This window comes from Nocardia sp. NPDC059177 (assembly GCF_042755165.1).
Classification (GTDB): domain Bacteria; phylum Actinomycetota; class Actinomycetes; order Mycobacteriales; family Mycobacteriaceae; genus Nocardia.
On the sequence record NZ_JBHZBX010000006.1, the window covers coordinates 226340 to 284010 of the forward strand.

54 protein-coding genes (2 of these 54 running past the window's edge) are annotated in these 57671 nt (G+C 68.6%); 30 read left to right on the forward strand and 24 right to left on the reverse strand.

The window, feature by feature from the left end:
* A protein-coding gene (locus ACFXK0_RS10410; RefSeq protein ID WP_379409752.1) for an SDR family oxidoreductase crosses the window boundary here: on the forward strand, positions 1-504 show its 3' portion. Its footprint begins 261 nt before the window's first position; 504 of the gene's 765 nt are visible here — the last part of the coding sequence; its start codon lies off the left edge, out of view; its stop codon occupies positions 502-504.
* A 75-nt stretch (positions 505-579) separates the two neighbouring features.
* On the opposite strand, the gene ACFXK0_RS10415 is transcribed toward ACFXK0_RS10410, so the two are convergent.
* Positions 580-2934 carry an MMPL family transporter gene (locus ACFXK0_RS10415; RefSeq protein ID WP_379409753.1) on the reverse strand — a complete coding sequence of 785 codons (2355 nt, stop codon included), beginning with the start codon at positions 2932-2934 and terminating at the stop codon, positions 580-582.
* A 150-nt stretch (positions 2935-3084) separates the two neighbouring features.
* Positions 3085-4158, reverse strand: coding sequence for a lycopene cyclase family protein (locus ACFXK0_RS10420; RefSeq protein WP_379409754.1), 1074 nt, complete (start codon positions 4156-4158; stop codon positions 3085-3087).
* A gap of 86 nt (positions 4159-4244) precedes the next feature.
* Here ACFXK0_RS10420 and ACFXK0_RS10425 point away from each other — a divergent pair, with 86 nt between their 5' ends.
* The gene (locus ACFXK0_RS10425; protein WP_379409755.1) at positions 4245-5159 is read left to right on the forward strand and encodes a Ku protein; all 915 of its coding nucleotides are present in this window, start codon (positions 4245-4247) and stop codon (positions 5157-5159) included.
* 19 nt (positions 5160-5178) lie between these two features.
* On the forward strand, positions 5179-5730 hold the full coding sequence (locus ACFXK0_RS10430) for a GNAT family N-acetyltransferase (RefSeq protein WP_379409756.1): 552 nt from the start codon (positions 5179-5181) through the stop codon (positions 5728-5730).
* A 53-nt stretch (positions 5731-5783) separates the two neighbouring features.
* Here the strand turns inward: ACFXK0_RS10430 and ACFXK0_RS10435 are convergent, their stop codons facing one another.
* Together ACFXK0_RS10435 and ACFXK0_RS10440 are read right to left on the reverse strand one after the other, a co-directional pair.
* A complete protein-coding gene (locus ACFXK0_RS10435; protein WP_379409757.1) occupies positions 5784-6254 on the reverse strand; it encodes a DUF4189 domain-containing protein in 471 nt (156 codons plus the stop codon).
* Positions 6255-6513: 259 nt separating this feature from the next.
* A complete protein-coding gene (locus ACFXK0_RS10440) occupies positions 6514-7065 on the reverse strand; it encodes an NADAR family protein (protein WP_379409759.1) in 552 nt (183 codons plus the stop codon).
* A 156-nt stretch (positions 7066-7221) separates the two neighbouring features.
* Here ACFXK0_RS10440 and ACFXK0_RS10445 point away from each other — a divergent pair, with 156 nt between their 5' ends.
* Positions 7222-7431: a hypothetical protein gene (locus tag ACFXK0_RS10445; protein WP_379409760.1), complete on the forward strand. Its 210-nt coding sequence runs from the start codon at positions 7222-7224 to the stop codon at positions 7429-7431.
* On the opposite strand, the gene ACFXK0_RS10450 is transcribed toward ACFXK0_RS10445, so the two are convergent.
* Both ACFXK0_RS10450 and ACFXK0_RS10455 read right to left on the reverse strand, forming a co-directional pair.
* Positions 7428-8474 carry an alpha/beta hydrolase gene (locus ACFXK0_RS10450; RefSeq protein ID WP_379409762.1) on the reverse strand — a complete coding sequence of 349 codons (1047 nt, stop codon included), beginning with the start codon at positions 8472-8474 and terminating at the stop codon, positions 7428-7430. The two genes, ACFXK0_RS10445 and ACFXK0_RS10450, sit on opposite strands and share 4 nt — an antisense overlap.
* A gap of 34 nt (positions 8475-8508) precedes the next feature.
* Positions 8509-9807 carry a PucR family transcriptional regulator gene (locus ACFXK0_RS10455; protein WP_379409763.1) on the reverse strand — a complete coding sequence of 433 codons (1299 nt, stop codon included), beginning with the start codon at positions 9805-9807 and terminating at the stop codon, positions 8509-8511.
* A gap of 158 nt (positions 9808-9965) precedes the next feature.
* On the opposite strand from ACFXK0_RS10455, the gene ACFXK0_RS10460 reads away from it, so the two are divergent.
* Complete coding sequence (locus tag ACFXK0_RS10460; RefSeq protein WP_379409765.1) at positions 9966-10601, forward strand: TetR/AcrR family transcriptional regulator; 636 nt, start codon at positions 9966-9968, stop codon at positions 10599-10601.
* A 50-nt stretch (positions 10602-10651) separates the two neighbouring features.
* Here the strand turns inward: ACFXK0_RS10460 and ACFXK0_RS10465 are convergent, their stop codons facing one another.
* The 8 genes from ACFXK0_RS10465 to ACFXK0_RS10500 all read right to left on the reverse strand — a co-directional run bounded on the left by ACFXK0_RS10465 (position 10652) and on the right by ACFXK0_RS10500 (position 17599).
* Positions 10652-11080: a DUF4189 domain-containing protein gene (locus tag ACFXK0_RS10465; protein WP_379409766.1), complete on the reverse strand. Its 429-nt coding sequence runs from the start codon at positions 11078-11080 to the stop codon at positions 10652-10654.
* Between the two features lie 134 nt (positions 11081-11214).
* The gene (locus tag ACFXK0_RS10470) at positions 11215-11607 is read right to left on the reverse strand and encodes a metal-sulfur cluster assembly factor (protein ID WP_379409767.1); all 393 of its coding nucleotides are present in this window, start codon (positions 11605-11607) and stop codon (positions 11215-11217) included.
* Positions 11607-12083, reverse strand: coding sequence for a Fe-S cluster assembly sulfur transfer protein SufU (sufU, locus tag ACFXK0_RS10475; RefSeq protein WP_379409768.1), 477 nt, complete (start codon positions 12081-12083; stop codon positions 11607-11609). The genes ACFXK0_RS10470 and sufU overlap by 1 nt, the downstream gene beginning before the upstream one ends.
* Before the next feature lie 22 nt (positions 12084-12105).
* Positions 12106-13386 (reverse strand): cysteine desulfurase, encoded by a 1281-nt coding sequence (locus tag ACFXK0_RS10480; RefSeq protein ID WP_379409769.1) that lies wholly within the window; start codon positions 13384-13386, stop codon positions 12106-12108.
* Positions 13387-13391: 5 nt separating this feature from the next.
* Positions 13392-14159, reverse strand: a complete 768-nt coding sequence (gene sufC / locus ACFXK0_RS10485) for a Fe-S cluster assembly ATPase SufC (protein WP_379409771.1) — start codon at positions 14157-14159, stop codon at positions 13392-13394.
* Positions 14160-14193: 34 nt separating this feature from the next.
* Positions 14194-15372, reverse strand: coding sequence for a Fe-S cluster assembly protein SufD (gene sufD / locus ACFXK0_RS10490; RefSeq protein ID WP_379409772.1), 1179 nt, complete (start codon positions 15370-15372; stop codon positions 14194-14196).
* A complete protein-coding gene (gene sufB, locus ACFXK0_RS10495) occupies positions 15372-16808 on the reverse strand; it encodes a Fe-S cluster assembly protein SufB (protein ID WP_379409773.1) in 1437 nt (478 codons plus the stop codon). Before sufB ends, sufD begins: the two co-directional genes overlap by 1 nt.
* On the reverse strand, positions 16805-17599 hold the full coding sequence (locus ACFXK0_RS10500) for a helix-turn-helix transcriptional regulator (protein ID WP_379409827.1): 795 nt from the start codon (positions 17597-17599) through the stop codon (positions 16805-16807). Before ACFXK0_RS10500 ends, sufB begins: the two co-directional genes overlap by 4 nt.
* Positions 17600-17882: 283 nt before the next feature.
* Between ACFXK0_RS10500 and ACFXK0_RS10505 the strand changes: the two genes are divergently transcribed.
* The 6 genes from ACFXK0_RS10505 to ACFXK0_RS10530 all read left to right on the forward strand — a co-directional run bounded on the left by ACFXK0_RS10505 (position 17883) and on the right by ACFXK0_RS10530 (position 24393).
* Positions 17883-18806 (forward strand): hypothetical protein, encoded by a 924-nt coding sequence (locus ACFXK0_RS10505; RefSeq protein WP_379409774.1) that lies wholly within the window; start codon positions 17883-17885, stop codon positions 18804-18806.
* A gap of 55 nt (positions 18807-18861) precedes the next feature.
* On the forward strand, positions 18862-19824 hold the full coding sequence (locus ACFXK0_RS10510) for a rhomboid family intramembrane serine protease (protein WP_379409828.1): 963 nt from the start codon (positions 18862-18864) through the stop codon (positions 19822-19824).
* 106 nt (positions 19825-19930) lie between these two features.
* On the forward strand, positions 19931-21649 hold the full coding sequence (mptB, locus tag ACFXK0_RS10515; protein ID WP_379409775.1) for a polyprenol phosphomannose-dependent alpha 1,6 mannosyltransferase MptB: 1719 nt from the start codon (positions 19931-19933) through the stop codon (positions 21647-21649).
* Entirely contained in the window at positions 21646-22578 is a 933-nt protein-coding gene (locus tag ACFXK0_RS10520; RefSeq protein ID WP_379409777.1) for an ABC transporter ATP-binding protein, read from the forward strand. The genes mptB and ACFXK0_RS10520 overlap by 4 nt, the downstream gene beginning before the upstream one ends.
* Positions 22575-23357, forward strand: a complete 783-nt coding sequence (locus ACFXK0_RS10525; RefSeq protein WP_379409778.1) for an ABC transporter permease — start codon at positions 22575-22577, stop codon at positions 23355-23357. Before ACFXK0_RS10520 ends, ACFXK0_RS10525 begins: the two co-directional genes overlap by 4 nt.
* Before the next feature lie 67 nt (positions 23358-23424).
* Positions 23425-24393: a heme A synthase gene (locus ACFXK0_RS10530; RefSeq protein WP_379409779.1), complete on the forward strand. Its 969-nt coding sequence runs from the start codon at positions 23425-23427 to the stop codon at positions 24391-24393.
* Positions 24394-24450: 57 nt separating this feature from the next.
* Here ACFXK0_RS10530 and ACFXK0_RS10535 read toward each other — a convergent pair whose 3' ends face one another.
* On the reverse strand, positions 24451-24807 hold the full coding sequence (locus tag ACFXK0_RS10535) for a hypothetical protein (protein WP_379409780.1): 357 nt from the start codon (positions 24805-24807) through the stop codon (positions 24451-24453).
* A 76-nt stretch (positions 24808-24883) separates the two neighbouring features.
* On the opposite strand from ACFXK0_RS10535, the gene ACFXK0_RS10540 reads away from it, so the two are divergent.
* Positions 24884-25849, forward strand: a complete 966-nt coding sequence (locus ACFXK0_RS10540) for a quinone oxidoreductase family protein (protein WP_379409781.1) — start codon at positions 24884-24886, stop codon at positions 25847-25849.
* A 196-nt stretch (positions 25850-26045) separates the two neighbouring features.
* On the opposite strand, the gene ACFXK0_RS10545 is transcribed toward ACFXK0_RS10540, so the two are convergent.
* Entirely contained in the window at positions 26046-26645 is a 600-nt protein-coding gene (locus ACFXK0_RS10545) for a TetR/AcrR family transcriptional regulator (RefSeq protein ID WP_379409782.1), read from the reverse strand.
* A 94-nt stretch (positions 26646-26739) separates the two neighbouring features.
* Here ACFXK0_RS10545 and ACFXK0_RS10550 point away from each other — a divergent pair, with 94 nt between their 5' ends.
* Positions 26740-28209: an FAD-dependent monooxygenase gene (locus ACFXK0_RS10550; protein ID WP_379409784.1), complete on the forward strand. Its 1470-nt coding sequence runs from the start codon at positions 26740-26742 to the stop codon at positions 28207-28209.
* A gap of 73 nt (positions 28210-28282) precedes the next feature.
* On the opposite strand, the gene ACFXK0_RS10555 is transcribed toward ACFXK0_RS10550, so the two are convergent.
* Complete coding sequence (locus ACFXK0_RS10555) at positions 28283-29275, reverse strand: heme o synthase (RefSeq protein ID WP_379409785.1); 993 nt, start codon at positions 29273-29275, stop codon at positions 28283-28285.
* A 327-nt stretch (positions 29276-29602) separates the two neighbouring features.
* On the opposite strand from ACFXK0_RS10555, the gene tkt reads away from it, so the two are divergent.
* From tkt to ACFXK0_RS10585, 6 genes are all read left to right on the forward strand, one after another.
* Positions 29603-31744: a transketolase gene (gene tkt / locus ACFXK0_RS10560; RefSeq protein ID WP_379409786.1), complete on the forward strand. Its 2142-nt coding sequence runs from the start codon at positions 29603-29605 to the stop codon at positions 31742-31744.
* Between the two features lie 5 nt (positions 31745-31749).
* Positions 31750-32886: a transaldolase gene (gene tal, locus ACFXK0_RS10565; protein ID WP_379409788.1), complete on the forward strand. Its 1137-nt coding sequence runs from the start codon at positions 31750-31752 to the stop codon at positions 32884-32886.
* A 4-nt stretch (positions 32887-32890) separates the two neighbouring features.
* Positions 32891-34462, forward strand: a complete 1572-nt coding sequence (gene zwf / locus ACFXK0_RS10570) for a glucose-6-phosphate dehydrogenase (RefSeq protein WP_379409790.1) — start codon at positions 32891-32893, stop codon at positions 34460-34462.
* Positions 34459-35367 (forward strand): glucose-6-phosphate dehydrogenase assembly protein OpcA, encoded by a 909-nt coding sequence (gene opcA / locus ACFXK0_RS10575; RefSeq protein WP_379409791.1) that lies wholly within the window; start codon positions 34459-34461, stop codon positions 35365-35367. Before zwf ends, opcA begins: the two co-directional genes overlap by 4 nt.
* Entirely contained in the window at positions 35360-36157 is a 798-nt protein-coding gene (gene pgl / locus ACFXK0_RS10580; RefSeq protein ID WP_379409792.1) for a 6-phosphogluconolactonase, read from the forward strand. Before opcA ends, pgl begins: the two co-directional genes overlap by 8 nt.
* A 164-nt stretch (positions 36158-36321) precedes the next feature.
* Positions 36322-37056, forward strand: a complete 735-nt coding sequence (locus ACFXK0_RS10585; RefSeq protein WP_379409793.1) for a PaaI family thioesterase — start codon at positions 36322-36324, stop codon at positions 37054-37056.
* Positions 37057-37061: 5 nt separating this feature from the next.
* Here the strand turns inward: ACFXK0_RS10585 and ACFXK0_RS10590 are convergent, their stop codons facing one another.
* Entirely contained in the window at positions 37062-37637 is a 576-nt protein-coding gene (locus tag ACFXK0_RS10590) for a dihydrofolate reductase family protein (RefSeq protein ID WP_379409794.1), read from the reverse strand.
* A gap of 430 nt (positions 37638-38067) precedes the next feature.
* Positions 38068-40968 (reverse strand): (Fe-S)-binding protein, encoded by a 2901-nt coding sequence (locus ACFXK0_RS10595; RefSeq protein WP_379409795.1) that lies wholly within the window; start codon positions 40966-40968, stop codon positions 38068-38070.
* Positions 40969-41379: 411 nt separating this feature from the next.
* On the opposite strand from ACFXK0_RS10595, the gene ACFXK0_RS10600 reads away from it, so the two are divergent.
* From ACFXK0_RS10600 to ACFXK0_RS10620, 5 genes are all read left to right on the forward strand, one after another.
* A complete protein-coding gene (locus ACFXK0_RS10600) occupies positions 41380-41841 on the forward strand; it encodes a pyridoxamine 5'-phosphate oxidase family protein (protein WP_379409796.1) in 462 nt (153 codons plus the stop codon).
* Positions 41842-41895: 54 nt separating this feature from the next.
* Positions 41896-44934, forward strand: a complete 3039-nt coding sequence (locus ACFXK0_RS10605; protein WP_379409830.1) for an amino acid adenylation domain-containing protein — start codon at positions 41896-41898, stop codon at positions 44932-44934.
* A complete protein-coding gene (locus ACFXK0_RS10610) occupies positions 44931-46118 on the forward strand; it encodes a cytochrome P450 (RefSeq protein ID WP_379409797.1) in 1188 nt (395 codons plus the stop codon). The genes ACFXK0_RS10605 and ACFXK0_RS10610 overlap by 4 nt, the downstream gene beginning before the upstream one ends.
* Positions 46119-46156: 38 nt before the next feature.
* Positions 46157-47344 (forward strand): cytochrome P450, encoded by a 1188-nt coding sequence (locus ACFXK0_RS10615; protein ID WP_379409799.1) that lies wholly within the window; start codon positions 46157-46159, stop codon positions 47342-47344.
* Positions 47345-47462: 118 nt separating this feature from the next.
* Complete coding sequence (locus tag ACFXK0_RS10620) at positions 47463-47696, forward strand: hypothetical protein (protein ID WP_379409801.1); 234 nt, start codon at positions 47463-47465, stop codon at positions 47694-47696.
* A 145-nt stretch (positions 47697-47841) separates the two neighbouring features.
* On the opposite strand, the gene ACFXK0_RS10625 is transcribed toward ACFXK0_RS10620, so the two are convergent.
* Complete coding sequence (locus ACFXK0_RS10625) at positions 47842-48225, reverse strand: hypothetical protein (protein ID WP_379409802.1); 384 nt, start codon at positions 48223-48225, stop codon at positions 47842-47844.
* 403 nt (positions 48226-48628) lie between these two features.
* On the opposite strand from ACFXK0_RS10625, the gene ACFXK0_RS10630 reads away from it, so the two are divergent.
* From ACFXK0_RS10630 to ACFXK0_RS10645, 4 genes are read left to right on the forward strand one after another with little or no spacing between them, the layout of a single operon-like run.
* On the forward strand, positions 48629-48820 hold the full coding sequence (locus tag ACFXK0_RS10630) for a hypothetical protein (protein WP_379409803.1): 192 nt from the start codon (positions 48629-48631) through the stop codon (positions 48818-48820).
* On the forward strand, positions 48817-49998 hold the full coding sequence (locus tag ACFXK0_RS10635; RefSeq protein ID WP_379409804.1) for a WXG100 family type VII secretion target: 1182 nt from the start codon (positions 48817-48819) through the stop codon (positions 49996-49998). Before ACFXK0_RS10630 ends, ACFXK0_RS10635 begins: the two co-directional genes overlap by 4 nt.
* Before the next feature lie 44 nt (positions 49999-50042).
* Positions 50043-50570, forward strand: coding sequence for a hypothetical protein (locus ACFXK0_RS10640; RefSeq protein WP_379409805.1), 528 nt, complete (start codon positions 50043-50045; stop codon positions 50568-50570).
* A 42-nt stretch (positions 50571-50612) separates the two neighbouring features.
* Positions 50613-51542 (forward strand): YbaB/EbfC family nucleoid-associated protein, encoded by a 930-nt coding sequence (locus ACFXK0_RS10645; protein WP_379409807.1) that lies wholly within the window; start codon positions 50613-50615, stop codon positions 51540-51542.
* A gap of 144 nt (positions 51543-51686) precedes the next feature.
* On the opposite strand, the gene ACFXK0_RS10650 is transcribed toward ACFXK0_RS10645, so the two are convergent.
* From ACFXK0_RS10650 to ACFXK0_RS10665, 4 genes are read right to left on the reverse strand one after another with little or no spacing between them, the layout of a single operon-like run.
* A complete protein-coding gene (locus ACFXK0_RS10650; RefSeq protein WP_379409808.1) occupies positions 51687-52520 on the reverse strand; it encodes an ESX secretion-associated protein EspG in 834 nt (277 codons plus the stop codon).
* A complete protein-coding gene (locus ACFXK0_RS10655; RefSeq protein WP_379409809.1) occupies positions 52517-53884 on the reverse strand; it encodes a hypothetical protein in 1368 nt (455 codons plus the stop codon). Before ACFXK0_RS10655 ends, ACFXK0_RS10650 begins: the two co-directional genes overlap by 4 nt.
* On the reverse strand, positions 53884-54285 hold the full coding sequence (locus tag ACFXK0_RS10660; protein WP_379409810.1) for a hypothetical protein: 402 nt from the start codon (positions 54283-54285) through the stop codon (positions 53884-53886). Before ACFXK0_RS10660 ends, ACFXK0_RS10655 begins: the two co-directional genes overlap by 1 nt.
* A gap of 41 nt (positions 54286-54326) precedes the next feature.
* Positions 54327-54872: a DUF3558 domain-containing protein gene (locus ACFXK0_RS10665; RefSeq protein WP_379409811.1), complete on the reverse strand. Its 546-nt coding sequence runs from the start codon at positions 54870-54872 to the stop codon at positions 54327-54329.
* A 596-nt stretch (positions 54873-55468) separates the two neighbouring features.
* On the opposite strand from ACFXK0_RS10665, the gene ACFXK0_RS10670 reads away from it, so the two are divergent.
* Positions 55469-55801: a type VII secretion target gene (locus ACFXK0_RS10670; RefSeq protein ID WP_379409812.1), complete on the forward strand. Its 333-nt coding sequence runs from the start codon at positions 55469-55471 to the stop codon at positions 55799-55801.
* 131 nt (positions 55802-55932) lie between these two features.
* A protein-coding gene (locus tag ACFXK0_RS10675) for a DUF6531 domain-containing protein (RefSeq protein WP_379409813.1) crosses the window boundary here: on the forward strand, positions 55933-57671 show its 5' portion. 2674 nt of this gene lie beyond the right edge of the window; only the first 1739 of its 4413 coding nucleotides appear in the window; its start codon is at positions 55933-55935; its stop codon lies off the right edge, out of view.

The following is a 57671-nucleotide window of genomic DNA, read 5'->3' on the forward strand; positions in this document are numbered from 1 at the left end:
GACATCCTCGTCAACAACACCGGCATCAACCCGGTCTACGGCTCGCTCATGGACGCCGATCTCGGCGCGGTCAGCAAGATCTTCGACGTCAACGTGGTGGCGGCGCTGGGGTACGTGCAGCAGGCCTATCGCGCGTGGATGGCCGAGCACGGCGGCGCGGTGGTGAATGTGGCCAGCGTGGCCGGCATCCGCTCCTCGGGCGTGATCTCGGCCTACGGCGCGTCCAAGTCGGCGCTGATCCGGCTGACCGAGGAGCTGGCCTGGCAGCTGGGCCCGAACATCCGCGTCAACGCGGTGGCGCCGGGCGTGGTGAAGACCAAGTTCGCCGACGCCCTGTTCTCTGCCGACGAGGAGCGCGCGGCCAACGCGTACCCCCTCAAGCGTCTGGGTGCCCCCGAGGACGTGGCCCGCCTGATCGGCTTCCTGGTCTCCGACGAGGCGGCCTGGATCACCGGCGACTGCGTGCGCGTCGACGGCGGCCTGCTCGCCACCGGCGGCATCTGACCCGGAGACAAGGGACAGCGGTGGGCGGCACCGGTCGCCGCCGCCCACCGTCGGCCGGGCACACACCCGGTGAGTTCAGTCCGTGGTCTCCCGGCTACCCGCGGCCGGGGTGAGCTCGGCGTCGGTGCGGGCGTTCTCCTCGGCACGGGCGGCTTCGGCCCGGGCCTCCTCGGCGCGCGCCAGCGGGTCCACCACCACGATCTCCTCGGCGCCGGGCCTGCCGGTCACCCCGAGCGGATCGCGCACCGGCACGTCCTGGCGCGGCGTGCGCCCGCCCTCGTCGAGGCCGAAGCGATCGTGCAGGCGGCGCAGGAATTCCGGGGCGTACCAGTTGGCGTCGCCGAGCAGTTTCATCGCGGCGGGCAGCAGGAAGCCACGTACCAGGGTGGCGTCGACGATCACCGCGAGCGGCAGGCCGATGCCGAAGGCCTTCATGAAGGTGATGTCGGAGGCCAGGAAGCCGAGGAACACCAGCGAGATGAGGACGGCCGCGGCGGTGACGATGCGGCCGATCCGTTCCAGGCCGAGCGCGACGGCGGTCTCGTTCTTGCCGGTGCGGTCGTACTCCTCGCGGATGCGGGAGAGCAGGAACACCTGGTAGTCCATCGCCAGGCCGAAGGCGGCGGCGAACAGCATCACCGGGACCGTGGCGGACAGATCACCGGTGACGGTGAAGCCGAGCAACCCGGACAGGTGCCCGTCCTGGAAGATCCAGACCAGCGCGCCGAAGGTCGCGGTGAGACTGAGCGCGCTGAGGATCACCGCCAGCACCGGCAGCACCACGCTGCCGGTCAGCAGGAACAGCACGATCAGCATGAGCAGCACGACGAAGCCCAGCGCCCACGGCAGCGCGTCCTCGATGGCGCCGAGGGAGTCGACATTGGCCGCGGCCACGCCGCCGACCAGCAGGTCGCTCGGCACGTCCACCGCGCGCACCTGCTCGACCAGCTCGCCGAGCGCGTGGGTGTCGGTGGTGGCGGGCACGATCGACAGGTAGGCGGCGCGTTCGGCGCGGAAGCGCGCGTTGGCCGCGGTCGGTTCGGCCAGCAGGCCGCCCTGGGCGTAGCTGCCGGTGGCGGTGTCGACCCGGCGCACGGTGTCGAGATCGGAGATCTCGCGCGCGATGGCGTCCAGACCGGCGGCGCTGTAGGCGCTGTCGGGCAGCACGGCGACGAGGGTGTTCTGGTCGCTCTCGCCGAAATCGCGCTGGATGATCTCGGTGACCTGCCGGGAGTTCATCGACTCGGGCAGGATCCGCTCGTCCGGGAAGCCCAGTTTCACCCCGAGGAACGGCGCGCCGAGCAGCAGCAGGAACGCGGCCACCGCCAGCCCGATCGGCAGCGGCTTGCGCATCACCGCGGTGGCCAGCTTGTGCCAGGCGCCCTCGCCGGGGGCGGGCCGCGGCGCCCGCAGGAACCACCAGCCGAGCTGGCCCTTGTCGATCCGGGTGCCGAGCAGCAGCAGCGCCGCGGGCAGCACGGTCAGTGCCACCAGCGCGGCCAGTGCGGCGACCGCGATGCCCGCGTAGCCCATCGACCGGATCGCCAGCAGCGGGAAGAACAGCAGACCGGCCAGCGCGACCGCGACGGTCAGCGCCGAGAACGCGACGGTGCGGCCCGCGGTGCGCATGGTGACCGCCACGGCGCCGACCGGGCCGCGGCCCTCGGCGAGTTCGTCGCGGAACCGGTTGACGATCAGCAGGCTGTAGTCGATCGCGAGCCCGAGCCCGAGCAGCGTGGCCACATTGGTCGCGGTGACCGACAGCGGCATGAACAGGGTCAGCAACCACAGCGCGCCCATCGTCGCCACCACGGTGACGACGGCGACCAGCAGCGGCAGACTCGCGGCGACCAGACCGCCGAACACGAACAGCAGCGCGATCATGGTGAGCGGGAAGGCGATCGCCTCGCCGCGGGCGATGTCGGTCTTGCTCTGCAGCACGGTCTCGTGCATGAGCACCGAGAAGCCGCCCGCCCTGACCTCCAGTGGCCCGTCGAGCCGGCTGAGGTGATCGATGACCGCGGTGACGGTGTCGTCGATCTCGCGTTCGGTGCCGAGCACGCTGGCCACGATCAGGCCCTGCTTGCCGTCGACGCTGCGCAGCGCCGGCTGGTGGGTGGTCCAGTAGGACACCACCTCGGCGACACCGGCGCGTTCCTGCAGATTGGCGACCAGCGCCAGTGCCGCGGTGACGGTTTCGGGATCCTCGACCGAGGACTCGGTCTCCACCAGCAGCACCAGGTTGGGCGAACCCTGCCCGAATTCTTCCCGCAGGACGCTCAGTGCCCGGCTCGACTCACTGCCGGGGTCGGTGTAACCACCGCCGTCCACCCGGTCGAACAGGGTGGCACTGAGTGCGCCGAGCACCAGTGCGAGCACCGCGAATACGCCGAGCACCCAGCGGCTGCGCCGCTCGGTGAATTCGAACACCGGATCGTCTCCTCACTCGTCACACGCTGTCGCGGCACGCACCTCGGATGATCCGATCCTGTTGCCGGGACGGCGTGTTCGCCCGCAGATGGTAGCAACTCCGTGGCGTTCACGCGGCCGGTCAGGACAGCCGCACCGGCACGAGCTGGGCTACCGACCAGTTAGCCCGAGGACCGCGGTGACGACCCGGCGGCGCAGCCGTGGCGGCACCGCCGCGAACAGGGTCCGCATAGCGGTCACCGTGCCGGGCAGATCGTGGCCGGACAGGTAGGCGCGCTGCCGGTCGGCGGGCAGGCCGAAGAACGCGTCTAAGAACACCGCGACATCACGCGGCGGCAGGGCGAGCAGGGCGCGCAACCCGGCTCGCCGCAGCGTATAGACGGCTCTGGCCTGTGCGGTCCACAGAGTCTGCCCCGCCACGACGGTGTCGGCGGCGGCGAGCGCGGCGGCGACGCTGTAGCCGGTGGCGGGGTGGGTCAGCCCACCCGCGGACCCGAAGCGCCCGTGTCCTGGCTTGCCGCCCTGCACCGGGAACCGCACCCGCTCGACGGTCTCGCTGCCGTTGAGCGCGATCCCCCTGGCGCGCAGGCGGTGTTCCAGCCGGGTGCGCAACACCTCGGGGGTCAGTGCGGGGCGACCGGCCAGGCAGGTCTCCTCGAACAGCATCGTGTCCGCGCTCAGCGGGACGGCGTAGAGGAACGACGGCGGCGCGTCCGGGCCCGCGCCGTTGTCGAGACGCCAGTCCATGAACAGTGTGGGCTGGCCGGGGTCGAGGACGGCACGGTCGACGACCACCCCGTAGGCGGTCTGCTCGGCGCGTTCCGGCGCGCGGGCCAGGCCGCGGGCATCGATCACCCGTCCGGTGCAGCGCAGCCCGGACGCGGTACCGACCACTCCGTCGCCCACCGCGACGACCCGGTCGGCGACGATCCTGGCACCGTCCAGGGTCAGCGATCGTTGCAACGCGACGGTGTCGAGCACCTGGTAGGCGCGCGCGATCCGGTGCTCGCGCACCGCCCAGGCCACGGGTTCAGCGACGGTCGCGGCAACCACACCGGGATCGAGCCAGCCGGGCAGTTCGTCGGCCCATGCGGCGTAGGTGGGCGTCCAGATCCGGTCGGGATGCGGGTCGATCACGGTCACCGACTGCCCCGCGGTCAGCGCACGGTGCGCCACCGCCCGGCCCGCGGGTCCGAGCCCGCAGATGATCACGTCGGCGTCCATACCCACGATTCGATCACGTCACGGCCCCGCACCGTTTCGGTGCCGCTCGCTCGCCCCGGCGGGCAGTCTCGGCAATGATGGGGACCATGAGATCGATCTGGAAGGGCTCGATCGCATTCGGGCTGGTCAATGTCCCGGTCAAGGTCTATACCGCGACCGAGGACCACGATATCCGGTTCCATCAGGTCCACGCGAAAGACGGCGGCCGGATCAAATACGACCGTGTCTGCCAGGTGTGCGGCAATTCCGTGCAGTACGCCGATATCGACAAGGCCTATGTCTCCCCCGACGGCGAACAGGTCGTGCTCACCGACGCCGATTTCGCGACCCTGCCCGCGGCGGAGAAACACGAGATCCCGGTCCTGGAGTTCGTGCCCTCCGATCAGATCGATCCCGTCCTGTTCGACAAGAGCTACTATCTCGAGCCCGATTCCACGACGCCCAAGGCCTATCAATTGCTGGCGGCGACCCTCGAACGGATCGACAAGACCGCGCTGGTGCACTTCACCCTGCGGCAGAAGACCCGGCTGGCCGCGCTGCGCGTGCGCGACGGTGTGCTGGTGCTGCAGACCCTGCTGTGGCCCGACGAGGTGCGCGCGGTCGATTTCCCCGCCCTCGACGAGGCCCCCGCGCCGCGCCCACAGGAATTGAAGATGGCCGAGACGCTCGTCGAATCCATGTCCGGTGATTTCGATCCGTCCGAATACACCGACGAATATCAGATCGAACTGCAGAAACTTCTGGACGAGGCCATAGCCAGCGGCTCGGGCAAGGTCGACACCGCCGCGGCCACCGAAACCGCCGAACAACCCGACGCCGAAGTCGTCGACCTGGTCGCTGCCCTGCAACGGAGTCTGGAAGCCAGCGGCCGCCGCGACAGCGAATCAGCCGCGCCGGCGCCGAAGAAAGCCACGAAGAAAGCTACGAAGAAGGCCGCGAAAAAGGCGCCTGCCAAGAAAGCCGCGCCGCGCAAGTCGACGGCGACACGAAAAGGCGCGTAGGTAGGGCACACTGGCGCTCATGGACACCGCGATCGCTGTCGTTGCGATGGGATTGGGACACCTGCGTCAAGTCCTCGATCTCGGTCATCAGGTCTTCGACACCACCACCAAGCCGTACACGTCGTGGTCGCTGACGGCCGTCGCCGAGCACCTCGACAGTCCCGACAATGCCTGCTGGGTCGCCCTGGACTCCGATCGCGTGGTGGGATTCGTGCTCGGGTCGATGGAATTCGAGCACCGCGACGACTGGGGCTATCTCGAGTGGATCGCGGTCGCGCCGGACATGCAGGGTCACGGCATCGCGCGACGGCTGGTCGAGGCGTGCTCGACCGCGCTGTTCACCGCGGGCGCCAAGCACATCGTCACCGATGTGGAGGACCGCAACAGCGCCTCGGCGGCCCTGATGACCAGCAGCGGCTTCGCGCCCGCGGCGACGGTCACGCTGCTGGTGCGCGCGAATCCCGCCCATCCCGTCGAGGACGCCGACCCCACGCTGCCACCGATGCCGGCGACCACCCGCCGGGATCTGGCCCGGCGCGGCAGACTCGCGGTGGAGCACCCGCGGCGCTGAGATGAAACAGGGCACGCACCGATGCGGCGCGTGCCCTGTTTCCGTGTGCTGCGTCAGATGTTCGCCGTGCAGGCGGACAGGATGACGCTCGCCGCGCGCGGCGAGGCCGAACCCGGGTCCGGGAACGGCGGGGCGCTGATACCGAGGACATCCACGGCGGCGCGCTCGGCGGCGGCCAGGGTGTGATCCCAGGCCCAGCCGAAGCGGTAGTCGGCGCCCTGCGCCACCGCGCCACAGGCATTGCGGAACTCGACGACGATCTGGCAGTCCCACACGCCGCATTCGGCCAGGGCGGCGCCGCGGGCGGCTTCCCAGCTGCCGTAGTTGACCGCCGAGGCGACCACGGCTTCCTGCGAGGACAGCGCCAGCGCGCCGTAGAGGTCACCGGCGGCGGCCTGGAAGCCACCGTCGCGCGAGACCGCGGTGTAGCCGGGCGCTTCGGCGATGGCCACGCCGCTCTCGGCCGCGGCCGCCGGACCGGCGGTGACCACCGTGAACGCGGCGACCGCGGACAGCGCTGCCACACCAAGGGCATATTTGCCCACAACAGACATCAGAGGATCTCCCCATCGAAATATCGGCTTCGTAGTCGAAGCCGGACCAATCATGAACCGCCACCGGCCACGTGGGGAAATAGCTTTCCCGAATCGCCGCGGCGACTGTACTTTTCGACGTCCGTTCCTCCCGAACCGTTCGTCCGCCACAGATTAACAACTCGCACCGACAAGTTCCGCCCACCGAATCGTGGTCTCGACACGGCCCTTCCACACGGCTACCCAGTAACTAGCCCGCCAGCGCGTCCCTGGCGCGCATCAACGCGAACCCCAGCAGGTTGAGTCCCTTCCACTGGGCCGGATCCGTTGCCCGTGGATCATCGACCGCCAGCCCGATCCCCCAGATCCGGTCCACCGGACTGGCTTCGACGAGTACCCGCTTCCCGGTCCCGACCAGATACCGCCGCAGCGCCTCGTCGCTCCCGAATTTGGCGATACTCCCGGCGACGACGATCTCGAACCGGGCGCCCTGCCACACCGCGTCGTCGAAGGCGCGGATCTGCCGTCCGAGCTTCTTCGCCTGGCTCGGATGCGGCACCGCGAGAATTCGGCCGGCGGTCACCGCATCGTCGAACAGCACGGCCTTGCGCCACATCATGTAATGCTCGGCGGTCGCGAATTCGATCCCGTCGACCGTGAAAGCCGCAGGCCACCACTGACTCAGGCAACTCGCCCCGAGCGCACCGCCGGGCCGCGGGGTGTGCCCCCAGAAGGGCAGATACTTCGGCGCCGCACCGTCCTCGATCGCCCGGCACAGCTGTTCGACGAATTCGATCGTCACAACCCCTCCCACGTTTTGGTCTGCTAGACTATACATCAGCCAGGGCGCCTGACGCATCCGGAAATACCCACCAGCGCACTGATGTTCGGTGGTGCCGGCAGGCGGGTGGTCGCTGCCCGATCGGCGGTGGGAGCGCCGAGAGCATAGGGTGGCGGAATGGGGAACACCGAGTTCGGGCCGGGCGATGTCGTGTATTTTCCGGCAGGGCCGTTCAGTGGGGTCTGTGCGGTGGTGCGGGCGGTCGACACCCGCAACAGCACCTTGCGCATCGACTTCCGGGAAGGCGTGACCCATCGCGAGGGTGGGGTGCTGCAGGAGCGGCGGCATCAGTTCACCGTGGATTTCGGCGAGGTCGAATTGCTCTAGCCGGTCAGGATCGGGGCGGCCTGATCCCAGAAGGCGTGCAGGTCCTGCTGCCAGTAACCCCAGGAGTGGGTGCCCGCGGGGCGCAGGTCGAAGGTCGCGGGGATGGACAGGGCGGCCAGGCGGTCGCGCAGGAGACGGGTGCACTGGCCGGTGATGCCGTCGAGGACGCCGCCGATCAGGAGCTGATCGGCCAGCTTCATCGGGTCGCCGCCGATGCCGGGGCCCAGGGGGCCGGGTAGTCCGTTGCCGGTGCTCACGTATACCCGCACCCCGCGCAATCGGTCGGCGTGCAGGTACGGATCGTTGGCCGCCCAGCCGGGATCACCGGGCGCGCCCCAGAGGTTGACCGGATTCCCTTGCCGCGCGGTGACTATCGCCGACACCATCGCCTGGCCCGCCGGATCACTGGTCCGCACGCAGCCGCTGAACGACCCGACCAGCCCGAATCGCCGCGGCGCCTCCTGCGCCATCCGGAACACCGCCGAACTCGCCATCGACACGCCGGCGACGGCATCGCGGCCGGTGCCGTGGAAGGCCGTGTCGATGATCGGCGGCAGTTCCACGGTCAGGAAGGTGAGCCAGCGCTGCTTGCCCAGCACCGGGTCCTCGGCCTGCCAGTCGGCGTAGAAGGTGCCGCCCCCGCCGATCGGCATCACCACGGTCGCCTGTGCGCCGTCGAGGAATTCGAGCACGTCGGTGCGGGTGAACCAGTTGCCGCCGGTCCGCCAGTCCGCGGTGCCGGCCCCGCCGTCGACCCCGTTGAGCAGGTAGAGCGCACCCGCCGGCGCGCCGGGATCGGCGGCGGGCAGCACGGCCACGGTGATCGGGCGGCCCATCGCCGTCGAGTACACGGTCAGGTCGATCACCCGGCCCGGACCGGTGGCCGTGGCACCGATCGCGTGTGATCCGTCCGGTGCCGCCACCGCCGCCGCCAGCGCCCGCGCGGCCACCGTGTCCGGCGCCTGCGCCCCCGCGACGGCGGGCAACCCGGCGACGGCGAGGAGCACAGCGAACAGCGCCCGCCGCACCATCGAACCCAGCATCCTCGCCCTCCCGCACGTCCCGACGGCGCCGAACCTACGCAGACCGCGCGCCGCCGAGACCCGGTGCCGGGCAGATCTGGGCATTCGACCGCGCGGACACCGCGCCGCTGGGATCGGCCACAACAGTGGCGGACGGCCCGGCGTGAAAACTGCGCGCGATCATCGCCGAACGCAACTGCCACAGTCCCGAGGCGTGTGTCGGGTCGAGTCCGGTCAGCTGCGAGACCCGGCGCAGCCGGTAGTCGACGGTATTGGTGTGGATGTGCAGCAGCCGGGCGGTGCGCTGCCGGTTCATGTTGTTGGCGATGTGCACCCGCAGCGTCTCGTAGAGCTCTGGATGATTCGCCAGCGGCGCCAGCAGTTCACCGAGCCGCGCGCGGCCCGGCCCCGGCCGGGTGAGCTGGTATTCCAGTGCCAGGTCACCGAAGCGGTACAGCGCCGGCGCGCAGTCGAGCCGCTCCACCATGTCGAGCACCTCGTGCGCGCGTTGCGCGGCGGCGGGGATCTCCTCGGTACTCGCGGCGGGTACCAGCGCCGCCATCACGTCCACTCGCGCCGCCCGCGACAGCACCTCCACCAGCGCGTCGAGTTGCGCCTCGGGCACCATATCGGCCGGGATCAGCACGGTCCCACCGTCCACCGACAGCAGCGACAGCGCCCGGTCACCGCAGCGATGGGCCAGCGCGGCCTGCACCCGGCGCAGCTTGCGCCGGGCCACCACGGCGCCGTTGAGCCGCGGGTCGTGCTCGTCGGGATGCTGCCGGATCGCCAGGGCCAGTACCGAATACGCCTCGGCGACGGGGATACCGCATTCGCGCGCCATCGTCATGGTCGGCTGACCGGCCAGCAGCGCGGAGGTGAGCGTGTGCACGGCGGTGTGGTGCTCGCCGGCGATATCGCGATGCTCGCGAATGTAGGCGCGGGTCACGGTGGTACACAACTGGTCGGAAATCGCTGTCACCCGGCGGAATCCGTCGATCAGACTGGTCCGGTCGGCCTCGCCGATCTGCTCGAACACCGCGTCGAAGGCGAGCTGGAAACCCTCGTGGAAGGCGTGCAGGATGGTGTCGATCGGCACGCCCTCGCGCGCCCACCCGGCCGCGGCGGTCGCGAGCCGGCCCAGCTTGTCGTCCTCGGTGTTGCCGTCGAGCATGCCGCTGACCAGTTCGAGGCACATCCGGGTGATCGTGGTGACCTCGCCGGAGATGGCGTCGCCGGGCAGCGTCCGGCAGGTCGCCACGGTGTCGACGAAGTGGCCGACGAGCCGGGGCGTCAGCGTGCGGACATCACGCAGCGGCTGCCACAACGTGGCTCCGTCCAGTGGGATCGTCATCGTCGACTTCTCCTTCCACACCGAACCGGTGCCACCGGTGGTGGTTCTCTGCCGTAGCGGGTGCCGATGTGATGGCATACACTCCGGTTCCTTCGTGATCATGACTCTAGGGTGAGTAACTGCTCACCTTCTACTCCTCTTTGTACAAAGGTCTAAAAATGCCACCGCAAGCCGACAAGCAGCGCAAACGCCCGAAACAGGATCGGGCCAAGGAGACGCGAGTTCACATTCTCGACACATCCGCTCAGCTTTTCGGGACTCGCGGTATCGGTAACACCTCGACCAACAAGATCGCCGCCGAGGCCGGGATCAGCATCGGCACGCTGTACCGGTATTTCTCTGATCGGGACGAGATCGTCAAGGAGCTCACCGACAGCATGTTCCTGCAGGTCGAGGAGCGCTACAGCCGCCTGCTGCTGAGTTCGGCGGACAAGACGCCGCGCGATGCCGTCGCCGAGGTGATCCGGATCGCGGTCGAAATCCTGGTCGCCAACGGGCCGTTGGTGCGCGCGCTCGTCGCCGACCTGCAGTTCTACGGCAGCGGTATCCCCGAATTCGAACCGCGGCTGCGCATGATCATCAAGCTGTATCTGATCCAGCTGATCGGGCCGACCCGCGACGTCGACATCGACACCATGGCCTTCATCCTGCTCAACGCCGGATTCGCCACCGCGCTGCGTTCGGTCGGCATGGAGGACGAGGGGCTCGACCGCGAGGTCGTCATCGATTCCACCGCCGACATGATCGGTGCCTGGATCACCTCGGTGGCCGCGGCCGATGCCGCCGCGGAATAGCCGACAGGCCCGGATCCTGGCCGGATCCGGGCCTGTCGCTCAGGTGCTGGTCAGGCCGCGTTCGAGGTGCAGATCGCGTCGACGACGTGCGCACCGCTGAGGTTCGCCGAGCCGGTGTTGGCCAGCATGGCGGTCGGGGTCCACTCCGCCAGGGTCGCGTAGGCCTCGCGCTCGGCGTCGGCCCTGGTCGGACCCGAGGCCCAGGCCAGCGCGTCGTTGCTCTCGACCAGAACGCCGCAGCCGTTGGCCCAGGTCAGCACCGCGCGGCAGTCGGCCACGTGACAGTCGGCGATCGCGATGCTCTCGGCCTCCTCCACACTGCCCACGTTGACGCTGATGCCGTAGAACGGCTCGTTGTCGCTCACCGCGATCGATGCCCACTGGTCACCGGCCGCGTTCGCCGAACCGGCACCGAACACGGTGCTCGTCACGACGCCGAGCAGCAGGGCGGCCAGCCCGGCCTTTCCCTTGTAACTCATCCGAAAGCTCTCCTCTGACATCGGCTCCGGAGAATCGGAGCCATGAAGATCTTGACGGATCGGACGAATCCGGCCAAACCGACAGCGCGAGGCCCGGATCCACCGGGATCCGGGCCTCGTGTCGTCGGTATCGGCTAGACCGTGAAGCCGAGGGCGCGCAGTTGTTCGCGGCCGTCGTCGGTGATCTTGTCCGGGCCCCACGGGGGCATCCAGACCCAGTTGATCTTCAGGTCTTCGACCAGGCCACTGCGCACCAGCGCGTTGCGGGACTGGTCCTCGATGACGTCGGTCAGCGGACAGGCCGCCGAGGTGAGCGTCATGTCGAGGGTGCAGATGTTCTCGTCGTCGACGGACATGCCGTAGACCAGGCCGAGATCGACGACATTGATGCCGAGCTCGGGGTCGACCACGTCGCGCATGGCCTCCTCGAGATTCTCGAGGTGCTCGACCTGCTCGGGTGTCAGCTCCACCTCGGGAGCGGCGGTTTCGGTGGCTTCGGTGGCTTCCAGGGCCGGTGTCTCACTCATCACGCTTCCCCATTTCCCATGGCAGGCTTGGCATCGTCGGCCGAGGCGATCTGCACGACGGCGTCCTTGAACGCCATCCACCCCAGCAGTGCGCACTTCACGCGCGCCGGGTATTTGGCGACGCCCGCGAGTGCGATGCCGTCGCCGATCATGTCCTCGTCGCCCTCGATCGTGCCGCGGCTGGAGATCATCTCGCTGTAGGAGTCGACCACCTTCAGTGCCTGCTGCACCGGCAGCCCGATCACCTGATCGGTGAGGATCGAGGTGGCGGCCTGGCTGATCGAGCAGCCCTGGCCGTCGTAGGAGACGTCGGCGATCTCGCCGGCGCCGTCGATGTTCACCCGCAGGGTCACCTCGTCACCGCAGGTCGGGTTCACGTGGTGCACTTCGGCACCGAACGGTTCCCGCAGCCCGCGGTGATGCGGGTGTTTGTAGTGGTCCAGGATCACTTCCTGGTACATCTGCTCCATGCGCATGGTCTATGCAACTCCACGGTGTCTAATCATCGGCCCTCGCTGCGCTCACGCCGAAGAAGCTCTGAGCCTTCCGCACGGCTTTGACCAGCGCGTCGACCTCGTCGAGGGTGTTGTACGCGGCGAACGACGCCCGCGCGGTGGCCGCGACGCCGAACTTGCGGTGCAGCGGCCAGGCGCAGTGGTGCCCGACCCGGATGGCGACACCCTGGTCGTCGAGGATCTGGCCCACGTCGTGGGCGTGGATGCCGTCGACCACGAATGCCACCGCGCCACCGCGGTCCACGTTCTCGGTCGGCCCGATGATCCGCACGCCGTCGATCCCGCGCAGGCCGTCGAGCGCGGCGCCGGTGAGCGCGTGCTCGTGGGCGCCGATGGCGTCCATGCCGAGGTCTTCGAGGTAGCGGACCGCGGCGGCCAGCCCGACGACCTGCGAGGTCATCGGCGTGCCCGCCTCGAAGCGCTGCGGCGGCGGCGCGTAGGTGGTCTGCTCCATGGTGACGGTCTCGATCATCGACCCGCCGGTGATGTAGGGCGGGGTCTCCTCGAGCAGCGCGCGACGGCCGTACAATCCGCCGACACCCATCGGGCCGAACATCTTGTGACCGGAGAACGCGGCGAAGTCCACGCCGAGTTCACGGAAGTTCACCGCCATGTGCGGCACCGACTGGCAGGCGTCGAGCACGACGAGCGCACCGACTTCCTTGGCCCGGCGGACCAGTTCGGCCACCGGGGCGACCGCGCCCGTCACGTTCGACTGGTGGGTGAACGCGACGACCTTGGTCGCCGGCGACAGCTCGAGCGAATCCAGATCGATCCGGCCGTCGTCGGTCATGCCGTACCAGGTGAGGGTCGCGCCGGTCCGACGCGAGAGTTCCTGCCACGGAACAAGATTCGCGTGGTGCTCGAGCTCGGTGATGACGATCTCGTCACCCGGGCCGACCTTGTAAGGGAATCGCTCGTCACTGAAGGCGTTGGCCACCAGGTTCAGCGACTCGGTCGCGTTCTTGGTGAACACGATCTCCCCGGCCTCGGCACCGACGAAGCGCGCGATGGCGACCCGCGCCTCCTCGTAGGAGTCGGTCGCCTCCTCCGCCAGCTGGTGCGCACCGCGGTGCACCGCCGAGTTGCGGGTGAGCAGGAAGTCGCGCTCGGCGTCGAGCACCTGCAGCGGACGCTGCGCGGTCGCACCGGAATCCAGGTACACCAACGGTTTCCCGTCCCGGACCGTGCGGTTCAGGATCGGGAAGTCGGCCCGGATCCGGGCGACGTCGAGGGCGGGACCCGAGATGGACACGGCGGTCATGGCTGTCAGGCTCCAGCGGTCGCGGAGGTGAAGCGCACGTAGCCGTTCGCGTCGAGTTCCTCGGCCAGCTCGGAGCCGCCCTCGGCGACGATCTTGCCGTTGACGAACACGTGCACGAAGTCGGGCTGGATGTAGCGCAGGATGCGGGTGTAGTGCGTGATCAGGAGCACGCCACCGTTCTCGCGTTCCTTGTAGCGGTTGACGCCTTCGGAGACGATGCGCAGCGCGTCGACGTCGAGGCCCGAGTCGGTCTCGTCGAGGATCGCGATCTTCGGCTTGAGCAGGCCCAGCTGCAGGACCTCGTGGCGCTTCTTCTCGCCGCCGGAGAAGCCCTCGTTCACGCTGCGGTCGGCGAAGGCCGCGTCGATGTCGAGTTCGGCCATCGACTCCTTCACCTCCTTGACCCAGGTGCGCAGCTTGGGCGCCTCGCCGCGCACGGCGGTGGCGGCGGTCCGCAGGAAGTTCGACATCGAGACGCCGGGGACCTCGACCGGGTACTGCATGGCCAGGAACAGGCCGGCGCGAGCGCGCTCGTCGACCGACATCTCCAGCACGTCCTCACCGTCGAGGGTGATGGTGCCCTGGGTGACGGTGTACTTCGGGTGGCCGGCGATCACGTAGGACAGCGTCGACTTGCCCGAGCCGTTGGGGCCCATGATGGCGTGGGTCTCGCCGGAGCGCACGGTCAGGTTCACACCGTTGAGGATCTTCTTGGCCTCACCCTCGGGGGTGGTGATCTCGGCGTGCAGGTCCTTGATTTCCAAGGTGGTCATCGAATTCGAGTTCCTTCGTGGGGAGTAAGTGGTGTCAGATGCCGACAGTGGCGAGCTCGGCCTCGATGGCCGCCTCCAGCCGCTCCCGGACCTCGGGGACCGCGATCTTCTGGATGATCTCGTGGAAGAAGCCGCGCACCACCAGGCGGCGGGCGACGTCTTCCGGAATGCCGCGAGCACGCAGGTAGAACAGCTGCTCGTCGTCGAAACGGCCGGTGGCGCTGGCGTGTCCGGCGCCGGCGATCTCGCCGGTCTCGATCTCCAGGTTCGGCACCGAGTCGGCGCGCGCGCCGTCGGTGAGCACCAGGTTGCGGTTGGCCTCGTAGGTGTCGGTGCCCTCGGCGGCCGCGCGGATCAGCACGTCGCCGACCCACACGGTGCGGGCATCGCCCTTGGGCGAGGCCGGGTCACCCTGCAGCGCGCCCTTGTACAGCACGTTGGACTTGCAGTTGGGCTCGGAGTGGTCGACCAGCAGGCGCTGCTCGAAGTGCTGGCCCGCGTCGGCGAAGTACAGGCCGAACAGCTCTGCCTCGCCGCCGGGACCGGCGTAGCGCACGGTGCCGGTGAGGCGGACCAGGTCGCCGCCGAGGGTGGCGGCGAAGTGGCGCAGGCTCGCGTCGCGGCCCAGCATCAGGTGATGCGCGGTGGTGTGCACCGCGTCGTCGGCCCATTCCTGGACGGCGACGACGGTCAGCTTGGCGCTGTCACCCAGCACGAATTCGACGTTCTCGGCGTAGGTTCCGCTGCCGCGCTGGTCCAGGACCACGGTGGCGACGGCGAAGTTGCCGAGGCGGATCTGCAGGTGACCGTAGGCGGTCTTGCCCTCGCCCGGACCGGTGACGGTCACGGTGACCGGCTCGGCCACTTCGGTTTCCGCGCCGATCGACACGATGGTCGCCGACTCGAAGCCCGAGTAGGCCTGGGCGGCGACACGATCGGCGGGGGTACCGGCCTGGCCGAGGCGCGCGTCGGCGCGGTCCACGGTTTCGACGGTGACGCCCTCGACCGGGGTCACCTCGACCGTGGCCTGACCGTCACGCACGGCGGAGCCGTCGTGCAGGCCGCGCAGCCGGCGCAGCGGGGTGAACCGCCACGCCTCGTCACGGCCCGACGGGACCTCGAACTGGTCGACATCGAACGAGGTGAAGACCTCGCCCTTGTTGACGGCGGCGCCCGCGCCCGGGTTCTGGGTCGGCGTCTCGAGCGACGACATCAGCCAACGGCCCCTTCCATCTGCAGCTCGATGAGCCGGTTCAGTTCCAACGCGTATTCCATCGGCAGTTCCTTGGCGATGGGCTCGACGAAGCCGCGCACCACCATCGCCATCGCCTCGTCCTCGGTCAGGCCGCGGCTCATCAGGTAGAACAGCTGATCCTCGGAGACCTTGGAGACGGTCGCCTCGTGGCCCATCGTCACGTCGTCCTCGCGGATGTCGACGTAGGGGTAGGTGTCGGAGCGGCTGATCGTGTCGACCAGCAGCGCGTCACACTTCACGGTCGACTTCGAGCCGTGGGCACCCTTGTTGATCTGGACCAGGCCGCGGTAGGACGCGCGACCACCGCCGCGGGCCACCGACTTCGACACGATGGTCGAGGAGGTGTGCGGGGCCAGGTGCAGCATCTTGGCACCGGTGTCCTGATGCTGGCCGACGCCGGCGAACGCGACCGAGAGCACCTCGCCGTGGGCGTGCTCACCGGTCATCCAGACCGCCGGGTACTTCATGGTGACCTTGGAGCCGATGTTGCCGTCGACCCACTCCATGGTGGCGCCCGCCTCGGCCTTGGCCCGCTTGGTGACCAGGTTGTAGACGTTGTTGGACCAGTTCTGGATGGTCGTGTAGCGGCAGCGGCCGCCCTTCTTCACGATGATCTCGACGACCGCGGAGTGCAGCGAGTCGGACTTGTAGATCGGGGCGGTGCAACCCTCGACGTAGTGGACGTAGGCGTCCTCGTCGACGATGATCAGCGTCCGCTCGAACTGGCCCATGTTCTCGGTGTTGATCCGGAAGTAGGCCTGCAGCGGAATGTCGACGTGCACGCCCGGCGGCACGTAGATGAACGAGCCACCCGACCAGACGGCGGTGTTGAGCGCGGAGAACTTGTTGTCACCGGCGGGGATCACCGAGCCGAAGTACTGCTGGAAGATCTCCGGGTGCTCCTTCAACGCCGTGTCGGTGTCGAGGAAGATGACGCCCTGGGCCTCCAGGTCCTCGCGGATGGAGTGGTAGACGACCTCGGACTCGTACTGCGCGGCGACACCGGAGACCAGGCGCTGCTTCTCCGCCTCGGGGATGCCCAGCTTGTCGTAGGTGTTCTTGATGTCCTCGGGCAGGTCTTCCCAGCTCTCGGCCTGCTTCTCCGAGGAGCGCACGAAGTACTTGATGTTGTCGAAGTCGATGCCGTCGAGGTTGGAACCCCAGTTCGGCATGGGCTTGCGATCGAAGATGCGCAGGGCCTTGAGGCGGATGTCGAGCATCCACTCCGGCTCGCTCTTCTTGGCCGAGATGTCGCGCACGACAGCTTCCGACAGGCCACGTTGCGCGCTGGCACCGGCCTCGTCCGAGTCGGCCCAGCCGTAACCGTACGTGCCCAGCGAGGCGATGGTTTCGTCCTGGGTGAGCGGTTGCACCTGATCGGCGGCAGTCGTCATTCGGCACTCCTTCCGGAGTCGTTCGTTCGTCCCGCTGCGGGCTGTGCAACGGATGGGGTGGAAGCTGTTTTCTGCACCGCGACCAACGGCACATGGGTGGTGCACGCGCAATCGCCGTTGGCGATCGTCGCAAGTCGCTGTACGTGGGTGCCGAGCAGGTCCCGGAACGCGTCCAGTTCGGCGTCGCACAGCTGCGGGAATTCCTCGGCCACGTGGGCCACCGGGCAGTGATGCTGGCAGATCTGCACCCCGGCGCCGACCTGGCGGGTGGTGGCGGCGAAGCCGGCCTCGGCGAAGGCTTCGGCGATCTCGGACACCTTGGCCTCGATCTGGGGCGCGGTATGTTCGGCGACCGGTTCGATGCCGTCGACGATCACTCTGACCCGCTTGCGCGCGAACGCGGCGATCGCCGCGTCACCGCCGATCTCGCCGAGCTGACGGATCGCCGCCCCGGCCAGATCGTCGTAGGCGTGGCCGAGGTTGCCGCGCCCGGCGGCGGTCAGCTGGTATTGCTTGGCCGGTCGCCCGCGCCCCTTCTGCTGCCAGGGCGCCGACCGGCCCGCGCGGGCCTGACCAGCGTCGATGAGCGCGTCGAGGTGCCTGCGCACGCCGGCGGGCGCGAGCCCGAGCGCGGTACCGATCGCCGTCGCGGTGATCGGCCCCTCTTCGAGCAGCAACTGGACGATGGCCGCCCTGGTCTGCCCTTCGTGCCCGGTTGCCGCGGGTAGCGCCGACGACCGAGCGCCGGTCGTCTTACGACCGGTCCCGTCCTCGCCTGCCCGCAAACCCACGGTTTTCACAACACCAGTGTGGCGGAATTACTTCCCTAAATCTAATAAGGGTCCCCTGACAAAGCCCGCCCTGACCTGCAGCGAAGACCCCCACCCCACCCACACCCCCAGCAAAACCCCAGGTGCACGCCCTCCACCCCCACCCGTCCCCCACCCCGAGGTGACCCATCGCACAACCCCACCACCCCACCAGCCCCACCCCTCCCGCCCGATCGAACCGTCACACCGCACCAGGACGTGACACGATGTCCTCGCATCCGATCGGCTCTCAGGGGGAACCACCGTGCGACGACTGTTGCTCGCTGCCGCGCTACTGGTCACCGTCGTCGCCTGTGGTCCCCAGGATCAGCCACCGGCGCCGTACTGGACCGTCGAGGCGACGACCGACGACCAGGTGTTCGAGATGTTGCGGCAGGCCAGGGGCATCGAGGCGTGTGCCCTGATCCCCCGGACCGAACTCGCCGAACTCGGCACACCAGGCCCCGATCAGCTACGCCGGACCGAGGGCTGCGGGATGACGCTGACCACCCCCGGCGGACCGAGCAGCTTCGACCTGATGGTCGTCGCGGGCATCTTCGACGGCGCGTGGAGCATCGACCCAGACACGAGCAAGTCCAGGACGGTCGGTGGCGCCACAGTCGTGACCATCGAAGACCGCGACAGCAGGACCGACCGCTCGATTCCGGAGGGCGAGCGGTGGTGCCGGGTGGATGTGAAGTATCCGGCGTCGGTCGGCTTCCGCGTGAGCCTGCATATGCCCGCCAGCAGCGATCCTTGTCCGGCCGCTGAGCGGCTCGCCGAGGCCGCGATGGCGAAATGGACCGAACAGCCTCAGCACGGCACCACCCCTGGCCTGCCGCGCAGCATCCTCACCGGCGTCGATCCGTGCGCGGTCCCGGTCGCTCTCGGCGCGAGCATCGCCGCGAACGAACAGCAATTGGGCGCCTGCTCGTTCCGGCTCGACGGCGTCCACACCGGGATCCTGTTCGACTACTACCCCGAGGCGAGTTTCGCCGTGGGCCGCCGTGACGACCGCGGACGCTACATCCTCCCCGACGGCTACGCCCTCATGAAAGGCCAGCTCGGCCCGAGCTTCACCGTCGACGAGGACAACCGTCCCCTGGTCCCCGCCGTCTCTGTCGGCGGCGACACTCCCACCTCCCACCGCGTCATGAACGCCGTCCTCGACCACTTCCTGGGCAGCTGATCACCACGCTCGGGTGGCGGGCCTTCTCGGGGGATGCCGCCACCAGGGCGGGGTGATCGACTGTCCGGACGGGTGGGTGGGGGTCTGGCACGATGGGAGGGTGTCGAACCCGCCTGTAACGACGTGTGTGCGTCATCCTGATCGGCCCACCGGGCTTGCATGTACGCGGTGTGGGCGGCCTGCCTGTCCGGAGTGCCTGCGGCCGGCGGCCGTGGGGCAGCACTGTGTGGATTGTGTGCGGCAGGGGCAGCGGGATGTGCGGCCGGTGCGGTCCGTGGGTGGGGCGCGGGCGGGGGGCGCTGTTCCCTACGTGACGTATGGGCTGATCGCGGTCAATGTGCTGGTCTATGTGATCACCGCGGCGCAGGCCGGTAGCCCGATGGACAACTATCGCGGGTCGGCGCTGTTCCGGGAGTGGGTGCTGGTGCCGCGGCTGGTGGCCGACGGGGAGTGGATCCGGCTGCTCGGGTCGGGGTTCCTGCATTACGGCGCGATCCACCTGCTGGTCAACATGTTCGCCCTCTATGTCGTCGGCCGCGATCTCGAGCAGGTGCTCGGCCGGGTGCGGTTCGCGTGCGTGTATGTGGTGTCGCTGCTGGGTGGGGCGGCCGCGGTGATGGCGCTGGCCGACTCGATCAGTGCCACCGCGGGCGCTTCGGGTGCGGTGTACGGCCTGTTCGGCGCGGTCACCGTGACGCTGATCCGGTTGCGGCAGAGCCCGACTCCGATGCTGGTGGTGATCGGCATCAATGTGGTGATCAGCTTGTCGCTGCCCGGGATCTCGCTGTGGGGCCACCTCGGTGGGCTCGCGGCAGGCACCCTGAGCACCCTGGGCATCCTGTTCGTCCCCGGCTGGTTGTCGGCCAAGACACCGGAGGCGGCGCAGCGCATCGGCTGGGCCGCGCTGACCGGTGTCGCGGTGGTCTGCCTGGCGGTCGTCATCGCGGCCGCCGCCGTGCAACGCGGCGAACCGCCGGTGGTCCTCGTCGGCGCCCCACCGACCATCGGCCAGCTCTGACGCCCGTCCGGCCGGGACGCTACGTCACCGGTTTCCGCGCTGGTCGGCGCGGCGGAGTCCACCGGCGCGGAAACAATCGCGTCCCGGCCCACTAGGCTCCGTATTCGTGGCGGTACTGGAGGGCGCGGCGCGCAAGACACTGGCGTTCGGGAGGCGGGCTCTCGGGCTCGACGTGCCGACGCCCGATCACACCGTCGCGGTCCTGCATCGCGACGAGCGCGAAGTGCCGGGGCTCGACAAGAGCGAGCGCGCGCAGCTGGACCGGATCCGCCTGATGGGCGCGACCGGCACCGTCCTGATGGCCATCGCCGCGCTGGGAATCGGCGCGCAGCCGGTTCACCAGAATCCGGTCTCCGGCGTCCGGGTTCTCGGCATCTTCGCCCGCGCGCACACCGGCTCGCTGGCCATGTGCATGTTCGGCACGGTGCTGGTGATCGGCGCGTGGCTGCTGCTCGGCCGCTTCGCGGTCGGCGGCCTGGCCGGCTCGCCGCTGCACCGGCTCTCGCGCTCGCAGCTGGATCGCACGCTGCTGCTGTGGATCATCCCGCTCAGCGTCGCCCCGCCGATGTTCAGCAACGACGTCTACTCGTATCTGGCGCAGAGTGAGATCGCCGCGCGCGGCATCGACCCGTATGTCGAGGGTCCGGTGGCCGGTCTCGGCATCGACAACGTCCTGACCAACAATGTGCCGACCATCTGGCGCGACACCCCGGCGCCGTACGGACCGCTGTTCCTCTGGATCGGCCGTGGCATCGCGGAACTGACCGGCGACAACATCATCGCCGGGGTCTGGGTGCACCGGCTGCTGGCGCTGGCCGGCGTGGCGCTGATCGTGTGGGCGCTGCCCCGGCTCTCGGTGCGCTGCGGCGTCGCGCCGGTCAGCGCGCTGTGGCTGGGCGCGGCGAATCCGCTGGTGCTGTTCCACCTGGTCGGCGGTGTGCACAACGACGCGCTGATGCTCGGGCTGATGCTGGCCGGGATGGAGCTGATGCTGCGCGCGATCTACGGCGACGGCGGCAAACCCGACCGGCTCACCGCCACACACCTCCCACCGTTCGACGGTCGCGCCTACGCGCTGCTGATCGGCGGCGCGGTGGTGATCACACTGTCCTCGTCGGTGAAGTTCACCTCGATCATCGCCCTCGGATTCGTCGGCATGGCGCTGGCCAAACGCTGGGGCGGCACCCTCGTCGCGGTGGTCAAAGCGGCCGCGCTGATGGGACTCATCGCCGTGGTGACCACGTTGCTGCTGAGCTCGCTCAGCGGGCTCGGCTTCGGCTGGGTGCACACCCTCAGCGTCGCCAACGCGGTGCGCAGCTGGATGTCACTGCCCACCGTCATCGGCATCATCACCGGATTCGGCGGCGTGCTGCTCGGTCTCGGCGACCACACCACGGCGCTGCTGTCGATCACCCGCCCGATCGCCGCGCTGGTCGCCGCCTACATCACGATCCGTATGCTGGTCGCCACCGGCACCGGCCGCCTGCATCCGGTCGGCGCGCTCGGTGTCTCGCTGGGCGCGATCGTGCTGCTGCTCCCGGTGGTCCAGCCGTGGTATCTGCTCTGGGCCATCGTCCCGCTGGCCGCCTGGGCCACCCAACCGGTCTTCCGTATCCCCGCGATCGCTTTCTCCGCGGTGGTCTCGATGCTGGTGATGCCGCGCGGCGCGGAGTTCCAGGTCTTCCAGATCATCGGTGCCGCACTGGCCGCCGCGGTGTGCTTCGCGTTGTTCTTCGCCCTCACCCGGCACACCCTCCCGTGGCGGGCCCAGACGGGGGTGTCGGCTCCGTCACAGCGGGCCACGGAATACGGTGTGACCCCGTGACGACACGCCCCGGACCTGCTGTCCGCGTCGACGGCGTGGTCAAGCGCTACGGCGAGACCACCGCGGTCGACGGCCTCCGCTTCGACGTCGAGCGCGCCCAGGTGTTCGCGCTGCTCGGACCCAACGGCGCGGGCAAGACCACCACCGTCGAGATGTGCGAGGGTTTCGTGCGCCCGGACGCGGGCACCGTCCGCGTGCTCGGCCTCGACCCGATCGCCGATTCCGAACAGCTGCGCCCGCGCATCGGCGTGATGTTGCAGGGCGGTGGCGCCTATCCGGGCGCGCGGGCCGGCGAGATGCTCGACCTGGTCGCCGCCTACTCGGCCGACCCGATCGACCCCGACTGGCTGCTGAGCACCCTGGGCCTGCAGGACAACCGCCGCACCCCGTACCGCCGCCTGTCCGGCGGTCAGCAGCAGCGGCTGGCACTGGCGTGCGCGCTGGTCGGCAGGCCGGAGATCGTCTTCCTGGACGAACCGACCGCGGGCCTGGACGCCCAGGCGCGCCTGATCGTGTGGGAGCTCATCGACGCGCTGCGTCGCGACGGCGTGAGCGTCGTGCTCACCACGCACATGATGGACGAGGCCGAGCAGCTCGCCGACCAGCTGGTGATCATCGATCACGGGCAGGTCGTCGCCGAGGGCACCCCCGCCGAGGTCACCGCGCACGGCGCGGCCGGCCAGCTGCGGTTCTGCGCCCCGCCGAAACTGGACCTCGACCTGCTGAAATCGGCACTGCCGGAAGGATTCTCGCCGCGCGAAACGCTGCCGGGCACCTACCTGGTCGAGGGCGAGATCAACCCCCAGGTGCTGGCGACCGTCACTGCCTGGTGCGCCAGGATGAACGTGCTGGCCACCGATATCCGGATCGACCAGCGCCGCCTCGAGGACGTGTTCCTCGAACTGACCGGACGGGACCTGCGCGGATGACCGAGACCTCGAGCCGCTTCCGGCCCGGCACCTTCCACCCCGATCCGCGTCCCGCCTCGCCCGCCGCCATGCTCACCGCGCAGACCGCGCTCGAGCTGAAACTGCTGCTGCGCAACGGCGAACAACTGCTGCTCACCATGTTCATCCCGATCACCCTGCTGATCGGGCTCACCCTGCTGCCGTTCGGCGAGCTCGGTGAGCACCGGGTCGACAAGGTGGTGCCGATGGTGATGATGACCGCGGTGATGTCGACCGCGTTCACCGGCCAGGCCATCGCCGTCGGCTTCGACCGGCGCTACGGCGCGCTCAAACGGCTCGGCGCGACCGCGCTGCCACGCTGGGGCGTGATCACCGGCAAGTGCGCCGCGGTGCTGATCGTCGTCGTGCTGCAGGCGGTGCTGCTCGGCGCCATCGGCTTCGCCCTGGGCTGGCGGCCGGGGATCGGTGGGCTGGCGCTCGGCGCGCTGGTGATCGCGCTCGGCACCGCGACCTTCGCCGCGATGGGTCTGCTGCTGGGCGGCACGCTCAAGGCCGAGGTGGTGCTGGCGCTGGCCAATATCCTGTGGTTCGTCATGCTCGGCGTGGCCAGCCTGGTGCTCGTCGGCGATTCCCTGCACACCGCCGTCACCGTGCTGGTCCGCCTCGTCCCGTCCGGCGCGCTGGCGTTCGCGCTGGAATCGGCGCTGGCCGGCGGGGTCGACTGGTTCGGGGTCACCGTGCTCGTGGTGTGGGGCCTGGTGTGCGGCTGGCTGGCGACCCGGCTGTTCCGCTTCAGCTGACGTGATCAACGACGCACTGTAGTAGCCCCGCGCATCGGCCGGATTTCGCGGCCAGTACCATCGTGACGTGCTGTATCGCGCCTTCCTGGGACTCGTCGACCGGCTTCCGCTCCCCTCGCTGCGGGTGCAGCGGCTGATCGCCGTCGCGGTGATCCTCAGCCAGGCCGGAATCTCGGTGACCGGCGCCATCGTGCGCGTCACCGCTTCCGGCCTCGGCTGCCCGACCTGGCCGCAGTGTTTCCCCGGCAGCTTCACCCCCGTCGGGGTGTCGGAGGTGCCGGTCATCCATCAGACCGTCGAGTTCGGCAACCGCATGCTCACCTTCGCGGTGACGCTGTGCGCGGCGCTGATCGTGCTCGCCGTCGTGCGGGCGCGGCGCCGCCGGGAAGTGCTCGTCTACGCCTGGCTGATGCCCGGCGGCACGGTCGTGCAGGCGATCATCGGCGGCATCACCGTGCGCACCGGTCTGCTGTGGTGGACCGTCGCGGTGCATCTGCTGGCCTCGATGGTGATGGTGTGGCTCGCGGTGGTGCTCTTCGCCAGGATCGGCGAGCCCGACGACGGCATCGAGACCGTCCAGGCCCCCGCTCCGCTGCGCTGGCTGACCGCGCTGAGCGGCGTCGCGCTGGCGGGCGTGCTGATCGCGGGCACCCTGGTGACCGGCGCGGGACCGCATGCCGGGGACAAGAGCATCGAACGTTCCGTCGAGCGCTTGCAGGTCGAGATCGTCACCCTGGTGCACCTGCATTCGCAGCTGCTCGTCGGCTACCTCGCGCTGCTGGTCGGCCTCGCCTTCGGCCTCTACGCCGTCGGAATCACCCCGGCGATCCGCAAACGCCTGTGGGTGCTGCTGGCGACCGTGGTCGCGCAGGCGCTGGTCGGCATCGTGCAGTACTTCACCGACGTGCCCGCCGCGCTGGTCGCGATCCATGTCGGCGGCGCCGCGGCCTGCACCGCCGCGACCGCCGCGCTGTGGGCCGCGCTGCGCACCCGCGAGCGGATCGACGCGCCCGCCGCGGTACCCGCCGCGACCTGACCCGAACACAGCACAGCCCGCGATCCGGCCAGATCGCGGGCTGTTGTCGTTCGTGGGTTACGCGCCGGCGAAGACGTCGGCGTTGCGCGCCTTGGGGAAGCGGGTCTGCCGGGCCACCCAGCCGGCCATCTTGGCCCAGTGCGACTTCAGCGGAGTGACGATGGAGACGAGCTCACGGTTCCACTCGTCGGCCTCGACCAGACCGTCCACCTTCTCCACCAGAGCCTTCGCGGTCGCCATGTCGGCCACCACGCGGTCGCCGAGGATGCCGTCGGAGCCGACCAGGGTGATCCGCACGCCCTGCTCCCCGAGGTACTGCAGCACGGCCGTGCCCGAACCGCCGTGCTCGGCGATGAACTTCGCGACGGACTTCTCGACCTCGGCGGGCACCTGCACGGCGACGGTAGTACTCATGAGCGAGAGTTTACCGAGCGGTAGTCACGAGTCCACCCCCGAGTGGCGTCGAACACGGAGTGTACAAAGGAGACTCATGCGCGCGATTCAGGTTTCCGAGCACGGTGGTCCCGAGGTCCTGCGGTATGTCGAGGTGCCCGATCCGCAGATCGGGCCAGGTCAGCTGCTGGTCGACACCCAGGGCGTGGGCGTCAACTTCATCGACATCTACTTCCGGACCGGGCTGTACCCGCAGGCGACGCCCTATATTCCGGGCTCCGAGGGCACCGGTGTCGTGGCGGCGGTGGGTGCCGAGGTCACCGAGTTCGCGGTGGGCGACCGCGTCGCGTGGGCGGCGGCGCCGGGCAGCTACGCGGACCGGGTCGCCGTCGACGAGGCCGTCGCGGTGAAGGTGCCCGACGGCGTCGACCCGACCGTCGCGGCGGCCGCGCTGCTACAGGGGATGACCGCGCACTACCTGGTCGAATCGGTGTTCCGCCCCGAACCCGGCGATCCGGTGCTGATCCACGCCGGCGCCGGCGGTGTCGGGCTGCTGCTGACCCAACTGGCCGCCGCCAAGGGCGCGCGCGTGATCACCACGGTCTCCACCGACGCCAAGGAGAAGCTCTCGCGCGAGGCGGGCGCCGCCGAGGTCCTGCGCTACGGCGACGGCCTGGCCGCCCGCGTCCGGGCACTCACCGACGGTGCGGGAGTCGCCGCCGTGTACGACGGAGTCGGCGCGAGCACCTTCGAAGCCAGCCTCGCGTCGTTGCGGGTGCGCGGCACCCTGGCCCTGTTCGGCGCGGCCAGCGGCGCCGTCCCACCCTTCGATCCGCAACGCCTCAACCCCGCCGGATCCCTGTGGCTCACCCGCCCCTCACTGGGCGCCTACACCCGGGACCGCACCGAATTCCTGTGGCGCGCAACGGATATCTTCGACGGCATCGCCGCTGGCACCCTCCAGTTCCGCATCGGTGCCACGTATCCCCTCGCCGAGGCCGACCGCGCCCACGCCGACCTCGCCGCCCGCCGGACCACCGGATCGATCGTGCTGCTGCCGTAACCGGGCGGGCCGACGGAATTCCCTCCGGCCCGCAACTACTGCCCGCACAGGGCCGCCGATCAGCGAGGCGCCGCCATAGGCGATGGCCCCACGGGCCCCGTTGTCACCCGGCGCCGCGATCGTCGTCCGACGGGCTACCGCGCCGGCATTCCTCGACCGCCCCAGCGGCAGCGCCTGTCACCGAGCTCTGCGGCCGTCAGTAGTCGCGGCCGGTGAGCCCCCGATAGACGAAGCGCGTGATCGAGTCGATCGCCTCGTCGTCGGTCATCCGCACCGCCCCGTCCTCGACCATCCGCAGTACCCCGTCGACCGCCGCGAACATCATCGCCAGACTCGCGTCGACGGTCCCCGGTAACCGCAGCCCGCGGGCCGGGAAGTCGGCTACGTGGTCGGCGATGTCGGCGCGCTGTTCGGCGCCGAAGCCCGCGATCATCCGGGCGAATTCCGGGCTGACCTGCGCCGCCTGCCCGACAGCGCGCAGCACCGCGGCGTGCTCGCGCGCGAAGGTCCAGTACGCGCGCACGTGGTAGCGCACTGCCGCCGGGTCGGTGAAGTCGGACAGGTGCGCGGGGTCGGCCGCCTGTTCGTCGCCGGCGGCGGCCAGATCGCCCAGCAGGGCCTGGAGCAGTTCTTCTTTGCCGGCGAAGTGGTTGTAGAACGACCCCGCCGCCCGGCCCGCGGCCGCGGTGATGTCGGTGATCTTGGTGTTCAGATAGCCGCGTTCGGCGAACAGTGCGCGTGCCGCGTCCTTGAGCGCCTGCTCGGTCTCCGCCGATTTCTCGCGCCTTCCTGCCACCGATGCCACCTCCTTGACAGCAGACGCTACCAAGAGTGAAACTGAATTCACATTCACTGAATCTCAATTCACTTCAAGTTTCGGAGGATTTTCAATGTCCGACCAGGTAGTTGTCACCGGCGCCGGCCCGACCGGGCTCACCCTCGCCCTCGATCTCGCCCGGCGCGGCGTCAGTGTCCGCATCGTCGACCGCGCCGCCGCGCCGTTCGCCGGCTCACGCGGCGACGGCATCCAGCCCCGCACCCTGGAAGTGTTCGAGGACCTCGGCGTACTGGACGCGGTCCTGGCCGCCGGTCGCGAGCTGCCGATCATGCGCGCCTACCTCGGCGGCACGCTGGTCGGCGAGCGCCGGATGGCCGAACCCGTCGCCCCGACCCCGGACGTGCCGTACCCGAACGCCTGGGTACTCGGCCAATCCGACACCGAGGCCATCCTGCGGAACCGCCTGGCCGAGCTCGGCGTCACCGTCGAATTCGGTACGGCCGTCACCGATTTCACCCAGGACGACACCGGCGTGACCGTCACGCTGCACCGCGACGGCCACGCCGAGACGATCCGGACGGACTACCTGGTCGGCGCGGACGGCGGCGCGAGCACGGTCCGCAAACGGCTCGGCATCACCTTCGCGGGCACCACCGACGACACGCTCGAGATGCTGCTCGGTGACGTCCGCGCCGACACCCTCGACCACGACTACGGCTACTGGTTCGCGGCCGACCCGGACCGGCCGATGGACGGCTTCTCGCTGTCTCCGCTACCGGGCGGGCGCCTGTTCCAGTTCGCCGCGCCGCGCCCCGGCGACCGGGAGCCCGATCTGCGCACCCTCCAGGACCTGGCGGATCGGCACGCGCCGGGCGTGGGTGTCGAGCTCACCGAGCTGCGCTGGATCACCGTGTGGCGCCCCAACATCCGGCTGGCCGACCGTTTCCGGGTGGGCCGGGTGCTGCTCGCCGGCGACGCGGCGCACGTGCACCCACCGACCGGCGGGCAGGGCCTCAACACCGGTGTCCAGGATGCCTACAACCTCGGCTGGAAACTGGCCGCCGCGCTGCGCGGCGACCCCGGCCCGCTCGACACCTTCGAGGCGGAACGCCGGGGCGTCGCGGCTCGTGTACTCGGCCTGAGCACCGAGCTCCTGGACAAGATGGTCGACGGTGCCGAGGACGCACTCGACCGTGGCCCCGAGACCCGTCAACTCGGCATCACCTACCGATCCCCCACCGACCACGGCCCCCTGGTCGCCGGTGACCGCGCGCCCGACGCACCCCTGCACGACCCGGCCGGCCGGCCGATCCGCCTCTTCGAACTGTTCCGTGGGCCGCGGGCAACACTGTTGAGGTTCGCGGCGCCCGGCCCCGGCGAGCCCGCGCCGAAGATCAGCACCGACGGTGTTCGCGTCATCGACATCCACCGCCCGGATTCCGGCACCGGCCGCACCCCCAGCAGCGACCGCGCGGGCGAAAGCCTCATCGATACCGACGGGCACGCCTTCGACGCCTACGCGGCCCACCCGGGATCGCAGGTGCTGATCCGCCCGGACGGTCACCTCGCCCGGCGCTGGTGAGCACTGGCCGCGTAGTGCCCGGAAACGACCGATGGCCGGGCATCGTGCCCGGCCATCGGTCCGTGTCGGAGAATCAGAGCCCGACGAAGCTGCCCACGGTGTCCCACCCGAGCACCGAGTCCACGGCCAGCCCGCAGAACACGACCGCCAGATAGTTGTTCGACTGCAGGAACAGCCGCAGCGGCTTCACCGACTCGCCGCGGCGCACCCCGGCGTAGAGCTGGTGGGCCATCAGCAGGAACCACGCACCGGCCACCAGCGCGACCGCCGCGTAGATGACACCGGTCGCCGGGACCAATGCCAGCGTCGCCAGCACGGTCAGCCAGGTGTAGATGACGATCTGCTTGGTCACCACCTGCTCGGTCGCCACCACCGGCAGCATCGGCACACCGGCCGCGCGGTAGTCCTCCTTGTAGCGCATGGCCAGCGCCCAGGTGTGCGGCGGCGTCCAGAAGAAGATGACCGCGAACAGCACGAGCGCGGGCCAGCCGATGTTCCCGGTGACCGCGGACCAGCCGACCAGCGCCGGCATGCAGCCCGCGGCGCCGCCCCACACCACGTTCTGCGAGGTCCGGCGCTTGAGGCCCTTGGTGTAGACGAAGACGTAGAACAGGATGGTCGCGACCACGAGCAGGCCGCTGAGCAGGTTGGCCTGCCACCACAGCCAGGCGAAGGAGATCGCGCCGAGGGTGACGCCGAAGACGAACGCGTGCGAGGTGGGCACCGCGTCGCGGGCCAGCGGGCGCCGCGCGGTCCGCTTCATCACCTTGTCGATGTCGGCGTCGGCGACGCAGTTGAGGGTGTTGGCGCTGGCCGCGCCCAGCCAGCCACCGAACAGGGTGACCAGGATGAGCCGGATGTCGACATTGCCGCGGTCGGCCAGCAGCATCGTCGGAATGGTGGCGACGAGCAGCAGCTCGATGACCCGGGGCTTGGTGAGCGCGATATACGCCAGGGGCTTGCGCACGATGCGGGCGCCGAGGCTGTCGCCGGCGAGGCGATCGGCCAGCGCTGTCGACGAGCTTCCGTGCGCACCGCTACTACCCGGCTGGTGACCGATCCGCACTGTTTCTCCTCGCACGCTGTGCTTCTCATCCGGCAATGGAACGAGCAGCGCGCGGCTGCGGCGCGGCCACTACTACAGACGATGGTAGACCCACGCCGACGCCGGGCGGCGCCAGGGCCCCGCCATCGTGGGGGTGGTCACCGTCCCCCCTGCGACCGGAACCGAATTACACTCACACCCAGGGTTCGCACCGGTGAGGTAGAGCAGCACCTCTAGGGTATTCCTGTACATCGGTACGCAGCCCCGGCCGCGGGCGATCCGTATCGGGCACCATCGCCGCTGCCATGTATCGCCGTCGACGAAACCAAGGTCAGGAGAACCACGGTCGTGTCAGTCACAGACGACATTCGCGCCCTCACTCAGCGGAACTACCCCAGCGACTGGACGGACCTGGACACCAAGGCCGTGGACACGGCCCGTGTACTCGCCGCGGACGCGGTGCAGCAGGCGGGCAACGGTCACCCGGGCACCGCGATGAGCCTCGCGCCGGTCGCCTACACCCTGTTCCAGCGCACGATGCGCCACGATCCCACCGAGCCGCGCTGGGTCGGCCGCGATCGCTTCGTGCTCTCCTGTGGGCATTCCAGCCTCACCCTCTACGTGCAGCTCTACCTGGCCGGTTTCGGCCTGGAGCTGACCGACCTCGAGCAGCTGCGCCAGTGGGACTCGCTGACCCCCGGCCACCCCGAGTTCCGCCACACCGACGGCGTCGAGATCACCACCGGCCCGCTGGGTCAGGGTCTGGCCTCCGCGGTCGGTATGGCGATGGCGGCCCGCCGTGAGCGCGGCCTGTTCGATCCGGACGCCCCGGCCGGGACCAGCCCGTTCGACCACTTCATCTACACCATCGCCTCCGACGGCGACCTGCAGGAGGGCGTCACCGCCGAGGCCTCCTCGATCGCGGGCACCCAGCAGCTGGGCAACCTGGTGGTGATCTACGACGACAACGAGATCTCCATCGAGGACGACACCGACATCGCCTTCACCGAGGACGTGCCCGCGCGCTACGAGGCCTACGGCTGGCACGTGCAGATCGTCGAGGGCGGCGAGGACGTGGTGGCGATCGAGGCCGCCATCGAGGCCGCCAAGGCGGTGACCGACAAGCCGTCGATCATCATCCTGCGCACCATCATCGGTTTCCCCGCGCCGAACAAGATGAACACCGGCGGCGTGCACGGCGCCGCGCTGGGCGCCGACGAGGTGGCCGCGGTCAAGCAGGCGCTGGGCTTCGACCCGGACAAGTCCTTCGACGTCGACCCGGCCGTCATCGAGCACACCCGCAAGGCCCAGGTCCGTGGCACCGAGGCCAAGGCGAGCTGGCAGCAGGACTTCGACAAGTGGGCCGCCGCGCACCCGTCGAACAAGGCCCTGTTCGACCGCCTGCAGACCCGGTCGCTGCCCGCGGGCTGGACCGAGTCGCTGCCGTCCTACGAGCCCGACCCCAAGGGCATGGCCACCCGCAAGGCCTCCGGCAAGTTCCTGGCCGCGGTCGCCGACGAGCTGCCCGAGCTGTGGGGCGGCTCGGCCGACCTGGCCGAGTCCAACAACACCACCATGCCCAACCAGCCGAGCTTCGGCCCCGAGTCGATCTCCACCGGCATGTGGAAGGCCCAGCCGTACGGGCGCACCCTGCACTTCGGCATCCGTGAGCACGCCATGGGCTCGATCCTCAACGGCATCGCGCTGCACGGCCCGACCCGCCCCTACGGCGGCACCTTCCTGGTGTTCTCCGATTACATGCGCCCGGCCGTGCGGCTGGCCGCGCTCATGCGGGTGCCCTCGATCTACGTCTGGACCCACGACTCCATCGGCCTGGGCGAGGACGGCCCGACCCACCAGCCGATCGAGCACCTGGCCGCGCTGCGCGCGATCCCCGGCCTCAATGTGGTCCGCCCCGGCGACGCCAACGAGACCACCCACGCCTGGCGCACCATCCTCGAGCGCGACTCCGACGAGCACATCTCGCACTTCCACACCTTCGACGCCCCGCACCAGGACGGCCCGTCCGCGCTGGCGCTGACCCGTCAGGACGTGCCGACCCTCGAGGGAACCAGCTACGAGGGCGTCAAGAAGGGCGGCTACGTGCTGGCCGAGGCGTCCACCGGCACCCCGCAGGTGATCCTGGTCGGCACCGGTTCGGAGCTGCAGCTCGCGGTCGCCGCGCGCACTACGCTGGAAGAGCAGGGCATCGGAACCCGCGTGGTGTCGATGCCGTGTGTGGAGTGGTTCGACGCACAGGACCAGGCCTACCGCGACGAGGTGTTCCCGCCCGAGGTCCGCGCGCGGGTCGTCGTCGAGGCCGGTATCGCGATGCCGTGGTACCGCTTCGTCGGTGACGCGGGCGAGATCGTCTCGATCGAGCACTTCGGCGCCTCCGCGAACTTCAAGAAGCTCTACAGCGAGTTCGGTATCACCGCCGATGCCGTCGTCGCCGCCGCGCAGCGTTCGCTCGACAAGGTGAAGGGGTAAAGACCATGGCACAGAACGAGAATCTCGCCGCGCTCTCGGCCGCGGGGGTCTCGGTGTGGCTCGACGACCTGTCCCGTGATCGGATCGAGTCCGGCAATCTCGCCGACCTGGTCGCGACCCGCAGCGTCGTCGGTGTCACCACGAACCCGAGCATCTTCCAGGCCGCCCTGAGCAAGGGTCACGACTACGACGGTCAGCTGAAAGAGCTTGCCGCCCAGGGCGCCGACGCCGATGCCGCCATCCGCACCATGACCACCGACGACGTGCGCGCCGCCTGCGACGTGCTCGCCCCGGTGTTCGAGGCCACGAACGGCGTCGACGGCCGCGTGTCGATCGAGGTCGACCCGCGCTTCGCCTTCGACGCCGACAAGACCATCGCCCAGGCCATCGAGCTGTGGAAGATCGTCGACCGCAAGAACCTGTTCATCAAGATCCCGGCCACCGAGGCGGGCCTGCCCGCCATCACCGCGGTGATCGGCGAGGGCATCAGCGTGAACGTGACGCTGATCTTCTCGGTGCCGCGCTACCGCGCGGTGATGGGCGCCTACCTCGACGGCCTGCGCAACGCCAAGATCGGCGGCCACGACCTGGCCCGGATCCATTCGGTCGCCTCGTTCTTCGTCTCCCGCGTGGACACCGAGATCGACAAGCGCCTGGAAGCGATCGGCACCCCCGAGGCGCTCGCGCTGCGCGGCAAGGCCGGCGTCGCCAACGCCCGGCTGGCCTACGCCGAGTACCAGGACGTGTTCGACGGTGGGGCGCACACCTCCACCTACAACCACCTGGCCTCCCAGGGCGCCAACCGGCAGCGGCCGCTGTGGGCCTCCACCGGCGTGAAGAACCCGGACTACCCGGACACTCTCTACGTCACCGAGCTGGTCGGCCCGAACACGGTCAACACGCTGCCGGAGAAGACGCTGCAGGCCGTCGCCGATCACGGCGAGCTGCGCGGTGACACGCTCAGCGGTCACGCGGTCGAGGCCGCGCAGGTCTTCGCCGACCTGAGCGCGGCCGGTATCGACCTGACCGACGTGTTCGACCTGCTCGAGCGCGAAGGTGTCGACAAGTTCGAGTCCGCGTGGAGCGAACTGCTCGAGGCCACCACCGGCGAACTGCGCACCGCGGCGGCGGGGGGCAACTGACCCGATGGCCGGCACAGCATCGACGGATCGGGCGGGGCTGTGGCACAACCCGCTGCGCGACGAACGTGACAAGCGGGTCCCCTTCATCGCGGGCCCGTGCTGCCTGGTGATCTTCGGTGTCACCGGAGATCTGTCCCGCAAGAAGCTGATGCCGGCCATCTACGACCTGGCGAACCAGGGGCTGCTGCCCCCTGGTTTCGCCCTGGTCGGCTTCGCCCGGCGCAACTACGCGAACGAGGACTTCGCCGCCGTCGTCCTGGACGCGGTCAAACAGCACGCGCGCACGCCGTTCCGCCAGGAGGTCTGGGACCATCTGGCCGAGGGGCTGCGGTTCGTGCAGGGCAGCTTCGACGACGACACCGCCTTCGCCACCCTGGCGACCACGCTCTCGGCACTGGACGCCGAACGCGGCACCAGCGGCAACTACGCCTTCTACCTGTCGATCCCGCCGAACATGTTCCCGGTGGTGCTCGACCAGCTCTCCGAACACGGCCTGGCCAAACCGGCGGGCACCGACGCCGACGGCTACCTGCCCTGGCGGCGGGTGGTGATCGAGAAGCCCTTCGGCCACGATCTGGACAGCGCCAAGGATCTCAATGCGCTGGTCAACCGGGTGTTCCCCGAGGAGCAGGTCTTCCGCATCGACCACTACCTCGGCAAAGAGACCGTGCAGAACATCCTCGCACTGCGCTTCGCCAACGAGCTCTACGAGCCGCTGTGGAACGCCAACTATGTCGACAGCGTGCAGATCACCATGGCCGAGGACATCGGATTGGGCGGTCGCGCAGGCTATTACGACGGGATCGGCGCCGCGCGCGACGTCATCCAGAACCATCTGCTGCAACTGCTGGCGCTGACCGCGATGGAGGAACCCACCTCCTTCGAGCCGATGCAGCTCACCGCCGAGAAGATCAAGGCGCTCTCGGCGACCAAACTCGTCGAACCGCTGGACGAGACGACCGCGCGCGGTCAGTACACCGAGGGCTGGCAGGGCAGCGAGCACGTGGTCGGCCTGCATCAGGAGGACGGGTTCGACCCGCAGTCGCGCACCGAGACCTATGCCGCGATCACCCTGCACGTGGAGAACCGCCGCTGGGCGGGCGTGCCGTTCTACCTGCGCACCGGCAAGCGCCTCGGCCGGCGGGTCACCGAGATCGCCGTGGTGTTCAAACGCGCGCCGCACCTGCCCTTCGACCAGACCATGACCGAGGAACTCGGCCAGAACGCCCTGGTCATCCGGGTGCAGCCGGACGAAGGCATCACGCTGCGCTTCGGTTCCAAGGTGCCCGGCTCGAGCATGGAGGTCCGTGACGTCAACATGGACTTCAGCTACGGCGAGGCGTTCACCGAGTCCTCGCCCGAGGCCTACGAGCGGCTCATCCTCGATGTGCTGCTCGGCGTCCCGTCGCTGTTCCCGGTGAACGCCGAAGTCGAATTGTCCTGGCGCATCCTCGATCCCGTGCTCGAGCACTGGGCCGCCGAGGGCAAACCCGAACCCTACGAGGCGGGCACCTGGGGTCCCACCTCGGCCGAGGAGATGCTCGCGCGCAGCGGGCGGGAATGGCGGCGCCCGTGATCGTCGACATGCCCGACACGACCACCGTCGATGTCGCCAAGCGGATGCTGCAGTTGCGGGAGAGCAACGGCGTCATCACCCAGGGCCGGGTGCTCACGCTGGTGGTGTGCACCCTGGACTCCTCCGAGGCCGAGGACGCGATCGACGCCGCCAACGACGCCAGCCGCGAACATCCGTGCCGGGTGATCGTGCTGGCCCGCGGCGACCGGGACGCCGAGACCCGCCTCGACGCCCAGATCCGCGTGGGCGGTGACGCGGGCGCGGCCGAGGTGATCGTGCTGCGGTTGCAGGGTCCGCTGGTGAACCACGAGAGCAGCGTGGTCACCCCGTTCCTGCTGCCCGACACCCCCGTGGTGGCGTGGTGGCCGCGGGGTGCGCCGGAGTTCCCGTCGCAGGATTCGGTGGGCAAACTGGCCAAGCGCCGGATCACCGACGCCACCTTCGCCCCCGATCCGCAGGCCGCCATCAAGAAGCGGCGCGCCTCCTACGCGCTCGGTGACACCGATCTGGCGTGGAGCCGGATCACCTATTGGCGGGCGCTGCTGGCGGCGGCGCTGGACGAGCCGCCGTTCGAGCCGGTCACCGCCGCGACGGTGTCGGGACTGGCGAGCGAACCCGCCCTGGACACCCTGGCCGGCTGGCTGGCTTCCCGGTTGAACTGTCCTGTCGTGCGCAGAACGGGTGAGCTGCGCGTCGAGTTGCACCGCGGCGAGAACTCCGTCGCCATCACCCGACCGCAGTTGGGTACCACCGCTACGCTGACCCGCACCGGTGAGCCAGATCAGCGTATCGCGCTGGCGCGCCGGGAAACTCGCGATTGCCTCGCCGAGGAACTGCGCCGGCTCGACGCCGACGAGATCTACGCCGAGGCGCTCGCCGGAATCGAGAAGGTGACCTATGAGTGATCGCATCGATGTGCACGACGAGCTCGGCGCCGAGTTCCCCGCCAACACCGTCGAGGTGCACGACGACCCCGACCTGCTCGCCGACGCCGCCGCCGAGCGTTTCGTCGACGTGATCGTCGCCGCGCAGACCGCCCGCGGCACCGCCTCGGTGTCGTTGACCGGCGGCAGCGACGGCATCCGGCTGCTCGAACGCGTCCGGCGCGAGCCCGGCGCCATCGACTGGTCGCAGCTCTACGTCTACTGGGGCGACGAGCGGTTCGTGCCCGACGGCGACCCCGACCGCAACGAGCTCCAGGCCAGGCAGGCCCTGCTGGACCACGTCCCGCTCGACCCGGCCCACGTCTTCCCGATCGCCGCCTCCGACGGCACCTACGGTTCCCCCGAGGCGGCCGCCGCGGCCTACGCCCAGCTCGTCCACACCGAGCTCGACGAGCGCGGCGAATTCGATCTCACCGTGCTCGGTATGGGCCCCGAGGGCCACATCGATTCGCTCTTCCCGCACTCCCCCGCCGTCCGCGAGAAGACCGATTACGTTGTCGCCGTGCATGATTGCCCGAAGCCGCCGCCCACCAGGGTGAGCCTGACCCTGCCCGCGATCCACCGTTCGCGCCACGTCATGCTCGTGGTGAGCGGGATCGGCAAGGCGGCCGCCGTGGCCGCCGCGGTCAACGGCGCCTCCCCCGACGATGTGCCGTCGGCGGGCGCGGTCGGTATCGACTCCACCACCTGGGTCATCGACGAGGCCGCCGCCACCGACCTGCTGGTCGACCTGGACGACGACGAAGACTGATCTGCCACCTCGACAGGGCCGGGCCGCGATTCGCCGCCCGGCTTTGCCGTTCCCCGAATAGGTCACGTGACGCGCCGATCGGCTCCGGGGTTCCCTGATTCGGACACCGCGGGTCCGCTCGGTATGGTCGAGGCTGTTCCACGGCCAGAAGGGTGTCCCGCAGCATGATCCAGACCGAGGCAGTGACGATCCCGGATCACATCCACGGCTATCCGCAGGTCGCCTTCGGCGGCTACGTGGCAGGCATGCTGGCGCGCCGCTCCGGCGCCGAGACCCTCCGCGTCGATTTCCGTCGCGCGGTGCCCGTCGAGAGCCCCCTGGAACTCCCCGCCGGCGATCCCGGCCACGCGACACTCACCGCCGCGGACGGCACCCTGCTGGCCCAGGCCGGCCCCGCCACCCTCGACATCACCGCCGCCCCGCTGCCCACCTGGGCCGAGGCGCTCGCCGCCACCGAATCCGCCCTGACCAGCCCGAAACGGCCGAGCACCGACTGCTTCGGCTGCGGTGTCGAATGCGCCCCCGGCCACGGCCTTCGCCTGTTCTCCTGGCCGGTGCACGACCGCCGTGACCTGATGGCCGCCGCCTGGACGCCGGATCCCGGCCTCGCCGACGCCGCGGGCGAGCTCCCGCCGGAGATCGTCTGGTCGGCCCTGGACTGCCCCGGCGGCATCGCCGCCTTCGCCTTCCAGCGCATGCCGCTCGGCGCGGTCACCGCGGCCCTTACCGCCACGCAGTACCGGCCGATGCCCGCGGGCGCCGACTACCTCGCCCACGCCTGGCCGGTCCACCACGAAGGCCGCAAATACACTGTGGGCGTTGCCCTTTCGACTCGCGACGGCGAGCTGTGCGCCCTCGCCGAAGCCCTGTGGGTAGCACCCCGCACCCCTGCCGGGTAGCGAACTCAGGGGTGCAGTGTGGGCCGGTAGACGAGTTCCTGGATATCGTCGTCGAGCGTGCGGCTCTCGAGTAGTTCCAGATCGAAGTCGGCCGCGCCCCCGAAGATCGGTTCGGCACCGTTTTTCCCGGTGATCACCGGGAAGATGGTCACCTGCACCCGATCCACCAGCCCCGCCGCCATCAGCGCCCGATTCATCGACAGACTCCCGTGTGACCGCAACGGCACTGATGATTCCTCCTTCAGCCGCGCGACCACCTCCACGGCGTCACCGCTCACCACGGTCGCATCCGGCCAATCGAGCGGCCCGGTCAACGTGCTCGACACCACCGTCGCGGGCAAATTCCGCATCCGGGTGACCCACGGATCCCGCACCTCCGCCGCCCCGGAAGCCAAGACCTCGATGAACGCCCGATAGGTATTCGCCCCGAAAACCATCCGCTGCTCCGCCTCATACAGCGCGAGCCGATGTCCGAGCAGCTCAGGCCCCTGTTTCCCCCAGTACCCACCCCAGTCCCCGCCGCTCACGCTGCCGAAACCGTCGAGACTCGAAAACACGTCGAACGTATACGTAGCCGTCATGATGCCCTCCTCGGATGTATCCGGCCTTTACGTGTGCAGACGGACAGCCCCCGTGAAATTCATCGCCCGCTCAGCCGTGCACCGAGCCGCGCCTCCTGCGGCGGATCCCATGCCGTGCGCCGTCAGACATCGGTTACACGACCGCCCGACGCCAGTCGGACTTCTCGCCGAGAGTCCACCGACCCGCCGCCGCGGCCTCAACGCTGCGGAAACCACAGTCCACCGTCTCGATCGCTGAAGGGCCCGCATCGGCGGATGACCGGCGTATTCGTGCAATCGACGCCTTCCCAGTCAGAATTTCGACTGCGCTCGCACGTATTGCACGAATAGGCCGGGCCGACACCAGCTTCGAGGCAACGTGCTTCGACCCGCCCTCGCGACAGCGCCCCGGATTGCGAGAGAGTCCGGGGCGCTATCAGTGTTCGGGTCTTCAGTTCTTGCGGCCGGGCACCCTCGCGCCGGACTTGAAGCCGAGGCCGCCGGGCTTGGCGGTCGGCGGGGCTACCGGCGGAGTGCCGTTCCCATTGCCATTGGCGGGCCCGGGCTTTGCAGCCGGTTCAGCCCGGGCTTCCGCCGCAGTGGGAGACTCCGGAGCAGCCGGAGCAGCCGGAGTCGCGGCAGCGGCGCCGGAGGCCTTCGGGCCGGGGCGCTTGAAACCGGACTTCATTGCCAGACCCTTGGCAGCGACCGTCGGCTTGGTCTCGGTCGCCTCCGGCGCAGCAGCCGCTGGTGCTTCGGCGGCCGGGGCCGCTTCAGCGGATGCGGCGGCAGGCGCGGATGCGGCGGCGGGCTTGGCACCGGGGGCCTTCGCGCCACCCTTCATCCCGAGACCCTTGGCCGGAGCGGCTTCGGCAGCCGGGGCAGCTTCCGCAGCAGGCGCCTTCGCACCCGGCGCCTTGGCCGCGCCCTTCATACCGAGCCCGCCACCGGGTGCCTTCGCGGCACCCTTCATCCCCAGACCCTTGGCCGGAGCAGCCGGCGCGGCTTCGGCAGCAGGTGCCTTCGCACCCGGCGCCTTGGCAGCACCCTTCATACCCAGACCACCACCAGGCGCCTTCGCAGCACCCTTCATCCCCAGACCACCACCCGCAGGAGCAGCCTTCGGCGCGGACTCGACAGCCTCGGCGACCGGTTCCGGCTCGACCACCGGCTCCGGTTCGGGTTCGGTCTTCGGCTCCTGGACAACAACCAGATTCGCCGACAACTCCGCCGCATCCACCCGCGTGATCGAGTCCAGCATCAACTGCGCGACATCGACAACCTCGACACCCTCGCCCAGGCCCTGCTCCTGACGCGCGGTCACACCATCGGTCAACATCACCCGGCAGAACGGGCAACCCGTCGCGATCTTCGTCGGATTCGTCGACAACGCCTCATCGACACGATCGACATTGATCCGCTTACCGAGCTGTTCTTCCATCCACATCCGGGCACCACCGGCACCACAACACATCGACCGCTCACCGTGGCGCGGCATCTCCACCAACGTCGACCCCGAAGCCTCCATCAGCTCACGCGGCGCGTTGTAGATCTTGTTGTGCCGACCCAGATAACACGGATCGTGGTAGGTGATGTTCTGCGACACCGACGCCACCGGCACCAGCTTGCGCTGCCGCACCAGACGATTCAGCAACTGCGTGTGGTGCACCACCTCGTAGGTACCCCCGACCTGCGGGTACTCGTTGTTGAGCGCGTTGAAACAATGCGCACACGTGACCACGATCTTCTTACGGGACTGTTCGACACCTTCGAACACCGAGTTGATGACCTCGATGTTCTGCATCGCCAACTGCTGGAACAAGAACTCGTTACCCGCACGCCGCGCCGAGTCACCGGTGCAGGTCTCCTCCGCACCCAACACCATGAACTTGGTGCCCGCGGTAGCCAGCAACTCGGCGACAGCCTTGGTGGTTTTCTTCGCCCGGTCCTCATACGCGCCGGCGCAACCGACCCAGAACAGGTACTCGTAGCCGTCGAAACTGTCCGCGTCCTGCCCGAAGACCGGGATGTCGAAATCGACTTCCTTGATCCAGTTGAGCCGATCCTTGGAGTTCTGACCCCACGGGTTGCCCTTGTTCTCCAGGTTCTTGAACAACCCGGCCAGCTCCGACGGGAACTCCGACTCGATCAACACCTGGTAGCGGCGCATATCGATGATGTGGTCGACATGCTCGATATCGACCGGGCACTGCTCGACACACGCACCACAGCTGGTGCAGCTCCACAGGACTTCGGGATCGATGACACCGTTGACGTCCTCGCCACCGATCAACGGACGCTCGGCCTCGGCCCGCGCAGCCTCGGAGATCTCCCCCGCGAGCAGGTAGGGAGCCTTCGCATACGTATGGTCGCGCAGCGACATGATCAACAGCTTGGGCGACAACGGCTTACCGGTATTCCACGCCGGGCACTGCGACTGGCAACGCCCACATTCGGTGCAGGTCGTGAAGTCCAGCAACCCTTTCCAGGTGAAGTCCTCGATCTTACCGACCCCGAACGTGTCGACATCGGGATCGGCGGTCTCCATATCGAGGACCTTGCCGTCGGAGGTCATCGGCTTGGCCGCGCCGAGCGCGACGCTCCCGTCCGCCTCCCGCTTGAAGTAGATGTTGACGAACGCCGAGAGCCGATGCCAGGCCACACCCCAGGTCAGTTTGCGCCCGATGAGATACAGGAATGCCGCTCCCGCAAGCATTTTGACGAACGCGACGACCGAGATCAGCATCGGGCTCGCGGGCAACACCCGCGCGACCTGCATCGTGACCGGATCGGTCCACAGATGCCCGCCACCATAGGTGGCGATCCGCCCGGCCTTCACCAGCACATCGCCGACCCCGTGGGTGAGCACGATCAACTCGATGAGGTACGCCGCCAGGAAATTCGATCCGCTGAAGCGTGCGAGCCGCTCGGGCCTGCGCGGATGATTGCGCTGCCGGATGACGATCAGCGCCACGATGCCGATGATCGTGCCGAGCGCGAGCACCTCCTCCAGCAGGTGATACCCGGCGGTGTCCCCGATGACCGGCCAGCCGAAGGTGGGATCGAAGGTCTGCCCGTAGGACTCGAAATAGAACACCATCCCGAGCAGGAACCCGACCATCACCAGCCAGTGCGCCCAGCCGACACTGCGGAATTTGTTCATCCGCGTGTGCGCGGCGACCTCGACCGCCACGGTGCGCAGCCGCGGCAGGACCGGACGCAGCCGGGACGAGTCCGGTCGGCCGGCGCGGAAGACGCGCACCATCCGCGTCAAGCCGATCCCCAGCGTCGCCCAGCAGTACAGCGTGATGATGATGCCGATGATCCCCAGAACGATCGTCGGAGCACTCATGGTGCAACCCCCTTCCAGCAGTCACCAGCAGCAACAGAATCATGTTACTGACGGGTAACTTACGTCTCTGGGGTCAACGTAGCACCCGGATCAGCACTCGCGAAACCCCGGCTGCCGGATTCGGCTCCGTGACGTGGATTACCAGCGCCCTTGTCGCACTGAGCAGTTGGCGACCCTCATGGGACGCCAGGCGACCATACAGCTACTGCGCGGCCATCCCCGGCCACACCACGGGACAGTGGCCGCGCCGACCGCCACAACCACACGCGGGCGGGCCTCACCCCTCCGGAACCAACACACCGCCCCGAACGTGAACCTACGACTGGAACACCCGTCCCACTGATACTGTCCGACCCGCAGATGTTGCCCCGGAACACCGCACCCCAGGAGCGCCGACGCATGCTGCTCGCCATGTCCCACGACGACCGCGAACAATTCCTCGCCGCCCCTCGCGTCGGCGTTCTCAGTGTCATCGACCCTCGCGCCGGCGACCGCGCACCACTGGTCGTCCCGGTCTGGTACGACTACGAACCCCACGGTGAGATCGTGGTCGAGACCGGCCGCAACACGCTCAAAGCCGAGCTACTCCGGGCCGCCGGACGGTTCAGTCTCTGCGTCCAGGACGAGCGGCCGCCGTATCGGTACGTCAGCGTCGAAGGCCCGATCACCGGCACGGACGATCCGATCGACCCGGCCGTGCGCGCCGCCATGGCCGCGCGCTATCTGGACCCAGAGGAGGCGCGCGCCTATCTGGCGGCGACCGCCGATCAGCTCGCGCACGATGTCACCTTCCGGATGCGCCCGCAGCGCTGGCGCACCGCCGATTTCGCCGCCTTCGCCACCGGATTCGCGGCGGCGGGCGCCACCGACTGACACCACTCCAGCACACACCGAGCAACCGAAACCGTACGAACGGAGCAGGACTTGGTGACTCACCCCGCCGGTTTGTCCGACCCATGCCCGGCATCGGCCGCAACACCGGCCCCTGGATATCCCCGCGACGCCTCCCTCCCGGAACTGTTCGCCGTGCAGGCCGCCGCCCGCCCGGATGCGCCGGCAGCACGGCACGGCACCCGCGCCATCACCTACGGACAGCTCGCCACCAGGGCAGATGCGCTTGCCGCACGATTGCTCGCCCACGGCGCCGAGCCGGGCGAGCCTGTCGGGGTATGTGGGAGCCGTTCGCTCGAAGCCCTCGTCGCCCTGGTGGGTATCCTGCGGGCGGGCTGCGCCTATGTGCCCCTCGATGAAGACCTGCCGCCCGCGCGCTTGCGCGCCATGGCCGAGGACGCCGGCTTGCGCACCGCCGTCACACTGCCCAGCAGCACGCGCCGGGTCCGCGGCCTGCGCCACACCATCGCACTCACCGACGACACGCCGAGCACCCTCGCCCCGCCCCGCAGGCTCGCCACCGACTGCGCCTACGTCGTGTTCACCTCCGGCACGACCGGTCGCCCGAAACCGGTCGCCGTGCCGCATCGGGGCGTGGTCCGGCTCGTGCTGTCCGAGCACCGGCTGCCCGCGCCCGGGCCGGACGACCGCGTCCTGCACGCTTACGGCCTGTCCTCCGATGCCTCGACGATCGAGATCTGGAGCGCGCTGCTCACCGGCGCATGCCTGGTCCTCGCCGACCGGACCGATCTGCTCGCACCCACCGCACTGGCGGAACTGCTTCGCGCGCAGGAGGTCACGTTCGCCTACCTGACGACGAGCATCTTCCATCTCGTCGCCCGCACCAGCCCGGAATCGCTGGCCCGGCTGCGTTTCGTCTCCGCGGGCGGTGAGGCGATGGACCCGCTGCTGGCCGATGCCGTACTGGCGGCCTGCCCCGCGACCACCGTGGTCAACTTCTACGGCCCGACCGAGAATTCGGTGGTCTCCACCGCGCATGTGCTGCGCCCGCTGTCCGGCGACGCGTCACAGGTCCCGCTCGGACTGCCCTTCGGCGCCTCCACCTGTCACGTCGTGCGCGCCGACGGGACACCGGCGGCGCCGGGCGAGGAGGGCGAACTCCACGTCGGCGGGGACGGGCTCGCGCTCGGCTATCTCGGCGACCCCACGCTCACCGCCGAGCGATTCGTGCGACTGCCCGCCGTGGAGCCGAACGGCGTGCTCTACCGGACCGGCGATCGCGCGGTGTGGATCGACGGCCTGCTGGAATTCCGTGGCCGCCTGGACCGGCAGGTGAAGCTGCGTGGCGTGCGGATCGAACTCGACGAGGTCGAGGCACGTTTACGGGCGCATCCGGAGGTCGGCGAGGCCGTGGTCGAGGTCGTGGCGGGCGTACTGACCGCCTACCTCACCGCCGCGCGAGCGGGCCGACCGCTGCCGCTGCCCCGGCTGCGCGCCTATTGCGCGCAGTGGCTGCCGCCGCAGGCCGTCCCCGAACTCGTTGCCCTGGACCATCTTCCGGTGACCAGCGGCGGCAAGGTGGACCGTGCCCGACTCCCCGCTGCCGCTACCCGGCCGGCGACGACGACCGACGACGGCGGCCCGCTCGGTGTCCTCGCCCGGATCTGGCACCAGGTGCTGCGCGTGCGCCCCGGCCCCCGTGACGACTTCTTCCTGCTCGGCGGCGATTCCCTGCTGGCCGCCGAGGCCGTCACCCGAACGATCGCCGAGCTGAACCTCGACGCCGCCCAGGGTTCCGGCCTGATCAGGGCGTTGCTGGCCGAGCCGACGCTGGAGTACTTCGCGGCAGCGGTGGATCGGGCAGGGAACGGCAGCACCGCCACCACCGAACAGATCATCGACTTCGAGCGGGAAGCCGAGCTCGGCTTCGATCTCCCACCAGCCGGCGGCCCAGTCCCCCGCCCACACGCGCCGCGGTCGGTATTGCTCACCGGCGCTTCGGGTTTCGTCGGCGCCTTCCTGCTGGACCGACTGCTGCGCTCGACGACAGCGCACATCCACTGCCCGGTCCGGGCAGCCGACCGGCCGCGCGCCGAGCAGCGGGTGCGCACAGCACTTGCCCGCTACGGCCTCTTTCCCGATGCGGCCGCGTGGCGCCGGGTGGTGTGTTTCCCGGGCGACCTCACCCACCCGCGTCTCGGGCTGTCGCCTGCCCACGCCGGCGAACTCGCCGCCACCCTGGATCTGGTGGTACACAACGGCGCCCACGTCAATTTCCTCTACCCGTACACCCAGCTGCGCGCCGCGAATGTGGACGGCACCCGGGAGGTGACCCGGATCGCGGCCCCGCGCCGCGTACCGGTGCATTTCATCTCGACCGTCGCGGTCCTGGCCGGGTTCGGCGCGGCCGGTGTGCGCACGGTCGCCGAGGATCGGCCACTGGCCCACGCGGACGGGCTCACCCTCGGGTACGCGGAAAGCAAATGGGTCGCCGAGCGGGTCCTGCGCCGGGCGGCCGAGCAGGGTCTGCCGGTGGCGGTGTATCGGCCCTACGAGGTGATGGGTGATCGGGCGCACGGCGTGTGCAATACCGAAACCGCGCTGTGCTCGCTGTTCAAGATGATCGCCGAGACCGGGCTCGCCCCCGATATCCCGCTGCCCATGGATCTGGTGCCGGTGGATCATCTCGCCGAGTCGGTCGTGCACATCGCCACGCACCGACCGGCCGAGGGCCGCGTCCACCACCTGACCAATCCGCGCCCGGCCATGCTGTCGGATGTCGTCGACCGGATGCGCGCGGCCGGCTTCGCGCTGCGAGTCCTGCCGTACGCCCAGTGGGTGGGCGAGCTGGTGCGCCATGTCGCCGAGCATCCGACCAGTGCGACAGCCCCCTTCGTGTCGCTGTGTGTCGACCGCAGCCGCACTGCCGACATGTCCGTCAAGGAGATGTATCTGCAGGGCACCTTCCCGGTACTCGAGCGGACCAACACCGAGGCGGCCCTGTCGGGCAGCGGATTGTGTTGTCCACCAGTCGATTCGGTGTTGCTGGACTGCTATCTGGAGTACCTGTTCCGCTCCGGCTTTCTCACCGCGCCGGCGGTGACCACCGCATGAGCGGTACCGTCGAAGTCCCCGCCGTCGAACCCGGCACCGCCGGGCCACCGTGCGCCTATGCCCGGCTGCGTAGCGAGCAACCCGTCGTCCGTGCCCTATTACCCAACGGTGAGACGGGCTGGCTGATCAGCCGCTACGCCGATGCGCGGGCCGCGTTCGCCGATCCCCGGCTGGCACGGCCTCTGCTGTCGGCCTGGCCGCCGACGGACAACGCGCCACCCCCGTGCCTGCCGACCTTCCTGGAAATGACCGGGGCGCACCATGATCGGGTTCGCCGCGCCGTGCTGCCCCTGTTCGGCAGGCGACGACTCGAGTTCATGCGCCCGCGGATCCGGGCCATGGCGCACGAGCTGATCGACGCCATGACGACCGGGTCGGCAGCGGACCTCGTCACCGCCTATGTCGCACCGCTCCCACTGCGCGTGCTGTGCGCGATCACCGGAATCCCGCACGAGGATCGCGACATCTATCTGCCGCACACCCTCACTCTCCTCGGCGCGTCGGGTGTTCCGATGACCGAGGTGCTGGCGGCCCTGTACGCGCTGCAGGACTACGCGTCCGCGCTCATCGCCCGCCGGGAACGCGAGGGTGCGGGCGAGGACTATATCGGGCTACTGCTCACCCGAAGTCGTTGCACGGACAGCGATCTGGACCGCGATGATGTCGTCAGCTTCGTCGTCACAATGCTCATGGCCGGCTACCAGACCAATGTTGCGCACACCGGCAATGCGCTGCTGGCCCTGCTCACCCACCCCGGCGAACTGGACCGGCTCCGCGCGGAGCCGGATCGGATCGGCCCGGCGGTCGAGGAGTTGCTGCGGTATGTGCCGCTGATGAACGCCATCAACATCCTCGTCGCGAAACAGGATTTCACCCTGCACGATCAGCACATCCGCGCCGGTGACGCGGTCGTGCCCGTCCCGGCCTCGGCCAACCGTGATCCCTCGGCGTTCGCCGACCCCGACCGTCTCGACCTGACCCGTTCACCCAACCCGCACCTCGCCTTCGGGCACGGCCCGCACCAGTGCACGGGCGGGCACCTCACCCGGCTCCAGCTCGCCACCGTGATCGGAGTGCTGCTGGAACGACTGCCCGGGATCGACCTCGCGGTGCCGCCCGAGTCGATCACCTGGGACGAGTCGACTCCATTGCGCGCCCCCGCCCAGCTGCCCGTGCGCTGGTGACCCGCACCGCCCGAACCGAGCAGAGAGGTCTCCCCACCGTGACCGACACCGGTCTCCGCTATCCCTTCAGCACCGAGGGTGTCCGGCTCGCCCCCGAACTCACCGACCTGCAAGGCCGATGTCCGGTGGCCAGGGTCGCCACCAACTCCGGTGGCGAAGCGTGGCTGGTCACCGGCTACGAGCTCACCAAACACGTGCTGCGCGACCGCGCTTTCGACCGCGCCGTCCTGGCCGACGCCGACAGCCCCACCCAGGACACCCCGATCCTGGCACCGGAACTGCTCGACGCGATGAATCACCTCCAGCGAGCGGGACTCCGCGAGGAGGTGCTGCGGGCCCTCGGCCGGCATCAGCCCGATCTGCCCACGGACTGGGTCGCCGAAATCACCGCGACGGGTGTGGCCGCCATGCTCGCCGAGGGACAGCCGGGTGACCTGCAGCGTCACTTCGCGGAATGGGTTGCCGCCCAATGCCTCTGCCGACTACTCGGCCTGCCCTTCGCCGACCGTCGGCGGCTCGCCGAGCACGCCGATACAGACCTCACGATGGTCGTCCACTCCCCGGACGAACTCGCCCGCAACTGGGAGGAGATCCGCGCCTACATGCAGGACCACATGGCCACCCGCCGCCCCGGCGCACCGCGTGGCCTGGCCGACCGTCTCGCCGATCGCAATGCCCACCGGCGCGAGCTGACCGACCGTCAGCTGTCGAATATCGTCGCGGTCCTGTTCGTCAGCGGTTACGAGGATTTCGCGAGTTTCCTCGGCGTGGCCGCACTCAACCTGCTCCAGCGACCCGAGGTGATCGCCGAGGTCCGAACCCGGCCGGAGACGATGCCGCACTGTGTGGAGGAACTGCTGCGGTGCAGTGTCGTGCTGGGCAATGCGATTCCCCGCTACGTCACGCAGGACACGACATTGGGTTCGGTGCCGGTCGAGCAGGGCGATCTGGTGCTGCTGTCCCTGGACGCTGTCAATGTCGACCCGGCCGCGTTCCCCGACGCCGACACCTTCGACCCGGCCCGCTCACCCAACCCACATCTGCGATTCGGCTACGGCCGCCACCACTGTCCCGGTGCGCATCTGGTCCGCCACCACTCCGGCACCGCGTTCCGAATACTGCTCGACCGCCTGCCCGACCTCCGCCTGGCGGTTCCGGTCGAAGAAATCCCCTGGCATCCCCACCGAATGGCAATAATGCCCGCCGCCATTCCGGTCCATTGGTGAAATCACCGAATTCACGACACGCCGGATTTGACCATATTCGACACCGTGTTAGGGTATTTGCGGCAAGTACGCAGGTCTCCGAAAAATCGTACACAACTACGAAATTCGAGGAGTATTCATGCGATTCGTCAAGACCAGTGCAGTTGCTCTAGCTTTTGCCGCGGTCTCGTTTGCCGGAGCCGGCTTGGCACAGGCCGCCACCTCCATCGAAGTGACAGAAGATCTCATCGGCTGCGCCCTGGAAGCCGAAGCGAGCGGCGATACCCTCGCCGAACTGCACGAAGGCTTCGGCACCACCATCGAACTCACGGCCGGCGCGGAAGCCGACCTCACGGCAGGCAATTGCCTCTAGCCACCGAGGTGTAGATCGCCACTGTCCGAGAGCAAGGACCGGAAGATCTGCAACCTGCCCAGTGGCGTGAGAAACAAGAGCGGCCACCGCACCAGCGGTGGCCGCTTCTCGTCCCCGGCCAGCGCGCGATATCCCGCCGCCTCGGCTATTCGTCACGCGGAGCATAGAGCTCCGGATTGAACAAGGCCAGCGCGCCGGGTCGGGTGAACAATTTACACTGAAGGGAACGTAGCACCACAATCCCCTCAGCATCAGTAAAAGTGCTCACCATACTGAATTCGGTACCAGCACCGAACAAGTCGCTACCGAAAGCCAGCTCACTGAGAAACAGCACCCGCGCCGTATCCACTTCGGAAAGACTCCGGGCGCCAGCGACAGCTCGGCGCAGCCTGGCCATATCCTCATTGAACACCACACGGCTTCGGTATCCGAGCGCACGCACTGGCACTGGTGCGCTGGTCGAAATTCCTACCCAACTCGCGAGAGAAGCATCCACGAATTCCCGCTCCCGCGCCGTCAGCACAGCCATATAACGTCCAGTCCCACCCTATTGCCTACCAGCTACCTCGGCGGCAGCTCGGACCATTCATGGTACAGATTCAGGAAGTCGAGCGAGCAATCCTCTGGCAGCAGGTGTTCGAGGCCGTCACCCGCGCGATCCCGGCGCGACGCGACAGACAACAGAGCGGCCACCGCACCAGCGGCGGCGCTTCTCTGCGGTGCGTGCATGGCACTAGTGCGAGAGCCCTCTCATTGCGGTGGCAGGCCTTTGGCGCTAGCGTGGCGCTCGAAGGGGCTACGGGGAATTGGGGAAGTATGGCTGGCACAACGGATCTCGATCTCGATCCGACTCGAACACAAGAGCTCGCTACGACACTGGGCAAAGCGGAAACCGAAGTCACCACGATTTCGGTGAGACCGGTCAGAGCACGGTGACGCTGGACGGCACCAAGGTTCCCGATGCGGCGACCTCGGCGATCGCCAAGGTCGCCAAGGCTGCACAAACGCTGGTCGCCGACTACCGTGCGCTGTCGGCGGCGACATCGACCGCTGTCACCGAGTTCCAGAACAGGGACCGGCAGAACGCGGGCGACCTCACCGACACGCAGGCCGCGCTGGCATGAGCACGCTGGGCACCAGCGAGCAGGAAGAGCTGGCGAAGTCGCAGATCGGCACCCTCACACCGGCACAGGTCGCAGCCTGGCAGCCGTCGACCTTGACCGACCTGGGAACGGCATGGTCGACACAAGCGCAGCAGCTGACGACCTTCGACGACACCGAATACCGCGCGGTGGACGACAGCCGCGACTTCTGGACCGGCAGCGCCGCCACCGCGATGCGCGACAAACATGGGCAGATCCGCACCACCACCGGCAGTTTCATTGCGGCCCTGGAGGATGGCGCCACAGCGGCGCAAACTGGCGCGAGCACCTTGGATGCCGCCAAGACCGCCGTGGTGAACGCGGTGAAGTCGGCGGAATCCAACGGCTATGAGGTCGGCGACGACGGGACCGTGAAGATCTCGACCAGCACCCACCAAACGCTGCTGTCGCAGCTGGATGCCTCGTCGTACACGGTGGCCGCGGGAGCGTTGCAGGTGGATGCGGACGCATCGACCACAGCGGTGAAGCAGGCCCTGGAGAACGCCCGCACGGCGGCCACCTCCGTGCAGACAGCGATCGAGAATGCCTTCGCCGTTCTGCCCGAAGACGACTCCACGGAGATTACCCAGGCCGGTCCGTTCTCTGAGCTGCCACAGAAGTTCGGAGAATCCACCTGGCAGCTCATCAATCGCTCGAATACATTGACCGCCCAGCTCGCCCAGCTGACCGGTGACGGCTGGAGTATCGAATACGGGAAAGAGGGTGAAGGCAGCTACACCGTCGGCCGCGACAAGAAGATCGTCCTCGACGGGAGTCTGCGCAATAATCCCGAGGCCACCACACAGGTCTTGGCTCACGAGGCCGGGCATGCCTCCTACAAGGGCGGTAGTGGCGGATCGACCCAGCAAGACTGCGTCAACGCTCTTCTCACCAACGAGGGCGCAGCGACACTGAACAATATCTCCGTGCAGCGTGAGATCCTCGCGAACGGCGGATCGGATATCGGCGTCGCCGGACAGAACCCGGATGTCGCTGCGGCGTGGACAGCGTCCTACGACAAGTACCGGGCGGCCGGATCGTCCCCGGAGGCATATCAAACTGCGATCTACGATATCGGCCAGTATTACGGCGACAACCTTCATCCATCCACTGCCCCGAACCTGACCTACCGCCAGTACTACGAATCGCAGTGCAAGTGATGCGGCGCAGGATCCGGAGACCGAGGCAGATCGCGATGCGGTGGATGACGGTGCCGGTGGCTCTACTCTTGGCCGCCGGATGCGCACCCGACAACAACGAAAACTCAGATGTCTCCAGGGAAGTGACGACCATGACCGATCAATCGACCGATATCTGGCAGCTGGTCAACGACATCGCGTCCCAGGCGCCGTTGTCGACCGACAAGATCAACTCGTTGTTCCAGGTCCAGCTGTCCGGCACGGGACGGCAGAGCACCGGTCCTGCGACCGTCGACGGGGTCACTGTCGCCGAAGTCGGCACCGTCACCCGTCCCGACGGTGAGTGGGTGTTCTCGTATTTCGACATCGCGCCATCGCCCTGCATCGGTCTCGACGAGCTGAAGAGCCACTACTCCGACGTCGCGCTGACCGACGTGCCGCGCGGCCACTCCCCCGAAGAACAGTACGTCTGGACCTCCCAGCAGCCCTGGGGCGCACTGAATTTCGGCTTCCGTGAGCGGGACTACTGCCTTGTCGGCGTCAGCCTCCACACCGAAGGGGATTGGACAAACACTCCGATCCCGACAAACTGACGCGACCAGCCGCGCAGCGCGCCCGACACCGAAGGCCCGCCTATGGGAGACATCGATCCGGTTTCCGGTCACATCGCCCAGCTCCAACGAGCACTCACCGATGCCAGGGGCAAGGCAACGAGCGCCGACGGCGCGGTGCTGGTGGAAGTGGGCGCCAACGGCACATTGCACAAGATCACAGTGGGCGACGGCGGCGCGGATCTCGATCCACGCCGCCTCGCTGAGATGATCGTCGACCTGCATCGCGAGGCGGTGGCTGACGCGGCCGCGGTTATGCGCGAAGCGGTGGCCGCGCTGGGCAGCGACCCGCGCATGCAGGAGAATCGCCAGGACGTCGTCGACAAGCTCGCACAACCGCGACCGATCGGCGAAACATCCGGTCGCACAGCACCTTCTCCGCCTGAGACCACCGGGTCGGTCGACACTGCGGCAAATCCACCCGAGTCGGCAGTCCTCGATGGACCGCGCGACGAGTCGCCATTGTTGCCTGCCCCGCCGACCGAGCCGGCCCCAGCTTCGGCACCGCGGCAGCCCGGTATCACCACGGCACACCTGCCCACATCCGGCACATCTGCGCGAACGACCCCCGCGACCGCGCATCCGATGGCGGCGCGTCAGCGCCCCGCTACCCGGGCCCGGCTCTCCGAGTTCGACCCCGTCACCTTCGCACCGGTCACCCGCACCCGCCGCACCTTGACACCGGGTCAACCCACCGACAGACCGCATCGGCCGACCCCCGCCGCCGAACCCACGACCACCACCGAGTCAGCACCGGACCCCGTGCCCACCTCCGAGCACTCCGCGGCGCCCCCGGAACGGCGAACCGAACCCGCGACCGACCTCACCGAGCACATCACCGCCTGGGGCGATCCCGCCGACGACCCGAACACCTCCGACGAGAACTGGCCACCCGACGACCACCTGACTCTGTCGGGTGAATGGTGGGGACTTCCTTCGACCGACGGCCGCTGATCACGAAGGGCGACAAGCCCGTTCAGTACGGCGGTACTCAGCACGACGAGCAGAATCCCCAGTCGAGCAGGCCACCCGCCATGAACCCGCCGACGCACTGCGCGGCGAGCCCACCGATCCGAGCGGCGGCCACTAGCCGCTCGCTCACACCAGCCAGCTCTTGCGCTGGAAGTACTCCGCTTCCGGATCGTCCTCGTCGTCGTAGACGTAACCCCGCGCCACCGGACGCAGCGCCCTGCTGGTCGCGTCGATGCGCTCCTGCAGCTGACGCAGCAGCTCATCAGGCGCGCCGGGGGTGACGGAGATGTCGTCGGCGCTGAGTTCGTGTAGCAGGTAGCGCCCGTCGTTCGGGTAGTCCAGCCAGATGAAGGCGCGACCGTCATCGGTGGGTGTGGAATCGAGAGCGAAGCCGGGCAGCACGGTGATCTCGCCCATGCCGGTCCGTTCGCGCCGGAAGAAGCGCTGCATCTCCTCGACGGGCGACAAGCGTGTGGGATGACGGCCGTAGGTGGGCTGCTCCAGATCGCTGCGCCTGCCGTGGAACGGCCGGTGCGCACCGGCCCCGAACCGCGGGATGCGGCCGACCACCTCGGCGGCGATCCGATGCGACTGGTGGGTGCTCACCGTGATGTCGGTGCCGTACTCGCGTGTGCGGCCCGGCCGCTGCACCGCCAAAGTTGCTGTGCTGCCGGAGATTCCGGCATGGATGCGGACCACCTGGGTCTGGTCGGGCCCGTAGAACCCGTAGACCTCGATCCGCATCTCGGGTTCCAGCAGCACGGCGAGCGCGGAGTAGAGGGTTTCGTCGAAGCGCGGCGCCAGACGTTGCGCGGCGGCGGCGCGGCTGCGCGTGTAGTCGCCGGGGAACTCGAGCTCGTTGGGGAACCAGCTCAGCGGATAGGGCAGCCGGTCGCGACCGAGCGCTTCGAGGGCGATGGTGAAGGTGAGACCTTCCATCTGCCAGGTGGATCCGGTCATCCGCCGATCACCCCGCCCGGCGGGAGCACCCGAGGTTGCACACCGAGCAGTTCGGTCTCCCGGTCCTGGATGAGGTAGTCGGGGATCTTGTGCTCGCTGTCGTCGTCGCCCTGGCCGCCGCGGCCGCCCGCGCCCATGCCACCCATACCGGGCATGCCGCTGCGTCCGGCCGTCCCGGCGCTGGTGCCGCCGCGTGTGGTGGCGCCGGTACCCGCCGGCTGACCCGGTACCCCGGCCACCGGCGTGCCCGCCGGTGTGCCACTGGGTGTTCCGCCCGGAGTTCCGCCGCCCGGACTGCCCCCTGGACTGCCGCCGTTCGGGCTGCCAGGAGTGCTCGGCGTGGTGCCCGCCGGCGTGGTGCCGTCCGGCGTCGTGCCCGCGGGTGTGGTGGTGTCGGGCTCCGTGGTCTCCGGATCCTCGGTCTCGGTGTCGCTGGGATCGTCGGTGTCGTCGGTGTCGTCCGGATCCTCGGTGTCCTCGGGATCGGTGGTCGACGGCGTGGTCGGCGTCTCCGGGGTGGTGGTCTCCGGCGTCTCGGTGGTCGGCTTCTTGCTGGTGCCCGGATTTTTCCCGTCGTCTGGATCGTCGGTAGTGGACTTGAAGGTGCTCGACGCGGGCGCGAGCACCGGCGTGTGCTCGTCGACTTCCTTGGCGACCGGCTGATAGACGGTCTTCATGACCTCCTGCGCCGCCTTCGACGATTCGTCGGCACGATGCTTGGCCGTCTTGAGCAGCCCCGTACCAGGAATCATCCCGACCGCTTTGTCGAAGGCCGACACGTCTTCGGGCTCACCGACCGCCGTCTTCGCATGTCCGAGTGCGGTTTCGAGCAGATCAATACTGTTGGCGACCATCTCGAAGGTCAGCGCGAGCTTCTCGGCCTCGGTCCCGTAGGCACGGGTGCTCTCCATCGCCGCGGTGGCCGACTTGCCCTGCCAATGCTCTTCCAGGGCCTTCTCGACCTCCTGCCGGAAGGTCGTGACAGCCTCGCGCATCCCGCCGTTGCCGCCCTCGCCCTCGTCCAGCCGCCGCCAGCCGTTGGCCCCCGAGTTGATGTCGGCGGCCTTCACCGCGGGCTTACCGTTGTTGCCCTGCAACGCATCCCAGATATCCTGGTGCGACCAGAGGTCGAAATCCTCGTGGTCGGTGATCTTCGTCCCGGCCCACTCACCGTCGAAGCGACCCTGCAGCATCGATCGCTCGGTGCTGATGACCTGCTTGTCACCACCGTACTGGTTGTTCGCGTCGTCGTTGCGCGAGTTCTGCTCGTCCTTGTTGTCCGAGGACTGGTTGTAGTTGTCCCAGACCTTCAGACCACCGATGGTGATGACGGCGGGGAGGGCTACGGTGAACGGGAATACCATCAGATCTCCCCTTCCTTCTGGCCGAGATTGGTTCCGCTCTGCTGGTCGGAATCTTTAAGCTTGCCGATGGCGGCGGCATAGGTATCACGCATGAGTTGGGCGATCTCGATGTGCTGGTCGAGTCGCTTGGACGCAGAGTCCCCAGTATTGTCAGCCTCGCCGTTTACGGCCTTGTTCTGAAACTTCTGCTTCAGCAGATCGGCGGATGGAATCCCTCCATAGCCAGTGAGGTGTTCAAGAAATCGAGCATCTTCCTTCAATTTCTCGAGCTTTCCAGCGTACGTAGCGCATGCCGCACGAAGCGCCTCACCGACGCCATCTTCCATACTGAATTCACCAGCGATGGCCTGCTGCTTCAGCGCCTTCCACTGTGTGATGTCTTTGTCAATACCATCAGCCATTAGCCCACGGCCCCCAATTACTGTCAGTCATTCCGCACCAACTACTTAGGAAGATGTGGCTCGAGATCTGCTGCGTGCTTAGCTGCGATCGTGCAGGAGTCGACGTCTTTCGCCCCATTCGACAGCCACGACGAGTAGATCTCGAACATGCCCTGGTCGGCAGGGAACGCGACGAAGCACCCATCAGGGTTCGACTTCTCGCGGAAGGTAATGCCCGACCGCCCGCCGACCGTGGTGTCCCGAAGATCAGTCACCGACTCCTTGGCACGCGTTTCGTCGATCGTGTGACTCGATGACGCAACCGTCAGCACGTACGGATCCCCCTCCGGATACCACGAACACACCCGCCAACTAGCCGGCCCGGACGGCGGATCCGTGACAGTCCGCTTCGACGCCGGATCCACCCCGGTCGCCCGCAGCACATCCGCACCGAGCTCCGTGCACGGGTTGTAGACCACGATCGAATCGATATCCCGCGTAGTCGTCACCGGCGCGGTGGGGTTCCCGTCGACAGACGACCCACACCCCACGACGCCCAGCAGACAGGCCCCGACCATCGCCGCACCCAGTACCCGACTGTTCCGCACGAATCTCCTCAGTTCCCCATCCGAGCGAGCGCGGCGGCACCACCACACCGCCTGTCCCCCGCCGTCGCGCCCACGCGCGCCGATGTTCGGCGCCAAGAATACACCCGCACCCCCACCCACAGAACCTCCCGAACCACCCACCGACACACCACGGCCCCCTGCCCGCACGACCGGGTGTCACCTCATCGTGCAGCAGGCCCATTCGCTGACGAGTGCGCGCGCTTTTCGTGCGCCGATCGAACCAGAAGCCAGTGTGGCATCATGCCAGTTCACAGCCCTGGATGCACGCTTGGCCGGTATCCGTGTGCACGCTTGGACGGTATCTCTGTGCACGCTTGGACGAACTCGTCATCCCCGTGGAACTCGCTGGGCGTCAGCAGCACCGCCAACGACATCGACTCCACCGCTGTCGCCTTCTTGGACGCACCGATCCACCCGATGGTTCCGTCGAATTCACCACACCAGCCGCCCCGACGGATTCCGCTACTCTGAGCGACTGGCACCAAGTGCCACAGGTCGTACGAGACAGCTACGCCATCGCAGGTCGTGAGCATCTCCGACCCGGCGGCACAGATTGACCAGGGGTGGGGAACACGATGACGAATACAGGCGGTGCCGGGGAGATCAACGTCTCCGCGGATCAGATCAAGTCCCACGCCACCAACATCACCTCTGCCGGCTCAGGCCTGACCGAAGCGATGGAAGCCGCCCAGGCCGTCTCCGCGCCCTCGGACGCGTTCGGGAAGCTGTGTGCTTTTCTCGGTCCCCTCTTCGTCGACTCGGTCGAAACCGACGGTATCGACGCAATCCAGTCCGCGATCACTGCCTTCGGCGACACCAGTGCGAACCTGACCGCGGTCGCCGACGCCTTCACCACCCGTGACACCACCAACGCCGCCGCCCTGAAGTCCCAGGAATCCGGGCTCTGATGGCCGCCAACCCCCTCATCGCCCAGAAACAAGACACCACCGACTGGTCCACCGGGATCAGCCTGGTCTCCTCGGTCACCGACCTGTCCGACGCCATCTCCAGCGGTTCCTGGATCGACGTCGGCCTCGGCGTGGTCGGCCTGGCCGCCGAAGCCGTTTCCCTGGTCGTCGACCCCTTGGGCACCCTCGCCTCCTACGGTGTCGGCTGGCTGATCGAACACTGCCAACCCCTCCAAGACGCGCTGGACTGGATCGCCGGTGACCCCGCCCAGATCGAGGCCTACGCCACCACCTGGGACAACGTCGCCGCCCGCATCAACGAAGTCGCCACCGCCCAAAACCAAGCGGTCACCACCGACGTCGCGGACTGGACCGGCCAAACCGCCACCGCCTACAAAAACGCCGCCGCCAACACCACCAACCTGCTCACCGCCGCCAACACCGCCGCCACCACCGCCGCCTCCGCCATCCGGCTCGCCGGTGGAGTCGTGGCCGCGGTCCGCGAAACCGTCCGCGATCTGGTCGCCCAAACCGTGGGCCGCCTCGCCGTCTGGGCCGCCGAAGCCCTGTTCACCTGCGGGCTGGCCACCCCCGTCGTCGCTGTCCAAGCCACCGCCTACATCGCCAAAACCGTCGCGATGATCTCGAAACTGTTCTCCCGCCTGGCCAAAACCATGGCCAAATTGAAACCACTGCTCAAACAGTTGAAGAACGCCTTCGGCGACATCGCCAAAGCCTTCAAGAAAACCCCGTCCAAGGGTGGCAAGGTCGACAGCCCCTCCACCACCCCCGCCGGAGTGAAGAAAACCGACACCCCGACGACCCCGTCGACCACCAAAACCCCGGACACCCCGACCACCCCGTCGACGACGAAAGACCCCAGCACCCCGTCGACCCCCGACACCACCCCCGCAAAGACTCCGGCGAGTACCCCGTCGACGAACAACCCGAAGATCACCGCCGACAAAGACTCGAAACTGCCCGACCAAACAAAAACCGACAAACCCGACCTCAACAAAACCAAAACCCAAACCACCGACTGCGGTGACCCCGTCGACGCCGCCACCGGCGAGTTCCTCCTCCCCGAAACCGACATCGACCTACCCGGCGTCCTCGCCCTGGTCCTGACCCGCCGACACAGGTCTTCCTACCGCTTCGGTCGCTGGTTCGGCCCCTCCTGGGCAGCCACCCTCGACATGCGCGTCATCGTCGACCAGGTCGGCGTGAAATTCGTCGGCCCCGACGGCGAACTCTGGCAATTCCCCCACACCGCCCCCGACACCCCCGTCCGCCCCGTCCACACAGGCATCCGGGCCACCCTGACCCGCACCGACACCGGCGGCTACCACGTCCACGACCCCGAACGCGACATCACCTGGGTCTTCCACCCCGACCCCGTCCTGGCCGGCCTGGACACCCAACTCGGCAACTACGCCATCACCGAGATCACCGACCGCCACCACAACCACATCCGCTTCCACTACAGCGATGACGGCACCCCCACCCACGTCACCCACTCCGGCGGCTACCACGTCGAGATCGCCACCAGCGAGGGCCGTGTCACCGCCCTGACGGTCACCGGCACCGATCCCGACAGCACCCCCGTCTCGACACGGGTTCGTGAATTCGGGTATACCGCAGGCAATCTCACCTCTGTGATCAACGGTGTCGGGGCGATGACCCGATACCGCTACGACAGCGACGCCCGCATGCTGGCATGGCGTGATTCCCGCGGCACCGAAATGGTCAACACCTACGACCCGGCCGGCCGCGTCGTCAAACAAGTCGGCACCGACGGGATCCTGTCGGCCACCCTGACTTACGAAACCCTTCCCGAGTTCGGGCGGACCCGCACCCACCACACGAATTC

Coding starts and splice junctions, on each gene's coding strand:
- ACFXK0_RS10420 (WP_379409754.1), bottom strand. CDS start 4,158: ATGGACGCCGACGTGATCATCTGCGGGCTCGGACCCGCGGGCCGGGCG.
- ACFXK0_RS10425 (WP_379409755.1), top strand. CDS start 4,245: ATGAGATCGATCTGGAAGGGCTCGATCGCATTCGGGCTGGTCAATGTC.
- ACFXK0_RS10430 (WP_379409756.1), top strand. CDS start 5,179: ATGGACACCGCGATCGCTGTCGTTGCGATGGGATTGGGACACCTGCGT.
- ACFXK0_RS10445 (WP_379409760.1), top strand. CDS start 7,222: ATGGGGAACACCGAGTTCGGGCCGGGCGATGTCGTGTATTTTCCGGCA.
- ACFXK0_RS10450 (WP_379409762.1), bottom strand. CDS start 8,474: ATGCTGGGTTCGATGGTGCGGCGGGCGCTGTTCGCTGTGCTCCTCGCC.
- ACFXK0_RS10455 (WP_379409763.1), bottom strand. CDS start 9,807: ATGACGATCCCACTGGACGGAGCCACGTTGTGGCAGCCGCTGCGTGAT.
- ACFXK0_RS10460 (WP_379409765.1), top strand. CDS start 9,966: ATGCCACCGCAAGCCGACAAGCAGCGCAAACGCCCGAAACAGGATCGG.
- ACFXK0_RS10465 (WP_379409766.1), bottom strand. CDS start 11,080: ATGAGTTACAAGGGAAAGGCCGGGCTGGCCGCCCTGCTGCTCGGCGTC.
- ACFXK0_RS10470 (WP_379409767.1), bottom strand. CDS start 11,607: ATGAGTGAGACACCGGCCCTGGAAGCCACCGAAGCCACCGAAACCGCC.
- sufU (WP_379409768.1), bottom strand. CDS start 12,083: ATGCGCATGGAGCAGATGTACCAGGAAGTGATCCTGGACCACTACAAA.
- ACFXK0_RS10480 (WP_379409769.1), bottom strand. CDS start 13,386: ATGACCGCCGTGTCCATCTCGGGTCCCGCCCTCGACGTCGCCCGGATC.
- sufC (WP_379409771.1), bottom strand. CDS start 14,159: ATGACCACCTTGGAAATCAAGGACCTGCACGCCGAGATCACCACCCCC.
- sufD (WP_379409772.1), bottom strand. CDS start 15,372: ATGTCGTCGCTCGAGACGCCGACCCAGAACCCGGGCGCGGGCGCCGCC.
- sufB (WP_379409773.1), bottom strand. CDS start 16,808: ATGACGACTGCCGCCGATCAGGTGCAACCGCTCACCCAGGACGAAACC.
- ACFXK0_RS10525 (WP_379409778.1), top strand. CDS start 22,575: ATGACCGAGACCTCGAGCCGCTTCCGGCCCGGCACCTTCCACCCCGAT.
- ACFXK0_RS10535 (WP_379409780.1), bottom strand. CDS start 24,807: ATGAGTACTACCGTCGCCGTGCAGGTGCCCGCCGAGGTCGAGAAGTCC.
- ACFXK0_RS10540 (WP_379409781.1), top strand. CDS start 24,884: ATGCGCGCGATTCAGGTTTCCGAGCACGGTGGTCCCGAGGTCCTGCGG.
- ACFXK0_RS10550 (WP_379409784.1), top strand. CDS start 26,740: ATGTCCGACCAGGTAGTTGTCACCGGCGCCGGCCCGACCGGGCTCACC.
- tal (WP_379409788.1), top strand. CDS start 31,750: ATGGCACAGAACGAGAATCTCGCCGCGCTCTCGGCCGCGGGGGTCTCG.
- zwf (WP_379409790.1), top strand. CDS start 32,891: ATGGCCGGCACAGCATCGACGGATCGGGCGGGGCTGTGGCACAACCCG.
- pgl (WP_379409792.1), top strand. CDS start 35,360: ATGAGTGATCGCATCGATGTGCACGACGAGCTCGGCGCCGAGTTCCCC.
- ACFXK0_RS10585 (WP_379409793.1), top strand. CDS start 36,322: ATGATCCAGACCGAGGCAGTGACGATCCCGGATCACATCCACGGCTAT.
- ACFXK0_RS10590 (WP_379409794.1), bottom strand. CDS start 37,637: ATGACGGCTACGTATACGTTCGACGTGTTTTCGAGTCTCGACGGTTTC.
- ACFXK0_RS10595 (WP_379409795.1), bottom strand. CDS start 40,968: ATGAGTGCTCCGACGATCGTTCTGGGGATCATCGGCATCATCATCACG.
- ACFXK0_RS10600 (WP_379409796.1), top strand. CDS start 41,380: ATGTCCCACGACGACCGCGAACAATTCCTCGCCGCCCCTCGCGTCGGC.
- ACFXK0_RS10610 (WP_379409797.1), top strand. CDS start 44,931: ATGAGCGGTACCGTCGAAGTCCCCGCCGTCGAACCCGGCACCGCCGGG.
- ACFXK0_RS10620 (WP_379409801.1), top strand. CDS start 47,463: ATGCGATTCGTCAAGACCAGTGCAGTTGCTCTAGCTTTTGCCGCGGTC.
- ACFXK0_RS10625 (WP_379409802.1), bottom strand. CDS start 48,225: ATGGCTGTGCTGACGGCGCGGGAGCGGGAATTCGTGGATGCTTCTCTC.
- ACFXK0_RS10635 (WP_379409804.1), top strand. CDS start 48,817: ATGAGCACGCTGGGCACCAGCGAGCAGGAAGAGCTGGCGAAGTCGCAG.
- ACFXK0_RS10640 (WP_379409805.1), top strand. CDS start 50,043: ATGACGGTGCCGGTGGCTCTACTCTTGGCCGCCGGATGCGCACCCGAC.
- ACFXK0_RS10645 (WP_379409807.1), top strand. CDS start 50,613: ATGGGAGACATCGATCCGGTTTCCGGTCACATCGCCCAGCTCCAACGA.
- ACFXK0_RS10650 (WP_379409808.1), bottom strand. CDS start 52,520: ATGACCGGATCCACCTGGCAGATGGAAGGTCTCACCTTCACCATCGCC.
- ACFXK0_RS10655 (WP_379409809.1), bottom strand. CDS start 53,884: ATGGTATTCCCGTTCACCGTAGCCCTCCCCGCCGTCATCACCATCGGT.
- ACFXK0_RS10660 (WP_379409810.1), bottom strand. CDS start 54,285: ATGGCTGATGGTATTGACAAAGACATCACACAGTGGAAGGCGCTGAAG.
- ACFXK0_RS10670 (WP_379409812.1), top strand. CDS start 55,469: ATGACGAATACAGGCGGTGCCGGGGAGATCAACGTCTCCGCGGATCAG.